Here is a 57,671-nt window from a genome sequence, read left to right on the forward strand (position 1 = left end):
CTTGTAGTACTTTTAACAGATTATTGATACATTTTTTGACATCGTTTAATATCTATATGTTAATAATTTAGCATAACAAGTACTGAAGAACCAAATATTGATAATCCAAATATTGACCGTTATCAATTTCATTCCGTTTTAATAAAGCTTTCCTCCCTTCTTCTTCACCCACCCAATATCTAGGTTCAGCATATAAGTGAGTGAACTGATGAATCATTTTACCTTCATATAATGGTAATCTTCCTTTAGCTGGCTGTTGCTTAAATAAATTGCTGTCGCTAGTCATGTGAAATTCAGCAGTTAAACGCAAATTCCACTTACCCTCAATCTTTTCACCCAGCAAAGGGAACTTAAGCATTTTCTCAGCTATGCGAATATCTACCTGATTCTTAAACTCCATCACAGATAAAGAATCAGGTGATAGTTGACGCACCATGTCAATATTAATCTGCAAGCTATCATCACTAGGAAACCTTTTCAGTTCCTGCACATCATGACGCATAAATGCAGATGGAAATTCTGTTGTTATACTACCTTTTGCAAAAGTAAGAACAACTATTTTAAAACTGCGATGAACACCTTCAAAGATTTCTTTACGATTCTCAAGACAGAATAAACCAGTAACTTTAGTTTGACTAAACAACATCTCCCGCAATTGCTTAGTCCCCAAATCAGTGTAAATACCACTAGGAATTACAATCCCACACTCACCGCCTGAACGCAGAAGATTAAAACATTGTTCTGTAAACAGCTTATAAAGATTAATATCCGTACCTGCTTTTTTACCATTCACAACAGAAATCTGATTTTTATACTGTTCAGATGAACGATAATAAGCGCTGACATAAGGATATTGACTTTGATATTCTAACCAAGTACTTGCAATTATTGGATTTTGTAAAAGTTTACTCTGTTCTTTTTCAAAATCCTTAATATCCATCTTATTCTTTGTCACCAGTTCATTATGCTGTGCAAAGAACTCCTTAGCTTGTGGCTTAAATATTTCCCACGGTGGATTAGTAATAATCGCATCAAAACCTCCACGTTCTAAAACCTTGTCAAAATGATAACCCCAGTGAAACGGCTTCAAAGCTGCAATATCCTCAACCTTTAAAACACGCTTCTGTGACTTTCCAGTTAACTGAACTTCTTCATATTTGATACCCAAACGCTTACTAAACTCATCCAACAGCAAAAGATTTAACTTTTCTTGCGATTTATTATTGAGTTGTTCAATACTTCTGCGTAGATGTCTGTAGCAAGTATCTTTAGGTGTATCTGTGTGAGGTAAATTTTGAGGTAAAAAAGTATATTCTTTATAAATTTTAATTGATTCATTTTTCTCTTCTAATATTTTTTTGTAATTATCGGCTGCTAAAGACTGTAAAAGATTACCTTGTAACGAATTTCCGACTGTATCAAAGGCTGTTTCATCAACTTTAACTAACCCAATCAGCGAATTACCTGCCATAATATTAAAATCAATATTCGGCAATGGTTCTAATTCATCGACATTCTTAGCAGAAGAAACTAGCGCTAAGAAAAGACGTAGTTTAGCAATTTCCGTTGCTTCCTCCATGATATCTATACCATAGAGGTTATCCCTAATAATGAGCTTTCTGATAAAATACTCTATAGAAAGATGCTCAGTTTTTTCAGTTTTTAGCCAGTCTTTTAATTTTTGATCTCCCTGTAATTCAATTGTCCCAATAATAGCAGTATATATAGAAATTAAAGTCTTCATAGCCGCTACGAGAAAAGCACCAGAACCACAAGCCGGGTCAAGAATTGATAAATTAGGAAGAATATCTTCCATTAGTAGACGACAAACATTTGCATCCAGCTTAATCAGAAGTTCGTTAATATCCTCAAATGGCTTATACTGATCGGATAACGCATCATTTATGCGGTCTACAATTAACTTATGGATAGTTCTATCACAGAGATATTCTGTAATTTGCGGTCTAGTATAATAGGCTCCAAAAGCCTTTTGATTAATATATTTTTCAAAAATATATCCTAAAACATCAGGGTTTATCTCGTCGTCTTTACCTTCCGGCGTATCATCTAAATTCCAAGAATAACGCCCAAATAAATCTAGAACTTGCTCAAACGCCTCATCAACTATAGATATATCATATTTATCTTCAATATGATGCTTGAGAAATAGTCCACCATTCAGGTATTTAACCTTACCTACCAATTCTTTTACAGATAAATCGCGTTCAAACTCAGGTTTAGCAAAGCTTTCAAAAAACAAAGCCTTGAGAAATTCGTCATAAAAATGATTTTCAGCTTTTTGCTTACTTTGTTCAAGCTTATTTTGCAGATAATTTAAATCTTTATTATCAATAAAACCCTTACGCTGGAGAAAATAAACAAACATCAGACGGTTAAGAATTACCGATGTATACCAACGTCTATCTGTCTCATTATCAATTCCTTTCACAAACAGCAAAAACTTCTGGTGTTGTTCTTGAAATTCCTTGTAAAACTTCTTAGTTACAGGCTCAACATCAAAACCTCGTTGTAGTTTATAGGCAATTTCGACAACCGTCGGTTCACCATGTTCTAATTCAGTAATATCAATAACTAAAGAACCAAGTTTACTTAAAAATAAGTCTCCTGGTTGACCCTTCACATATAAATGGTCACGAAAGAAGCTTTTACTTCCTTCTCGTTTTACCCAATACCAAAGACTACGTGTGCGTTCTTGACCAATAAAAATTAGGAGATTTTCATTGATGAGTTTAGTAATTTCTTGATGAATATGCTTTCTAACCTTCGCCTCTGGGATGTTCCCATCAGTTGCGATGACTTCAAAGATTGCAACGCCTGAAAGTTCAGCAATCTTTTGGTATTGATACGTGTTGTTCTCAATTTTTAAACTTACAGGTTTTTGTCTGGAAGGTTTAGACCAACCTAACTCTTCTATAAATAAATTACTAAATTTAAAGTTAGAGAGTAAATCGCGGGTTCGTTGAAAATTCAGAGACATAATTTACCATGCTTCAATAATAAAAAAAGAGCATGGTAAACTTGCCATTCAGAAAATAAATCTGTGGCTAGAAAAATTAAGTCTGTGCTGACAGACTTGAAAAAACTCTTTCTATATAAGAATCATATTTGATTTTTGAAAAAATATAAGTATCTGTAGGGCGTGTTAGACGGAACGTCGTAACGCACCATAAGCTTAAGATAGTGCGTTACGCTATGCTAACGCACCCTACTATATTTCAAAAATCAAATACTAATCCTATAGAAGTTAAATTTTTACCATGCTTTTTATACTTTATAAATCCTTTATATCAAAGTAGGTTCAGGGATATTACCTGAGTTATGTAAATGCCGACATTATTTTCTACGGGAGTGATTTTTTAATTGTCAGGTATATTTACTGATTATTTTATAAAAATGCCTAATTGCTTTATAAAAATGCCCGTTTACTTTCTCAAAACACTGAAATGCTTAATCAAAATGACCTTTGACTTACTCAAAAGATCATTTTACTTATTCATTTTGGTGTTTTCCGCAAGCAAAAGGAGCTTTGACTTATTCAAAACATCATTTTACTTATTCATTTTAGTGTTTTCCGTAAGCAAAAGGAGCTTTGACTTATTCAAACCCCAGTTTACTTTATAATTTCGGTGTCTTCTACAAACAAAAAGAGCTTTGACTTATTCAAACCCCAGTTTGCTTTATAATTTCGGTGTTTTCCGAAAGTTCTTAAAGACGGCGATTTATCGCGTCTCTTGCCTTAACCGAACAGTATTGTTTAAGATTAATAAATGTTATAGCAATAAACTAATGGCTGAAAAACTGGAAAGAGCAGATAATGATAGCCCGTGGAAAGAAATTTTAGAAGCTTACTTTCCCCAGGCAATGCAATTTTTCTTTCCCGAAACAGCAAAAATAATTAATTGGGAACGTCCTCACGAATTTCTTGATAAGGAATTTCAACAAATAGCCCGCGAAGCAGAACTTGGTAGGAGATATGCAGATAAATTAGTTAAAGTCTGGCAAATTCAAGGACAAGAAATTTGGCTATTAATCCATGTGGAAATCCAGGCAAAATCAGAAGACATCTTTCCAGAAAGAATGTTTTCCTACAATCTGCGAATTTTTGACAGATTTGCAAAACCTGCCATAAGTTTAGCAATTTTGTGCGATACAGACCCGACATGGCGACCCAATCAATATAGTTATAATTATCCCAATACCAGGCTTAACTTTGAATTTGGAACTGTCAAATTACTGGATTATCAAAATCGTTGGACAGAATTAGAAGCCAGCGACAATCCATTTGCAACTGTTGTAATGGCGCATTTGAAAACACAACAAACAAATAAAAAGCCAGGAGAACGTAAAGCTTGGAAGTTTAGTTTGATTCGCAGATTGTATGAATTAGGATTGCAAGAAAAAGATATTCGTAACCTTTACCGATTTATTGATTGGGTTATGATTTTACCAAAAGCCTTAGAAGCAGAATTTTGGCAAGAGTTTAAGCAATTTGAGCAGGAGCAGACTATGAGCTACATTACCACAGGAGAGCGCATTGGCTATGAGCGGGGAAAACAAGAACAAGGACAAACACTCGTGTTACGGCAGCTACAAAAACGAGTAGGAGAGTTACCACAAGAGGTTCGCGGGCGCATTCAAACTCTTTCTTTAGAGCAATTAGAAGCACTTGGCGAGGCTTTGTTAGATTTTACAGCCATTGAGGATTTACTTAATTGGTTGGAAGAAAATAAAACAGCGTAGAATATTTTTCAATAGACGCGATTCATCGCGTCTATTGCTTTAATTACTAATTAGAAAATAATCCTAATGAACAAATAATTTGAGGTTCTCGCTTTTCTAGTTCTTCTGTGACAATACATAAACGGTCATCCATCCGTAGCGCTACTACCAACTCAGCTAACTGCTGATTATTAATACCGCTTCTGAGTTGGCGGTTGAGAGTATCAATGGCTGACTGTCGCAAAGGATAACGGTAAATCTCATCAATTGCTTTTAAAAGTTCTTCACTGACAAATAATGTTCCTTTCATTTCTTGAACATAACTCTTCAGTCGTTCATAAGTGCGGAACCTTGCACCTGATGGTCGCCCCAATTGACCGCCGGCATTTTTCTCTTCTTCAGCAATCAATTCAGCACCCTTCTGCACTAACTCGTGATGCTGTTTGTCTCTAGGTATTGCTGGGGTAGATTCTTCACACGCCGCTACGCGAAGAACTGCTAATTGTGATTGAGTAACACTATTTCCATCGCGGTCAACATAAATTAAAGAATCATTTCCCTCAGTAGTTTTCATATAAAGCAATACCCCCTCCGGTTGCACAGGCTGCGGAGTATGGGCGCGGGTAGAATAAGCTACATTTTGCATTTCTTCAATGGTTTTTTTCAAGCCGGGATTATTATCAGTGGCTTTTTTCCAAATTTGAAACGCTTCTGATGTCAAATCAACTTCTGTATCTTCTTCACCATCTAAAATTCCAGATTTCTCGTTATAGAGGTCAAGAATTACTCGTGCATCATCATCTTCAAAAAAAGCTTCATCAGTTCCTACGACTTCAGCATTTTCTTGCAGTCGTTTACGGAGTCGTCCGCGCAAATTAATAATCCTTTCTACTCCCTCGGCTGGTAAAAAAGAATAACAGAGAATTTGGTCTGCATTTTGTCCAATGCGGTCTACTCTTCCGGCGCGTTGAATTAAGCGAATAATTGCCCAAGGTAAATCCCAATTGACGATAATTGCACAGTCTTGCAAATTATGACCTTCACTTAAAACATCGGTGGCGATTAAAATCCGCAACTCTGATGATGATGAAATTTGCTCGCGTTTTCCATTACTTACAGGGCTAAATCTTCCCGTCATTAGTGTAGGGTCTTTAGATTGTCCTGTCACCCCTGCGACGTTAGTAATCTGACTCAACTGCAAATTGTCTGTAAGATAACGAACTGTATCAGCAAACTGGGTGAAAATTAGGACTTTATCTTTGGGGTGAGTTTTTGTGAGCAGTTTAATTAAAGCTGCAAGTTTTTCATCTTTTTGAGGATTCCACTCGCCACACTGTTGCAGTACATTAATCAATGCTTTGGCATCTTCTAGCAAATCACGTTTGAGCTTTTTTATATCAAAAAGTGGAGAACGCAGCCATTTAAATCGCCGTTGATATCGAGTTGCATATTCTTGGTAAATTGATTCTGCCCTTTGACGAAATACTTTTTCCTGACTTTTTACAGAATCTGGAAAACCTCTCTCCAAACCTCTCTCCTGCAAGGAGAGAGGCTTTGAATTCTCCCCATTACCTAGTAGGGAAGGGGGTTGGGGGGTTAGGTCAGAATCATCTTCTTCGATTTCTGTATCGAATAAAGCTGCTACTACAGAATCGGCATCTTCATCATTATTACTTGTATCTAATAACTCAGCTTCCTGAGTTCCAATCGGAATATCAAGACCATTGTCTAAAGCATATAAATAAATGAAATTTCGTAATATATGACGTTCAATTGATTGAATAAAAGCAACACCACTACTTTCTAAACGCTTAAATAAATTAGTGCGCGAAAAACCCATTAACCTCCTACCACCACGAAATAAGCTATTAATAAAACGTTGCTCGGTATCTGTAGGCGGCTGTTTGGGTTTAGCAATAATGTAATTTCCTAGCCCATAACGTGGTAAATTTAGTTGATTAATGACTTCTACTACTAATTCAGAGTAAAGACGAGCATAAAAGTCTGTGTTAGAACCTTCTAAAGGAAACTTGAGACTGCGAGGCACACGCTGAGGAAAATAAGAACGTCTCCCATCAGAAAATTCTAAATATTTCCGCCCTGTTTCATCTGTGTGGGCATAATTTTCTTTAATAAATGAACGAGTGCGTCGCACCATGTAACGCTTCATCAATTCTCGCCAGTCATCAGGATGTTCGCTTTTCTCAAAGGCTGCTAAAGAACGGACGGAACATTGATGCTTTCTAATAAACTCTAATTCTCCTACGGAACTGCCGCCTAGTTCATTAATTAAAGCTTCTGGTCTTAACCCCAAATCTTGGTCTTCTGGCACAAATAGCCGCAGTTGTGCGAAAAGGTCAAGATAACTTTTATTGTAAGGAGTTGCAGATAATAAAATACATTTACTTTCGTTAGCTGCAATATATTCTGTAATTGTTCGATAACGTTTACCTTCGCGGTTACGTAGATTGTGGCTTTCATCAATTAACACAACTCGGTAGCGCCGGAGTTTTGGTAATTTATTTTGTACTTGACTAATTGGCATAACCTCGGCAAGTAACCGATAGTTATTTACGTATTCTTGCCACATTGACACTAGGTTTTTTGGGCAAATTATCAGTGTTTCTAAAAAACAATCTTCTTGTAATATCTTCGCTAAGGCGGTTCCAACTAAAGTTTTGCCCAAACCGACCACATCACCTACTAACACGCCACCACGCCTAGTTACATGACGTGCTGCTAACTGTACGGCAGCTTTCTGGAAATCAAATAAGTTATTAAATTCACGAGGGATACGAAATTCTGAAAGTCCTGCGATCGCCTCATGGGATAAGTGGTAAGCTATCTTCAGGTAGATGTAGTAAGGTGAGACTAAATCTTGCCTAGCCCAACTCTGATCGATAATTTCAGCTAATTCTTGAGAAATATCTACACAACCGTAATCTTGCCAGCGATCGCTAAACCACTTTTGCAGTTTATTACAAGCATCATGGTCTAAAATATCAACATTCAACTCCCCTTGTTTTGCAAGTCCGGGAAGGGTTAAATTACTGCTACCCAAAAATCCCACAATTGGGGTGTTGGGGTCATTGCGATGCACAAGATACAACTTGGCGTGGAGAGAATGACGTAGAAACAGTCTAATAATTACCTTCTGACTTTTTAGCTGATAACTTAACCGCCGCAATCCCGCTTCATCCTGATTAGTCGGCGCACCGATGGTTAACTGCTGACGGAATTCTGCCGCCATGCGTTTTTTAAACCGCACAATGTCACTATTATCAATCCTTCTATCACCACTAACAAGGCTAAATGCTGCATAAATTTCATCACTGGGTAAGCTTTGCATCCCAATTAGCAAACGACAACAAGCATTTTCGCCACCAACATACTGTTCGATTAAGTCGTCAATTCTTCGCCAACCTCTGAGATTAAAGTAGCCAACGCAAAAGTCTCCCCGATAAGAGACTTTGAGAGTTTCTCGTAAAATTGGCAGCAGTTGTAAATCAATGTTGTCAAATATCCGGGGCATTATTTAAAACTCTATATTTCGTACCTATGTTATATGAGTAAAAAATTTTTCCAGCCAGATTAGTAAAGAGTGCATTCTTCTTGGCGTTCTTGGCGACTTGGCGGTTCGATAAATTTTTGAACGAACCGCCAAGCCGCCAAGGAAGAAATTTTTAACTGAACTAGTTTTACCCAATGCCATAAAAAAAGAGCAGTTGCATAATACAACTGCTCTAAAAAATACTTAGATAGATATTTTCTACCTATCCACAGAACCCATAATTACGTCAACACTACCAAGGATGACCACAATATCTGCAACCTTCATACCACGCAGTAAATGTGGAACAATCTGGAGGTTGTTGAAATCTGCGGCGCGAATCTTCCACCGTGCAGGGAAAACATTATCATCGCCAACCAAATAAATTCCCAACTCACCTTTGCCACTTTCGACACGGGCGTAGATTTCACCCTTGGGAATCTTGAAGGTAGGGGAAACCTTTTTACCAATAAATTGGTAATCAAAAGCATCCCACTCAGATTTTTTCCCTGCGGCTAAACGCTTCGCTTCCAGATTTTCGTAAGGGCCGCCAGGAAGTCCTTTAAGTGCTTGGCGAAGAATCTTCACCGATTCGCGCATTTCCCGCATCCGCACTACATAACGGGCAAAGCAATCACCGGCAGTTTCCCACTGTACATCCCAATCGAAATCGTCGTAACATTCGTAATGGTCAACTTTCCGCAAATCCCATTGCACGCCAGAAGCGCGTAACATTGGGCCAGAAAGTCCCCAGTTAATTGCTTCTTCTCGCGTGATAGTACCAATACCCTCAACACGTCGCCGAAAGATGGGGTTATCGGTTACTAAACGTTCGTACTCATCAACTTTGGGTATTAAGTAGTCGCAGAATTCAAAACACTTATCTACCCAACCGTAAGGTAAATCGGCTGCTACTCCACCAACGCGGAAGTAATTGTTATTTACCATCCGATAACCTGTGGCTGCTTCCCACAAATCATAAATCATCTCCCGTTCGCGGAACTGGTAGAAGAAGGGAGTTTGTGCGCCTACGTCAGCGAGGAAAGGGCCAAACCATAGCAAGTGGTTAGCAATGCGGTTCAACTCCAACATAATGACGCGGATGTAGCTAGCGCGTTTGGGAACAGCGACACCTGCAAGTTTTTCTGGGGCGTTAACAGTGACGGCTTCGTTGAACATTCCCGCAGCGTAGTCCCAACGACTAACGTAAGGAACGTACATTACATTAGTACGGTTCTCAGCGATTTTTTCCATTCCCCGGTGCAAATAGCCGATAACTGGTTCACAGTCAACGACATCCTCGCCATCCAGAGTCATGATTAGCCGCAGAACCCCGTGCATTGAGGGGTGGTGTGGCCCCATGTTTAGCACCATTGGTTCAGTGCGGGTTTCTAGTCTGGTCATAGATTTTGTGTTCTCCGTTCGTGAAAATTTTGAATTGAACCGCCTAGATGCCAACCACAGCCGATTTATCTAGTCTGCCAAAATGAGGTTTGTAGGGGCAATCTATATAATTTTGACTCTACAGGGTTATGTTGGAGAGAGGATAGCAGCGCAGGAGTTGTAATTGTTTCATTTCGTTGCACCTCTTCAATTATTATAGGGAAGCTTGATATGTAAGGGATTGAGGCACAGGTTTTTTTTCATGTAATCTCTTTTTGCATTGAGAATCCTGATGTTGGGTATTGGGATTGGGTGTTAGATAAGACTTAAATCGAACCACAGAGGACGCAGAGGACACGGAGGAATAAGAGTTTAAGAGGTTTTTGATGTAAGTCTTACCAAATAAAAACAAAAATAAAATTAAAGATGAAATCAGATTTACAAACACCGTTAGATATAGAAGAACTGGCTTTTTCTCATATTTCCGTTTTGGGACGAGAGGTAATTAAGGGTTTAGCGATATCTCCAGAAGGTCACTATCTAGATACGACGGTAGGCGGTGGAGGTCACAGCCGTTTGATTTTAGCAGCTGCGCCAGATGTACAATTAACGGCAATTGACCAAGATGAGGATGCTTTAGCAGCAGCGAAGAAAGAATTAGCAGAGTTTGGCGATCGCGTACAATTTATCTATAGCAATTTTGCTGACTACGAATTTCCCTCTAATACTTTCAACGGTATTCTCGCCGATTTGGGGGTAAGTTCTTACCATTTAGACCAAGCAGAAAGGGGTTTCAGCTTTCGCCAAGCTGCAAATTTGGATATGCGAATGGATCGAGGGCGATCGCTAACTGCTGCTGATATCATTAATAATTGGGATGAAGCAGAATTAGCTGATATTTTCTTTAAGTACGGTGAAGAGAGATTATCACGGCGCATTGCTCGTCGGATTGTAGAACGCCGACCGTTGCATACTACTACAGAATTAGCTGATGCGATCGCTTCTTCAGTCCCCCCAAAATACCGTTATGGGAGAATTCACCCCGCTACTCGTGTTTTTCAAGCTCTGCGAATTGTCGTCAACGACGAGTTAAAATCCTTAGAAACCTTTTTGGATAAAGCCCCAAATGCCCTTGTCCCTGGTGGCAGAATTGCAATTATCAGTTTTCATAGTTTAGAAGACCGTCCGGTGAAGCATGGTTTAAGAAATTCACCTTTATTAAAAGTCTTGACAAAAAAACCAATTATTGCTCAAGAAGAGGAAATTAGTCAGAATCCGCGATCGCGATCGGCCAAACTGAGGATAGCTGAAAAGTTGCTGTAACTTGCAATGCAGCGTTAAACTGTTTCATCTCGTGGCTCAGAATTGCCGCGAATAGGAGATGTGGGAGGTACTAAAACAACAGGTATAACATCTGGAATTAGTGAAGCTTTAGTATCCACAGCATCAGGGTTAGTAGTAGCAATCTTTACATTATTATTTGCTAATACCTTCTGCGGACTCTACCAGCGCCAGATAGCTTGCATTCAAGAATATGGTGGACAGTTAGAATTACTCTACCGCCGTCGCTATGAAAGAGGTGATAAATCTTATGTGCCTAACAGATAAAGCGGAATTGGGTAATTGGAAATTAGCAATCGGTGATTGGGATTAGTTTACTACTTGTTACCGATTTGGCTCTGCAATTTTTGACTCTAATAGTGTTCTAAAATAACTAAATAGCTTTTTTCGCTACAGTTATTGAGGAAATATTCCATGACTATTTGGGTAAACGAGCAAATTGATCCGTCTGGGATGATTCATGCCTGTATTGCTACTTGTAATGAATCTCAAGCTAAAGAGTGTCATGATTCTTTCCAGAATAATTTGACTGAGAAGCAAAAGGCCGCAGGTTGGGTAGCGCAATTGCGGACAGTCGATTCTTGGGATGAAGTACCGGTGAATTCTTTAAAACTCAATTAATTGGGTGAAATGGAGTTCATTTTTTGAGGTTTTGAACGAACAAATTTTAGAAGCGTAGGCGTAGCCCGCCGTAGGCTTCGCTTTATCTTGGACACTCTGCATCTATATTAATGGCTACAGCGATCGCAGCAAATCCCATAAACACAGGTTAATAAAGGATAAAATTCGGATTAAAATTCTCTAATTATTAGCAAATGCTTCTAAAAAAAGTAACATAAGATAAGAAACTGATGATTTTTCTGTACTTTTAAGAGCTATCATCTATACCGTAGATTAAATTAAAAAACTTGTATTAGCCGAATCAATTTAGTGAACTATCCCAAAGTTTACACTTCGGAGCAAGCCTGTCCCATTAATTTAGTTGGCGAAACGGGACAAGCGGTTCAAATTTCAATTCATGCTCCCACTCCCTATATCTGTGCTAACTGCGAACGGATATTACCAGATTGGAAACGGCAGCCATTTTTAAGAGTAGTGATTGTCTTGCAGCGATCGCGTTATCAATTAGTCAAAAAGACGGCAGAAGTAGAGTCAGAGAAAGAACGCTTACGAGAAAAGTTTATGCGATTTGGCTGTGATTTAGCATTTAATCTGCGCGATCGCGGCTATTTAACAGACCTAATCGACCCTCGTACAGGCTATCCTTTGCTGTCTCACCCCGGCGCAATTCCCCACGATGACACAGCAGTTGTCAAAGCTTTACTCAACTATCCAGTGATTAAAAATCAATGCCGCGTACTAGTGCATCCCGAATGGGGTGCAGCAGTTTATCCTAGCATTTTGATATCAGAAGCTCCCCCAATTTTGATCGAATGGGTTACAAAAGGTATAGCATCCATGCATGGGTGGAAAGAAATAGATAATTAATTGACGTATCGCTGACATCCCTTGCATGAATCATCAAATCTTGATGCGATTTTTGTAACTTATTGTAATAATTGAGTAATTCTCTGCACTTTTGCCGATGACTAAATAACTGTACAGGGAAACTTGAGTGGTTATCGTATATATAAATTAGAAGACCAACCTACAGGAAGCTAAAATCTGTGATGCTATTTTAAATAGATAAAAAGCAGTAAAAACAATGAAAGAAAGTTTAATTAACTTTAAAAGCCCCGATATTCGCCATTTTTACGCTTATCAACACGGTGGCGAATTTATCTCTGGATTAAATGTAGATTCTGTAAATATTGAAAATACGATTATAGTTCCTACAGACGATATTGATGAAGACTTAAAAGTAATTGATGAAGGATTAGTAAAACCTAAAGAATTAATTTATTTTTTTGTTAGATCAATTCCTATGTTAAATACACAAATTACCATCAATGTGTCTTTAATGTGTGTTTTGATAGACGTGATATATTATAAGAAATACCTAACTTTCCTTATAGCTTTCTTCTTCGATTTCATTGCTTTTAGTCTTTTGGTCTTTGCTGCAAGCTGGATAGTTAAAAAATTCTATTATTTTATAGGCGAGACTAGAGCTAGGTTATCATCTACAGTTTTTACAATTACTTTATTGGTGACATTACTGCCTATTTGTTCATACGGTCTAAAGTTCGTTCAGAAGTGGGGTTTATTTAGTGGATTGATATATTCCATTTTTTCGGTGCTTGCTGTTCTTAGTTTAATCACATTTTTGACCAACATTAATATCAAGAGTCACCCTGAAATTAAAAAAGAAATCAAATATGAGTGGAAAATCAATAGCAGAGTTTATGGCACACACTTCAGCGAAAACGAAAATGATAAGCCAGTACTTTATCCTAAAAGTGGGCGTAGTTTTTATACCCTGAATCCAATAGAGTATAGAACTCTAGTTGCTTACCAACAAACTAGAGGCGATCGCCAAAAAGCAAAAGAATTAATGACAAGTTGGCATACCAAACCATTAGTTACAGAAAAAATTCGTAGACTTTGGTCACTGGAACAGTTTAATTTACCACGAAGGGGAGGTATTTTCTTATTTAGAATCGGCGCATCATTGCTCTGTATATTTTTAAAACCAATTGCTGAACAAACAAAAGTTAAATATTGGGATATATCAGTTAATTGGTTGAAAATGCAAGGGATTAATCGAGTTTTTTGGATTTATCAAGAATGTGAAGCAGGGCTAAAACGCTTAAGTTCCATGCAAGAAATTTAGTACAAAAATTGTTGTAATAACATGCTAGCTTTTTAAAGCGAGTGAAAAAATATATAGTAAACGGCAAGTTAGAAGCTTTGATTCACTACATTTCTAGCTTTAATATTGGAGAATTGTGATAGCATCAATTATTTTTAGGTTTACGCAGTTGCTTGGAACCAATCGGGCCGAGAATTTGGTTAAGGCTACGCAACTGTTCTTCTGTACCCATACCAATTAGCCGATCTCCCGACATTAATACCGTATCGCCAGTGGGGCCACCGATTAAAGTCCCATCAACGCGGCGAATTGCCAGAACTAATGCCCCAGATTGCGATCGCAATCTCGCTTTTTGCAAACTCTGACCCACAAAGGGACAAAAAGCCGGATCGAGTAAAAATTCTTCCATATATAACTGACGGTCTGCACCTGTCAAAATTCCGTCTACAAAGTCCAACACTTGGGGTCTAAGTGCCGCAGCAGCCATGCGCTTCCCACCAGTAATATAGGGTGATATCACCTGATCTGCGCCACCGCGTCGTAACTTCTGCAAAGCTTCTTCTGTACTGGCGCGGGCAATCACCCGAATTCCTGCATTTAGTGTTTTTGCTGATAAAACAATGTATAAATTTTCAGCATCGGAAGGCAGGGCTGCAACAATACACATCGCCCTTTCAATACCAACTTTCAAAAGCGTATCATCTAGGGTAGCGTCACCTTGAAATGCTGTGTAACCTTCTCTCTGCGCCCTTTGCACAGATTCCATCTCCGAATCAATCACTACAAAAGGTGCGCCTTCTGCCCGAAATTCCTTGGCAATTTGTCGACCAGTGCGACTAAATCCACAGATGATGTAATGTTCTGATAGGGATTCCATTAACCGCCTCTGTTGTTGTAGCCGAATTCCTTCTTGAAAGTAGCCTTGAATAATCGCTTCTGTAAATCTGTTGACAATGTAACCGATATTGACTACACCCAACAAAATCAGGGCAATTGTAAACAATCGTCCTCGGCTACCCAGTGGGTGCGTCTCTCCATATCCCACAGTTGCAAGAGTGATGACTGTCATGTACGCTGCATCTTCCCATGACCAGCCCTCAATTAACGAGTACCACAAAGTGCCAATGACAAAAACACCACCAAGAGCGATCGCCCCAGCCATTAACTCCTTTTGGATACGTTGATATTTTTGCTCAAGTGTTGAGAATGAAGTAACAATAGTACTTTTAACCTACTTTTTCTAGTTTTCTGCTAACTTTTTAGTATATTTAAACTCAGTTTGACTTTGAGGATTAACTGATGACTCAAGCCCTACAAAGAAAACTAGTTACGTTTGAAGAATTTATCACTAAATACCCTGACAACTCAAATAAACGCTACGAATTACACGATGGAGTAGTAATTGAGATGCCACCACCGACAGGCGACCATGAGGAGATTATTTTATTTTTAATCGAGAGATTTATTTTAGAATATACCCGACTGAAGCTATCTTATGGCTGTCCCAAAACAGCATTCGTAAAACCATCTGAAAGTGAATCTGCTTATTTACCAGATGTGTTGTTGTTAAACCGCCCCAACCTAGTAAATGAACCTCTGTGGAAAAAAGAATCCACTCTCACTCAAGCAGAGTCAATTCCTTTGGTCGTTGAGGTCGTAAGTACAAACTGGAGAGATGATTATTTCACAAAATTGGGTCGTTATGAGGAAATCGGCATCCCTGAATATTGGATTATAGACTACGCAGCACTAGGAGGCAAGCGATTTATTGGCAACCCCAAACAGCCGACAATATCGATTTATTCACTTGTTGAGGGTGAATATCAACTCGACCTGTTTCGTGGAAGCCAACGCATCCAATCACCCACTTTCCCAGAGTTGGATTTAACCGCAGAGCAGATTTTTAATGCTGGTAATATCTGAACGGTATTTTTTGAACCGATCAAAATTCCTGAAATCCTTATTCAGAGTTGGTTACGTTGATTTAATTAAATACGTTGTTCATTCCCCTCTTGATTGTGTAACACAAAATCAAGTGGGGAATGTGGGATATAAACGTTAACTTAAAAAGAAGTACGAATTGTGCTAAATAAAAAGTATTTTTTAGGGATTTCTAGCAAACTAGTAAATAACTATATAATGAAAAACTTTCAGGAGGAGCGGTAGTGAGCCTAAAAACTCTCGTTGACCAAGCCACCATCTTTGCAGATTCAGGGTCTGTAACATCTAGTCCCTTTGATACAGATAGCTTTAATGAAGCTGTCATGTCTACCTACGCCCGGTTTCCCTTAGCCCTAGAACGGGGTGCTGGATGCCGGGTGTGGGATACACAGGGGCGCGAATATCTGGATTTTGTAGCGGGAATTGCAACTTGTACTTTGGGACACGCCCACCCAGTTATGGTAGAAGCGGTAACACGCCAAATCCAGAAGCTGCATCATGTCTCTAATTTGTACTATATTCCTGAACAAGGAGAATTGGCAAAATGGCTCGTTGAACATTCTTGTGCCGATCGCGTATTTTTCTGCAATTCTGGAGCTGAAGCCAACGAAGCCGCAATTAAACTGGCGCGGAAATATGCCCACACAGTATTAGACATTGAAAAACCAATTATTTTAACCGCCCATGCCAGTTTCCACGGGCGGACTTTGGCAACAGTTACCGCCACAGCCCAACCGAAGTATCAAAAATATTTTGATCCTTTGGTTCCTGGGTTCCACTATGTAAATTACAACGACATTAACGCTCTGGAAGTGGCGATTAGTGAGTTGGATGAAGGCGATTATCGGGTAGCAGCAATTCTGATCGAGCCATTGCAGGGAGAAGGCGGTGTGCGTCCGGGAGATGTTGCCTATTTTAAAAAGCTGCGGCAAATTTGCGATGAAACTGGCATTTTATTGATTTTTGACGAAGTGCAAGTTGGTATGGGGCGCAGTGGCAAATTATGGGCTTACGAACATCTTGGCGTTGAACCGGATATTTTCACCAGTGCCAAAGGCTTAGGTGGCGGTATTCCCATCGGTGCGATGATGAGCAAGAAATTCTGCGATGTGTTTCAACCAGGGGAACACGCCAGCACCTTTGGCGGCAATCCTTTTGTGTGTGGTATAGCACTCAGTGTTTGCCAGACATTGGAACGGGAAAACATTTTGCAGAATGTTCAAGACAGAGGTGAACAATTGCGAACTGGATTAAGAGCGATCGCGGCTAAATATCCTCAGCACATTAGCGAAGTTCGGGGTTGGGGTTTAATCAACGGTTTGGAATTGCAAGCCGATATTCAACTCACCGCAGCAGATATCGTCAATGCTGCCATCAAAGAGGGTGTATTGCTGGTACCAGCCGGGCCAAAAGTAGTCCGATTTGTGCCACCGTTAATTGTCACAGAAGCAGAAGTAAAGACTGCCTTAGAAGCTGTGGAAAAGGCGATCGCAACTCTTACAACTTAGGTAATCAAAAAGCGAGGATAAGTCTTTGTATCTATTTCTCGCTTTTTCTTAGTTTCAGGACTTACGCAAGAACTCTTTGAAACTCTTATTACTTTGTGTCCTTTGCGTCCTTTGCAGTTCGTTTTATCATGATTTTGCGTAAGTCCTAAGTTTTATCAAAACAGAATTTAGGAATCAGAATTCATTCTGGATTCTGTAATCAAATCAGACCCAAATATTAAGTGCATTCCTGTTGTCAAGGCGGATAAACTGAATTTTGCTGATTTAGACACTATCAAAAAATAAATCAATAACCGTGTCACTATAGAAAATATAGCTGCAATATTGAGCAATAGGAAGACTAAAGAACACTGTGCAGATAACATTCTTAGGGACGAGTTCCGGTGTACCCACGCGATCGCGCAATGTTTCTAGTGTCGCTCTGAGATTACCCCAAAGGGCGGAACTGTGGTTATTCGACTGTGGCGAAGGCACCCAACATCAAATTATGCGGAGTGAACTGAAAATCAGTCAACTCTCCCGAATTTTTATCACCCACATGCACGGCGATCACATCTTTGGCTTGATGGGACTTCTTGCTACTTGCGGTTTGGCTGGGAATGTGGAACGAATTGATATCTATGGGCCACCTGGATTAAATGATTACATTCAATCCGCTTCTCGTTACTCCTACACACACTTTTCTTACCCAATTAAAGTTCACGCTATCCGTCCAGGAGTAATTTATGAAGACAATGACTTCACCGTTAGCTGCGGTAATTTGCATCACCGGATTACAGCTTTCGGCTACCGCGTAGCCGAAAAAGACCGGACAGGACGCTTTGATGTGGAAAAAGCCAAAGCGTTAGAAATTCCTTCTGGTCGCATTTATGGTCAACTCAAGCGCGGTGAAACTGTTACCCTTGACGACGGACGAGTGATTGATGGCACTCAATTATGCGGCCCTACAGAAATTGGTCGGAAAATTGCCTATTGTACAGATACCATTTATTGTGATGGTGCAGTGGAATTAGCTCATGATGCAGATGTATTAATTCACGAAGCAACCTTCGCCCATCAAGATGCAGATATGGCTTTTCAACGCTTGCATTCCACAACCACAATGGCAGCACAAACAGCTTTAACTGCTGGGGCGCATCGACTGATTATGAGTCATTTCAGCCCCCGCTATGCTCCCGGAAATACCTTGGAGTTGAAGGATCTTCTTAAAGAAGCCCGTGCTATTTTTCCCCGTACTGACATGGCTTATGATTTCATGATTCATGAAGTACCCAGACGGCGAGAAGTAGAGTTAACTAAGGTAGGTGTTTAAATTGAACGCCTAATTCCCCTGGTATCTAGTTATAGTTTTGACATTTATATTTCCAGGTGCAAGATGTGAGTAGTCCTTTGCCTGTTTCAACAATTGTCTTTTACTGGGAGCGTAATCACAAACTCAGTACCCTTATTTAAAGTAGAATTGACAGCGATCGCTCCATGATGTTTTTCTCCAACAATCTGATTAGCGATCGCTAATCCTAATCCTGTTCCCTTACCAACGGCTTTTGTGGTATACAAATGCTCAAAAATCTTCTGTTTGACATCATCTCTCATGCCGATGCCGTTGTCTTGAATGCGGATGTTGACGAATTGACTATCGTTTGACAGTTCAGTTTTCACTGTAATCTGGTTTGGCTTCATTTTAATATCTGTGAAACTCCGTCCTATATTCGAGTCTTCCAAAGCATCGATCGCATTTGCCAGAATGTTCATGAACACCTGATTGAGTTGTCCTGGAAAGCATTCGATTTCAGGTAAATTAGCATAGTCCTTGACAATTTCGATCTCTGGATGGTCATCACTGGCTTTCAAGCGGTGTTTGAGAATTAGAATTGTGCTGTCGATACCCTCATGAATGTTAAAGGGTACTTTGTAATCTCGATCGGCTCTGGAAAAGGTACGTAAGCTCGTGCTGATGTAGTGGATGCGTTCAACTCCGAGTTTCATTGAATGAATTAACTTAGGCAAATCTTCTCGCAGATATTCCAAGTCAATATCAGCAATTTCGTTTGCAATGTCTGGTTCAAGATCGGGGATCTTAGTTTGATAAAAGTCAATTAACCGAAACAAGTCGTTAATATAATCAATTGCAGGTTGCAAATTCCCAGCAATAAAGCCAACAGGGTTGTTGATTTCGTGAGCAATGCCAGCTACAAGATTGCCCAACGCAGACATCTTCTCGTGCTGCACCAACTGGAGTTGGGTTTCTTTGAGATGATGCAAGGTTTGGGAAAGTTCAGTAGTTCGTTGTTCAACTTGTTGTTCTAGAGTTTGAGTGAAGCACTTTACCATCAGTTGGGTTTGAATGCGAATCAACATTTCCTCAACTTGGAACGGTTTGGTAATGTAGTCTACGCCGCCTACCTTAAATGCTTTTACTTTATCGAGTGCATCATCAAGCGCACTGAGAAAAATCACAGGAATGGCACGAGTGTTATCAAAGGTTTTGAGTTGGCGACATACTTCATAGCCATCAAGATCGGGCATATTGATATCTAATAGAATCATGTCTGGAGGTTCTGCCTGAGCCGATCGCAACGCCATCGTACCATTTGTAGCTTTGCGTACCACGTAACCCTGCTCTACTAACAGATTAGACACTAAGCGGAGGTTGTCTAGCAGATCATCAACTACAAGGATTTCGGTTTTGGATAGAGTTTTCATATATAAAGATGATTAAGAAATAGGTTGGGTAAGTTCGATCAGCGCGTCAAACTCAAAGTTATCGACCAAATGCTTAAGGGTTTGTACTGTCGCCGATTTTTGGTCGGGAATTTTTTGGATCAGTTCCATCAGCCGTTGATCCCGTCCGACGGTAGCAGCAGCGTGAAATTCACTCAGCCATTCCCTAGACATGGTATTGAGATCAGCCGGTTGCAATTTAGCCGCAAGCGAATGCGCTTGTGGCTGATTTGGAGTTTGCTCATATACGTATAGCACTCCAATGTGCTTTGCCATCATGTCGAAAATTTCGTAGTCTCGAAACGGCTTTCGCATAAAGTCATCGCAACCGACTGCCAAATTTGCGGCGCGTTCTTCTTCTAAACTGCTAGCAGTCAAAGCGATAATTTTCAGGCTGTTGCCGTTGGCTTGAGCTTTAATGTATTGTGTGGCTTCAAAGCCATCTAGCACTGGCATTCGCATATCCATCCAAATCAAGTCAGGCTGCCATTGTTGCCAAATATCGATCGCTTCTTGACCATTTTGGGCTTCCTTGACTTCAAAGCCCAAGGGACTGAGCAACTTCACTAGAATCTGGCGATTGATATCTTTATCATCCACAACTAAGATGCGGTAACGGGGTTGATTGGATTCCAGAGCAATAATCTGTTGCTTGAACCGCAAGGTTTCTTCATCAGCAGCATCAACAGCCGTCACCGGAATCTTGAATTTAACAAGCGTGCCATACCCTATTTGAGAACTGACATTCATCTCGCCACCCATAAGCTGCACAAAATTGCGGCTGATGGGTAATCCTAATCCTGTTCCTTCCTGGGCGTTTTTGCCGGTTTGGGTTTGAGCAAAGGCTTCAAACAACTTATCGAGTTCATCAGCAGCAATACCCGCGCCAGAGTCTTCTACCTCAAAATATAGGGTGTGGCTGGGTGATGCCTCAGAGGAAGCAATCGCCTTGACTCTCAGCGATATACCACCCCGATCGGTAAATTTAATTGCATTACTAATTAAGTTAATTAAGACTTGGCGCAGTTTCACTTCATCAGTTTCCACATAGCGCGGTACATTTGGTAGATGTTCAAATAACAGTTGTAATCTTTTATCTTCGGCTTTGAGGCGGAACATATCTTCTAAATCACTTAACAAGCGATAAGAATCAAAACGCTTGAGATTGAGTGTAGTTTTGCCTGCTTCAATTTTGGACAAATCTAGGATATTGTTGATTAGCGTCAACAGATGTTCGCCACTGCGAGTAATGATGCTGACATTTTCTTGGTGTTCAGTGGACAAAGTTTTGCTGCGAGTCATTAGTTGAGCGAACCCCAATATGGCGTTGAGGGGGGTACGGAGTTCGTGACTCATATTGGCAATGAAAGAACTTTTTGCCTGATTTGCCACTTCTGCTTTCTCTTTAGCGTGTTCTAGGTGCTGATTGGATTCAGCTAGTGCGGCTGTGCGATCGCTAACGCGCTGTTCTAGTGTCTCGAATGATTCTTTGAGTTGTCCTGCCATTTGGTTAAAGGAGATGGCTAATTCTCCTAGTTCATCGGTGCGATTGAGTTCAACTGTTTGATTCCAATTTCCTTTGGCGATGTCTTTGGCGGCTTGATTGAGCCGCAGGATAGGTTGAGTCACCCAACGAGCCGTAAAAATTCCAAACACTGTAGCAATGAACAAAGCAGCTAAACTCAGTACTATTGTGCTGCGAGTGTTGGCATTGATTTGTTTCATAAAGTCTGATTCGGGAATCGTCACGACTACCAACCAATCCAGACCAAATTGATCGCGCCACGGAGTCACTTGTACAAATTGACGTTCACTTTGTGTCAGCAAAGAAGAATCGCCACCGACATTAAAATCAAGTTCTTGTGCATTCTTGATTTGCTCAAAGCTGCCAAATTTACGCTGCAAATGTTGGGCAGTTGCTTGAATCAACGGATCGGGATCTTCTAAAATATTCAGGCGTTGCTTTTCTTTAGCGGTTGCTTTAAGAATTGGCTGTTTTACTGAGTGAGCAATTAACGTTCCATCCCGCTCAATAATGAAAATTTTTCCAGAGGGACTGACTTGCAAATCTTGAAGGAAGTTACCGATCTGAGACAGTGTGAGATCGGCTGCCATCATGCCGATGAAATTTTGGTTGCGATCGTAAACTGGATAACCAAATACAAGAGCAACGTATCCATCAATTTCTTGCAAAACTTTTACAGGCGACCAATTCGGTTTACGCAATTGTGAGGTTCGGACGAATGGAGGATAAGTTAGCGGATTAAAGTCATAAGCACCAATTTTTTGAGTTCGGTTTCCTTGACTATCCATTTTATAGACAATGTTTTTTCCCTTTGTTCGAGGGGAAACTTCATCGATTGTGATCCCTTCACCCGGCAACCATCGTCCAACTCCTAAATAATTGCTATTGGTTTGGGTAAAGTGCATGTAGCTGATTCCTGGATACAATTCCACTTTCTGCCAAAACTGATAGCCAACTAAATCTAAATCTTGTCGGTTAAGTAATCCTGACTTGACTAGTTCAGCATTGCTCCGGGCAATTTGATAAGAAGTTGCTAAGTAGGTATCTAAGTGTTGATCGACTCGTAAGCTGGCTTCTCGAATCAACTGATGGGCTAAGTGATTCACCGCCTGCTGACTGTTGCAAAATGAGAGATAACCGACTAATCCTACAGCAGCAAAGATTTGCAACACAAATGGAATCACTAAGATTGTGCGGAGCGTTGGCGCAGCCCGCCGTAGGCATCGCCCCTTCCTGTGAGGTATATGATTAGCAAGGGACATAAAACAAGCTCCAATCAACACTTTTTAGTTGCAGTTGCAGGGCGATAATCAGAAAATCCCCAACTCTTGATTCCCTACTCTCAGATGAAATTTTGGCAAATTCTTCTTTCAGAGTACCCAGACTAGGGTGGAAACTCACAGAAATCGTATAAGCTAAGAATCTCATTGGTAAAGAGAACTGAATCTGGCTTGACTCAGGTTATAAGCTAAATCGAGAGTAGTTATTAGTACCAATCCAATCGCTGTGGCTTTGCTGCGATCGCTATTATTAAGCAGCAGAAAGTAAGGGATAGGTTAAGCGTCAGTCTTACAGTGCAGATGTTACAGATGGCGATCGCACTGCCAAGAAAATATCATAACGTCCAGCAAATAGACAGTAGTTTGGTTTGACAATGAAGTCAAATAATTAACCAACAATTTACGGTTAGCTAAGTGGATCAAAAATATACAAATAGTATGGGTTAAATATTTATCTGAATGTGTTTTCTAGATTAGAAGTTATCAAAAGAACTTTCATATAATATATGGTAGTGTTGTAAAATTAGATAATTTTCTACTTCAATACTTAGAAAAAATAATTAATTTTTCGTCAAGATTTTTATTCCTGAAATGAAATATTTATTAAAAATTCATTCTTCCAACACTGATTAAGAAACTATATGCATGAATTGATGAACATGAAAGCACCAGTTGGCATAAAACTTTGCCAAGTGAGCTTGTCATCGTTGGAAGAATAGTTAAGTATGCTATTGCGGCTATAAATGTAAAAAACATTTCACATTTCTCATAAATCTTCCAAATAAATATAGTGTTTCGATATTAGAGGAGTTTGATAGTGGCTAAGATTAGTCTGCATCAAGAGCAACAGGTTACTAATTCAGCACAAGGCACAGTTGACATCAGACAACTATCTACTATTTTGCTTCGCCGACGCTTTCTGATCTTCGGGTTTTCCTGCGTAGTTATGTCAGCTGCTAGCTTCTTGGCTGTCATCACCAAACCCACTTACCAGAGCAATATGCAGATATTGGTAAATTCCAATTTAGCTCAAGTGGCAGAATCAAATAATATCCCAGTCGGGGCAGATACTCAGGTTACTGATTCTAGTTCTCAGGTTGTTGATTCCACGACTCAGATGAAACTTCTGCTGAGTTCTAAGCTTCTCCAGAAAGCTGTAAATTTAGTTCATTCTGATTATCCTGATATTACCTTAGAGGATATTAGCGGTCAAACAAGACAGCACAAACAAGCACCTCTAGAAGTAACTCCAGAAGAGGGAGGTATAGGAGCTAATAAAGTTTTTAGTCAAGTATTTAAAGTTTCTTTCGATGATCAAGATCCAATCAAAGCCCAAAAATTCCTTCAAGCTCTACAAAAAGTCTATCAAAGCTACAATAAAGAACAACAAAAAGAACGCCTGAATCATGGACTAGCTTTTGTAAATGCTCGTCTACCTGAGATAAAAAAAGAGGTGAGTAAAGCTGATAAGAATTTGGAACAATTTCGCAAGCAACATAAATTACTCGATCCCGAAGTCCAAAGTAAAATCTTGCTAGAATCTCTAGCCGATATTCAAAACCAACTACAAACCGCTCGTGCCAACCTTCAAGATGCAAACGCTCGCTACGATAACCTAGAGCAACAAATAGCGTCTTCTTCTCAACAGAATGAATTAATTTCTTCTCGTTTAAATAAGTCAAGCCACTATCAAGCATTATTGAGTGAAGTTCAAAAGACTGAACTAGCATTGGCTAAGGAGCGACTGCGCTATACAGACGATTATCCATCGGTACAAAAACTAAAGCAGCAACGCCAAAATCAATTGTTGCTATTACGACAAGAAGTTAAATCTATTACTACTAGCAGTAAGGGAGAACCGCTTTTAAAACGACAAATGGTAGGGGTTGATCCAACGCTAATAGACGAGTTTATTCTAGTGCAGACAACTGTTTTAGGACTAACTGCCAATGAGAAGAATTTAGCCGAGTCAGAACAGCGACTCCGTTCTGAGCTAAACAAATACCCAAGCTTAATAGCAGAGTATAATCGTCTACTGCCAAAGGCAGAAAGTAGTCGCAAAACCCTTGATCAATTGCTACAGACACAACAGTCTTTAGGGCTGAAAATTGCTCAAGAAGGATATAACTGGCAAGTTTTGGCAGAACCTACTGTGGGTACTTATAAGGGCAAAAACAGATTATTACTTTTGGTTGGGGGAGCGGTAATTGGGCCGATTTTAGGTATCTTAGCAGCCCTGATTTGGGAAAAATTTAATGACGGTATTTATTGTGTGGGAGATATAAAGAAACTGACAAACTTACGTGTACTGGGATCGGTACCAAAACTTCCATCGGGTGGTGTCAAAAAGCAACGGCTGGGGCTGCCTTGGAATAGACGACGAAGATCGGATTCCCCTGTCATCGAAGCGAGTACTAAATTGCCAGTCCATGAAACGCTGGATATGATCTACCAAAATATTCAAATATTAAAATATCCCTTACCTTTCAAGTCATTGATGTTTACTTCAGCCCTACCAGGGGAAGGCAAAACAACTTTAGTATTAGGGCTTGTGGCTAGTGCTAACCGAATGCATCGACGAGTATTAGTTATTGATGCTAATTTGCACAATCCTAGCCTGCACAAAATTCTGGAATTATCCAACGACTGGGGACTATCTTTGTTATTGGTTGATGAGACGACTACTCATTTTAAAGATTACATTCAGCCGATTCATCCTTCAATTGATATTTTGACTGCTGGGCCGGAACCAGAAGACACGGTAAAGTTGCTCAGTTCCCAACGAATGAAAGAACTAATAGAGTTGTTTGAACAAAGTTATGATTTGGTACTGATAGATGCTCCGTCTATTTTAGGTACGGTTGATGCCAGAATTGTGGCATCTTTTTGCAATGGAATTGTGATGGTAGAGCGTATGGGTAAAGTGACTCGAAGTGAACTGACTCAAGCTACAGAAATTTTGAGTAAGTTGAATTTAATTGGAATTATCGCTAATGATGTGAATAATTCTCAAAAGGTGCTGGCATCGTAAGATTAGGGATTGGTATGAGAGAATATTCTCTTCCTGCCCCCTGCTTCATGATTTCTAGCTGATAGCTAAAGCAAAATGCATAATTAGTAGGAGGTGGCAACCTCCTGCGTTGGAGTGGTGTCTCATCTTAAAGTAGTAGACGCAATAATTCAGAGCGTCAATTAGATACTAGAGTGATTAGATGACCAGTATGAAATTCCAACTTTACTTAGGCTTTTTATTTTCCCAGATTAAAGTACGTCATTGGTGGGTAAGTGTCCTCTTATGGATTGCTTTGGTTGCCCCCGCCCAAGCGTCTGTAATTCTGCGCGTGGCAATTGAGAGGGGCGTTAATCAGGTAAAAGTGGGCAGTTCCACCACTGGAATTGTCAAGGATAGTACCGGGCGGACTCTGGGACAATTACCAGCAATGAGTGCATATTATGCCCAAGCTATTCCTGGGGGAGTTGCTTTAGATAAGTGGCAGTCTGGTTTATTTTGGATTGAGCCAACAGGTAAAGGATTCGTTTATATTGGCGATCGCTGGTATCGAGGCAGAACTCTGGTTGTTCCCACAGAAAAAGGCTTAACGGCTGTTAATTGGGTTGATGACCAAGAATATCTCTACAGCGTTCTCGGTGGCGAAATGGATGCTAGCTGGCCCCAAGAAGCTCTAAAAGCCCAAGCGATCGCAGCCCGCACTTATGCTCTTTACGAACGAGAAAAACAACGGAATAATCCCGTTTTCGATTTAGGTAATACCCCCGATCGTTGGCAAATTTACAAAGGTGTCATCAGTGAAGCCCCTGCTACTTATGCCGCAGTCGATTCCACACTAGGGCAAGTACTAACTTACAAAAACCGGATTATTCTCTCAGTTTTTCACGCTTGTTCTGGAGGACACACCGAAAACGTAGAAGATGTTTGGGGAAGCAGTGAGCCTTATCTGCGGGCTGTTCAAGACTACGATCAAAATATCAAGGAGTGTAACTGGGTGAAAACCTTCTCGCCCAGTGAAATTAGTGCTAAATTCCCTGAAGTGGGCAGTGTGACGGCGATGACTCCAGAGACATACTCACCTTTCCGTAGTGTTAAAGTCTTAAAAATTGTCGGTAACAAGGGTACGAAGGTACTACAGGGTGAGCAAGTGCGAACAGCCCTGAAGCTAAAAAGTACCCGCTTTACCGTTACCAAGGGAGCCGATGGTAGTTTTGTACTTCAAGGGCTTGGCTACGGTCATGCTTTAGGTATGAGTCAGTGGGGAGCGTACAATCTGGCTCGGCAAGGAGTAAATCACCTGCAAATTTTGGGACATTATTATCAAGGTGTAGCCCTAACACCAATTCAGGCGAAGTAGTCCACTTCTGTACTTGTAGCAACCGTCAAGGCGGTTTGAGCATAAATTGAAAGTAGTCTCTTTTCTTATAGAGCGATCGCTGTATATATGTCCTAACCGCCAAGGCGGTTGCTATATCTTATTATAGGAAACGCTAAAAAAAGACATAACCGCATCTATAAATATGGATGTAAAAAACATTGGGGGCGAACATCTGATAGCCCCCAAAAGTGGATTTCTGCAAGCTTTTATTTAAGTCCAACTAAATAAGTTGGTAAAAATAAACCAAATTATTATGCTACAAAACGCAAACAGGCTTAAAGCCCTTACTAATGACCAATGACAAAGGACAGCCTTTGCCATTTAGCTTTAATTGCACCGACCTACTTAAACTTTTGCTTCCAAAGACTTGAGTAACTCGGTATTCACACCCGATTCACGAGTCAGGGCAATTTTGCCAGTGCGCGCGATTTCTTTCAAACCAAATTTTTGCAACACCTGCACGATCGCTACCATTTTACCGGGATCTCCCACAACTTCTAAGGTGAGAGAATCTTCCGCCACATCCACGACTCGCGCCCGGAAAATCTGAGACAGTTCGATCACTTCTGAGCGATTGCTGGTATTAGCATTCACCTTCAACAGCATCAATTCCCTCTCTACGCAAGGGGTTTCGGTAATATCCTGTACCTTTAAGACATTGACTAACTTGTATAGTTGCTTGGTGAGTTGCTCGATCACGCGATCGTCACCAGGTACAACCATTGTAATTCGGGAGACACCTCCCTGTTCAGCAGGGCCAACAGCAAGGCTTTCAATATTAAAACCACGACGGGCGAATAAACCAGAAATGCGGGAAAGAACACCCGCCTCATCTTCTACAAGAACTGAAAGGGTATGTTTCATCTTCGCCAACAGAGGCTAGAGCAGGAATTGAGTAACGCAAACATTAGTACTGTTTTGCAGAATTCACTCATTCAAAATTCAAAATTACTTGAGTTTTAAGCTCTTGACATTTTGTAAAATGTATGTTGATTTCTGGGCTAACGTACTATTACACTAATTATCAGTGCGACCTTTCATTGTAAACTCAATGGTTGCACTCATTGCATTCTCTAAAGATAAATTAGGCAGAAATTATTCTGTAAGGAGTAATTTTAGATAATGGATCTCTTTTCATTGGTAGATGCGGCATTTTTGTAAAGCTTTTATATTCAGATTGAACAAGCGCGTAATAGGAAAAAAGTTTTTATGGGTTGGTTAAAAAGATTATTTGGAATGGAAAAACCCGAAAATGCAGAAGTAAATCCTACTCCGCAGTCAATAGCGCCAGATACTAGTAGTAACGTTGATACGCAAGCCATACCCCCAGAACGTTTGGGATTAAGCGGCGAATACGACCAAAGTGGTTTGGCGAAGCGGGTAGCGTTGGCCTTCGATCAAGATGACCAATTGGATGATGTTAATACCCTTTGGGTTGCTCAAACTGGTAGCACTGTAGTGTTGAAAGGTAAAGTTCCCAGTCAGGATATTCTCGATAAAATGGTTTCTGTAGCTCGTTCTGTGGATGGTGCTACAGATGTTGATACTGAGCAAGCCGAGATTGAGTAGATATTAAGTAATTCAAAATTCAATGGTGGTAAAGGTATTGGCTGGTGCGATCGCTGCCATTGCATAATATTTAGGTTTAGGAAGTAAGTGATAGCTAGCGATGCCTGCGGCGGGCTACGCCTATGCTAACCATCTCTCAATCCGATCTAAAATAGCTTGGTTGACTAGTTCGGGGCATTCATCATGGGGACAATGACCCACATCTTCTAAATTCAGCACTTCCAACTTCTGGTTGTACTGGGCGAATCGATTAGCCAAGGCTGGGGGAACAAATCGATCCTTTTGTCCCCAAATTAACAGCATCGGAATTGTTAAGGTTGGTAATACTTTCTTGACACTGGGACTAAAGTTAACTCCGATCGTAGCTTTGAACAAAGCACTAAAAGCCCTCGCCGAACCTTTATCTTGGGGAGGGCCTGCTAAAATTTCTATGAGTTCATCGGTAATCGCCTCTGGGTTAGCGTAAGCAAGACTTGCCCAGCGACGCAGCACCCCTGGACGGCGCACGAAGTTAAACAAAGGTTTTAGAATCAACGGCGAAGCAACAATATTTTTAATTGCTCTGACAACTGGTTGCAGCACAGGCGGGATTGCTTCTTGCTCTAGTGAAGGGTCGGGTAAACTCATCATCACCATACCCAGCACCATATCGGGGTGAGTGGCCGCGGCGGCCATAGAAATCAGCGAACCGTTAGAATTGCCGATTAATATTGCTGGTTGACGGATAAATGTTTTCCAAAAGTCATAAACCTGTTCAACCCAGAGTTCGATGCTGTAATTAGCTGCGGCTTTTTCTGAAGCACCGAAACCCAGCATATCGATGGCGTAAACAGTGTGATTTTCAGCTAACACTTCTAAATTATGTCGCCAATGACCAATAGAAGCACCAAAGCCATGTAACAAAATCAGGGGTGTTGTCTTATGGTTATTTTGGGCGGCGCGAATGTAAGTATAGCGAGTTTGCCAGCCCCGCCAAACCCAATCCCTTTGATTCCCAACCCGCTCTTGCCAGTGTAGTGTAGTTGTCACAGTCTCCTTTAATTCTTCAGCGTGAAAATACTATTATGGGACTTACCCACTTTACAAAATAATCATGTTGTGCATCAACGTAAATACGTTATTTCAGGTTTTTATTAATCATTCATTGGTGGTAAATAGACTCCACTTTGTAGGGGCAATTCATGAATTGCCCCTACAACTGATCTTTGTCAACTAGACGTTATCTCATATCATAGCCAAATAAATTTGGGTCTACTTCTCCTAACTGCAACTCTGCTAAACCATACTCCGCCCATCGTCTCTCTACCATCGCCGCCACATCTGGGTCAGATTCTAAAGGCGAACCCCATTCATGCTCTGTTTCTGGCGGAATTTTTGTAGTCGCATCAATTCCCATGCGTCCACCTAAGCCAATTTTTTCACTAGCAAAATCTAATGTATCAAAAGGTGTATTCGGCAAAATAAACACATCCCGCACGGGGTCAACTTTAGAACTAATCGCCCACACTACTTGACGCGGATCGCGAATATTTATGTCTTTATCTACAACAATTACAAATTTGGTATACGTAAATTGCGGTAAAGCGCTCCAAAATGCTAAAGCCGCCCGTCGCGCTTGTCCGGGATATGCTTTATCAATGGAAATAATCGCTGCTTTGTAACTCAAGGCTTCCATTGGCAGGAAGAAATCGACAATTTCTGATACTTGTTGGCGCAGTATAGGCGTATAGATGCGATTTAGTGCGATCGCCATCATCGCTTCTTCTTTCGGTGGACGACCGCTAAATGTTGTTAAGTAAATCGGATTTTTTCGGTGCGTTATACACTCAAAGCGTACCAATGGCGAATCTTCCACGCCGCCGTAATAACCCATGTGGTCGCCAAAAGGCCCATCTGGTAAAACTTCCCCTGGTGTAATTGTTCCTTCCAAGACAAATTCCGAATCTGCGGGAACTTCCAAATCAACAGTTTTACACTTTGCCAACTGGACACCAGAACCGCCGTATAGTCCAGCAAACAGCCATTCTGATAAATCTACAGGGATGGGTGTAGCAGCTGCCATAATAATTAGAGGATCTACACCAAGTGCGATCGCAACTTCTAATTTCTTCCCACGTTCGGCTGCTTTTCGCAAATGCCTTGCACCACCGCGCACCGATAACCAGTGAACTGTCATCGTGTTTTTAGATTGTAGTTGCAAACGATACACGCCTACATTTGGTGTACCCGTCTCACAATCTTTGGTAATTACCAATCCCAGCGTAATAATCTTGCCAGCATCACCAACATAAGGACGTATCAAAGGCAACTTATTTAAATCTAAATCATCACCTTGCAGCACAACTTGCTGACAAGCAGGGAAAAAGTCCCGTCCTGGTTTTGCCTTCAGCACATCAAACAGTACTTTCCCAAAATCTATCGCCTGCGAAATCTTCTTCGGTGGTTTTGGCTGTTGCAACATACCTAGTTTTTTTCCCAGAGTTTCCAACTCTTCTGGATGCTGCATATTCATCGCCCAGCAAATCCTTTCCACAGTTCCCATCAAATTCACCGCCACAGGGAAGGAAGCGCCTTTGACATTTTCAAACAACAAGCCTGGGCCACCTTTTTGCAGCATCCGGTTAGAAATCTCAGCAATTTCTAATTCTGGGTCAACTAAAGCGGAAATCCGCCGTAATTGTCCCTTGTCTTCCAGAATTTTAATGAATCCCCGTAAGTCTCTCGCCATTGTTTTAATAAAGCTGATTATTTAAGAAGTGTGAAGCGCTTTCTTATATTATGGGGCATTGGGCATTGGGCATTGAGCATTGGGCATTGGGCATTGGGCGTAAATAAAATTCTTTCCCATTCCCAATTTACGAAATTATTGGTTTTAATTGGAAATTAACCTATTTGATAACTTTTCTTAACTGTGTTTTCCAAAGTATTTAGTTATTCTATGTAGGGATACGCAATTATTTTTGAGAAATAAGCGCTAATCTAATCAAACATGGCCAGAATATACTATACCTTCCTGGCAGGCGGCTTTGTTATATAGCCCCTGCTGGGTTTATTTTTTACAAGCTTTACACTGCCTTGCTTTTAGAGGTTGAATGAACAAGTGTTTCGTTGTGATTTTAAGTTTTGCTACCAACAAGAGGACTTGTTCATTCATCCTCTTAGATGTTTCTGAATTTTTGTGAGTACGTTATTAAGGGCGCACAGTTGTGCATTGGTGTCAGAGGATGTTTGAAAAGTATTTTGCTGTGACTTTAGACACTTTTAGATCCCCCCTAACCCCCCTTAAAAAGGGGGGAACCGGAATTAAAGTCCCCCTTTTTAAGGGGGATTTAGGGGGATCGAGAAGTTTTGTTACCGAGAAGAGGACTTGTTCAAACATCCTGTCAGATGAAGCCCAAGCGAATGGAATGAGACTGTTGACGAATTCATCAGGAATCTAACCCACTCTTGCCCAATAGCTCTCAAACTTTCAGGCTCCAATTAAAAACAACCGTGTTGTCAGCTACAGTTATATTCCAGCAAAGTAAGCAACAATATTGATGAATAACTAGAAATGCAGCCCTAACTATAAAAGATGCTGCCGTTTCATGAAACCCAGAATTATTGTTTGTGGCTTAGGACGTACCGGATATAAAACCTTTCGTCTGCTGAGACATCAGGGAGCCTTCGTTGTTGGCATTCATCACCAATCTATCCCTGGCGAAACGGCAGGAGATGTGATTGTTGGCGATTTACAAGCAGCTTCTACCCTAACAGCAGCAGGAATTCAACAGGCACACACTTTAGTCATCGCTGGATCTAAAGATGCCCTGAATTTGTCTATTATGATGCAAGCGCGAGTGCTGAATCCCCAGATTCGGATTATCAACCGTTTTTATAATACAAATTTAGGGGAGCGCCTAGATCAAAGTTTGCCAGACCATTTGAGTATGAGTGTTGTCGGATTAGCAGCACCCGTATTTACCTTTGCAGCACTGGGAAACCGAGCGATCGGACAAATCAAATTATTTCAGCAAACTTGGCCAATTCACGAAGAATATATTGATGAAAACCACTTCTGGAAAGGTCTAAAGCTGAGTGAATTGTGGGAAGATCGATCGCGGATGCTGATTTATTACTTGCCAGTAAAAGGTGAGATGGATTTGGTGTCAGCTGTTATATCTGGACAAGAAATTCAAGTAGGCGATCGCTTAATTATTGGTACACAACCCCGCATCCGTTCTCCCCGAAGATCGTTGATTAAAAAACTGCTGAAAGTCCTCACCAATTTTAGGCAGTTTCAGGAACACGGGCGATCTGTAGTACTGGGTGCTATTGCACTATTGGCAGTTATTGCGATCGCTACACTCACCTATATGTCGACTGAGTTGAGCTTGTCTCCTGTCGATGCCCTATATTTTTCTGTCGGCATGATTACAGGAGCGGGTGGTAATGACAAAGTAGTAGAAAATGCTCCTAACAGTATTAAATTATTTACTGTTGTAATGATGCTGGTTGGAGCAGTGGTAATTGGTATTTGGTATGCAATGCTCACCGATTTTGTCTTAGGAAGCCGCTTTAAGCAATTTTGGGATGCAGCCAGAATTCCCCAGAGATATCACTACATTGTCTGTGGCTTGAGCGGTATTGGGGTGAGAATTATCCAGCAACTCCATGCCAGTGGACATGAAGTTGTAGTAGTCGAACCTGACTGCAATAACAAATATGTTAACACCGCCCGCGAACTCGGTATTCCCGTCATTCAGGGCGATGCCAGCTTTCGGACAATACTAAAAGCCAGCAATATAGAGTCTGCCGCCGCAGTGCTTGCTGTTACTAACAATGATGCTACCAATCTGGAAATTGCCCTTAAAGCCAAAGGCTTGACACCCAGTATTCCGGTGATTGTTCACTATGCCGATCCCGATTTTGCCGGCATAGCGCAACAGCTATTTGGCTTCGAGGCCGTACTGAGTTCGGCGGAACTAGCAGCCCCAGCTTTTGCTGCTGCTGCCCTAGGGGGACGCATCCTTGGTAATGGCATCACAGCCGATAGTCTTTGGGTAGCTTTTGCAACTGTGATTACACCTTCACACGCCTTTTGTGGTCAGTGGGTGAAAGATGTAGCCATGTCTACTGATTGTGTGCCTTTGTACGTAGAAAAAAACCACCAAACCTTTCACGGCTGGGATTTATTAGAAACTAACCTCAGCACTGGGGATGTTTTGTATATGACTATGCCAGCGACACAACTATATCAATTGTGGCGTGATGATCAAGTTTGCGAAACACACGCTTAAATAATTCCTAATTTGTCATTTGTCATTTGTCATTTGTCATTGGGCATTGAGTATTGGGCATTGAGTATTGGGCATTGGGCATTGGGCATTGGTTATTAATTTTTGTTTGTGACTCCCTCACTCCATGTTCTCCCCCTGCTCCCATTTATTTGTTAACTACTCGTTGTTGATATTCCTGCTCAGTAATCATATCGAGAGTGTTTTCTAAGCGATCAACAAATACGATGCCGTCGAGATGATCGGACTCGTGTTGAAAAATCCGAGCGATAAAATCGGTTAATTCTTGCTTTTGTAAATTGCCTTGACAGTCGGTATATTCAACTTCAATAGATTTATATCGAGGAACTAACCCCCTAATTCCTGGAACACTTAAACAACCTTCCCAATCTTTGACAACTTCAGTTGAATGAGCAATGATTTGGGGATTAATCATAGCAGTAGGTTCCATTTCCGGCGCGTTGGGATATCTGGCATTGGGACGAGAAGCCACAATAAATAAACGATAAGATTGTGCTAGTTGAGGTGCAGCAATTCCCACACCGTTAGCTTTAGCAACAGTGGCAATTAAGTCCTCAATGAGTTTTTGGATATCCTCGTCTTGAATGTTCTCAACCCAAACAGCTTTTTGGCGCAATGTTGGATTGCCTAATTGAATGATTGGCGCTAATTCAGTCATGATAAAACTCCTTTTGGGAATTGGGAGTAGAGTAAGTATGCCAGTTGTTTTTCAAATGACAAATGACAAATGACAAAATTATCCTTCACGTCTGACGGGCAGAGTAGCAGGCTGGACTCCTAGTTGGACAGTTTGCCCATTGCGTTCTACTTCTATTGGTAAGGTAGTACCGATTTTGCTGTTTTCGACTAGCTTTTGTACTTGATCGATTTTAGTAACAGGCTGGTTATTAATGCTTTTAATCACATCACCGACTCGTAATCCAGCCACAGAAGCAGGCGATCGCGGCACAATCTCAACTAGTAAAACGCCGTCATCTGCTGTAATATTTAAGCGATCGCCTGCTTTATTTTTTATTCTTTCTTTAATTTCTGGTGTCAGTGTCACCATCTGCACACCCAAATAAGGATGATCCACCTTGCCTGTAGCAATTAATTGCTGGGCAATTTTTTGCACCGTGTTGATGGGGATAGCAAATCCCAAACCTTGAGCGCCGCGGATAATAGCTGTGTTCATTGCAATTACCTGTCCACGAGTATTAAGCAATGGCCCACCAGAATTACCAGGGTTAATTGCAGCATCCGTTTGAATGTAATCAACCCGCTTGTCACTAGCACCAATATCAGTACTAGAACGCCCTGTGGCACTAATAATTCCAGAAGTGACGGTATTATTCAAGCCTAAAGGGTTGCCAATCGCTATTACTGCCTCTCCTGGTTGCAAAGCATCAGAGTTACCTACAGCTAGGGTTGGCAGATTATTAGCGTTAATTTTAATCGTAGCTACATCAGTTACCGGATCTTCACCCAAAACTTTGCCATCAAAAGTTCGGCCATCTTTGAGTGTGACAGTCACGGTATCAGCACCATCTACCACATGAGAATTGGTCACAATTTGACCAGAAGAATTAATGATAAATCCAGAGCCGCTACCCCGCTCTACTCGTTGTCTAGGTTGTGACGCACCATCTCCAAAAAACCGCCGGAAAAATGGATCGTTAAATTCGTCTGGTACGCGAGAAGTTATTGTTCGGGAAGAATCAATGCGAACTACCGCAGGCCCCACTTGTTGTACTACTTTTACCACAAAATTAGGATCTCCAGACGATGAAATAATTGGCGGGGGGACAAGTACTGGGTTGGTTTCTGTTGTCTGTTGAGCTTGAGTCTCACTTTGGCGAGTCTCAAAAGTCCTAGCAGGTAGAAGAGAGCAGCTTCCCAGCAACACCACTGTTACCCCATACAAGAGTATCCACAACCTCTTGGGCAAGCGCCTGCTATCAAGATTGTTGGGTGCTAAATCATGGTTTGTTGTCTTCATGTGTCGTTGCTTCTCCGTGTCAGTCAGTGGATGTTAGGATCTTGCCTACCGGGTATGTCCCAAAATGATTACAACTTAAAAGCTTATTCTAGGTCTAGTGTGTGTCAATGCTAAATTGATGTTTTCTCTTCTATTGTGACAATTAGCAGCAAAGGTGGTGGATAATGGAAATTCCCATAGAAAGTCTGTGGAGTCAGGTACTAGAGCGCCTACAGCTTGAGTTATCCCGGCCTACCTTTGAAACTTGGATAAAAACTGCTAGCGCGGAGCGATTAGAAAATAATTGCTTGGTTATTCGCACTCCTAACCCATTTGCTCGTAATTGGTTACAAAAGTATTACATCAATACCATTGCTCATGTAGTACAAGATATTCTTGGTCATCCTGTAGGAATTTACATTACTGTTGCTCAAGGTGATGAAGTTTCTCATTTTAGTGAACGAGAGGTTTCTTGGGAATCACCAAATCCTAGCAGTATTCCTAAAGCTGTTTCTCATCATAATCATAAAACTACCGAATTAAACTCTAAATATCTGTTTTCACGATTTGTAGTTGGTGCTAACAATCGGATGGCTCACGCGGCTTCTTTGGCAGTTGCAGAATCTCCCGGTAAAGAGTTTAATCCTTTATTTTTATGCGGTGGAGTTGGTTTAGGTAAAACTCATCTGATGCAAGCTATTGGTCATTATCGCTGGGAAATTTCGCCTAATTGTAAAATATTTTATGTTTCTACTGAGCAGTTTACTAATGATTTAATTACAGCAATCCGTAAGGATAGTATGCAAACTTTTCGAGATCATTATCGAGCAGCTGATGTTTTATTAGTTGATGATATTCAGTTTCTGGAAGGTAAGGAATACACCCAAGAAGAATTTTTTTATACTTTTAATACTTTACACGAAGCTGGTAAACAAGTTGTGATTGCTTCCGATCGTCCTCCTAACCAGATTCCGAGTTTGCAAGAACGTCTTTGTTCTCGCTTTTCTATGGGGTTAATTGCAGATATCCAAAAGCCGGATTTAGAAACGAGGATGGCAATTTTGCAGAAAAAAGCTGAGGATGAAAATATTACTCTTCCCCGCGATGTGATTGAATATATTGCTTCTAACTATACTTCTAATATTCGAGAATTAGAAGGAGCTTTAATTCGGGCGGTGGCTTATATTTCTATTTGGGGCTTACCGATGACGGTGGAAAATATCACCCCAGTTTTAGAACCACCCAACGAAAAAATGGCAGCTACCCCAGAAGCTATTTTAAAGGTTGTAGCAGATAATTTTGATGTTTCTATAGATGACCTCAAAAGTAATTCACGACGGAGAGAGATTAGCTGGGCGCGTCAAATAGGGATGTATCTTATGCGGCAACACACATCTCTGAGTTTGCCGAGAATTGGGGAGGAGTTTGGTGGTAAAGACCATACAACGGTAATCTATAGTTGCGATAAAATTACTCAACTCCACCAGAGCGATCGCACTTTAGCACAAACTATCCGCCAACTGAGCGATCGCATCAATCTAACTAGCCGTTCTCAAAAACCATCCTGAAGATGTCTTTTAAGTTTTCCACAACCTGCGCTGCGATCGCTAGCTTTAATGGCTAAATAATTAGTCGAAAATATTAAGTAAGGTATAAAATTTGATTAAATCTAACTTAGATTGTGCAAAAATCTAACTTTTTGTAGATAAATCCGTGGATAACTTAATATTTTGCTGATAAAACTTAATTAAGTATAATTACTTTGTAGAAGAACTTATGTACTTTTCCACAAGTTTTCCACAAGGGAAACTTGCTTAATATGATATCCCATCGAACACAAATTCCTCCCCTACGTATCTTTTCTCCAAATCAAACCGGATTCCCATATAGCAGTACTATCTGATTTGTGAAAATTCGCGGTGTCCAGATCCCCGACTTCTCCAAGAAGTCGGGGATCTAACTTTTCACGAATGATTTAAGATTCCTATAGTTACATTTAGAGCTTATGATTCTGTAATTATTCGATTTCCCAGTAAAAATTTATAATCTCTAGGTAGGATTCAAAAAATCGCTAAAAAACTTTATCGCGCAGAGCGCCAGAGAAATAAAGAAGGGTAAAGAAGAAAGAGCAGAGTGCTAAAGGGTAAGAGTGTAAAGAGCTACTAAGTCCTGCCACGAACCAACACAACCCGAAAACCCACGTCGTAGCTCCTGCGCCCACGCCCGCGACAGTCGCGAAACGCCGAGCGGCAATCACAGGGATCGGCATCCCATGAACCACCACGCAGTAGCCGCTTATCATCATCAGTCACCCAAGCGCTACCATCGTTTGGCGCTTTATTATAATTTTCGTGCCATGTATCTTGACACCATTGCCATATATTACCATGCATATCAAATAAACCAAAGGGATTTGGTGGAAATTTTCCCACATCTGTTGTTTGCTTACGATATTCACCCTTTGTCCCAGAATTATAGGTGTAGTTACCGTTATAATTTGCTAAATCAGTTGTAATCATCTCACCAAAATAAAATGGGGTAGTCGTTCCTGCACGACAGGCATATTCCCACTCTGCCTCACTAGGCAAGCGATAAATTTTCCCAGTCTTGTTAGACAATCTGGCACAAAACTCAATTGCATCATCCCAAGAAACACGCTCAACAGGTTGATTAGCACCTTTGAAACGCGAAGGATCGGGAGCTAAATCAATATTTACCTTTTTCAGCGCAGCTACAATAGCCCATTGCCTTTGTGTAACTGGAAATTTCCCCATGAGAAAGGGTTGAAGGGTGACAGTATGCTGTGGACTTTCCGAATCTAGTCTTTTTGGCTCATTCTCTGGCGAACCCATCAAGAATTGACTACCAGGAATTGCAATCATTTCCAGAACTACGTCATTACCCAAATTTTCTGAGAAAAACTCGGCTCGTTTGCGACTCCGATTACTCCGATTGATTTCCCAGATTTTTCTCAAGCCAAGCAATCCTGATTTTAAAACTATGGTGGCGGTGTCGAACTCAAACGGCTGAGTTTGAATACCTGGGGGAGATAGGGGTTGAGAAACAGTTGTATCTAGTTGTTTCTGTAATTCTGCTTGCCGTTTTTGATATTCGGTTCTTTCTTGCTCTTGGCGTATTTTTTCTAGTTCATCCTGCTGGCGCTCATATTCTGCTCTTTCTCCCTCCTGACGTAATTTTTCTACTTGCCGTTTTTGATACTCTAATTCTTGTTCTTTTTCTAAACGAACTACATCATCATCCTTAAGCCCATAGTGTTGTTGTAATTTCTTTAATTCATTTTTAGCTTTTTCATCCAATGGATATCCATGTTGCTCTACAAAACCTAGTAAGAATTGCCTGTATTTATCTATATTTTTCTTATATATGCCGTAAGGCTCTAATGCTTTCTCTCGCATTACCCTAGCTTCTGAGTCTGTTAATTTTAACTTTTCCTGTAAATCTTTCAATATTTCCGATTCCACCAGAGAAATCTCGCCATCAGACGCAAATTCTTCAGCTTTCAGACGATATTCAACTATAGCGGCTTCCCTATTTGCATTTGCCCATTTCTGTTGACGCTCTTTGATTAATTGTTCAGCAGCAAACTTAATTCCCTCAGCTATATTTGTGAAGGCATCATCTTGATTATTCCAAGACTTAACAGGTTGGGCATTTTTGGGTAGAGCTTGTAGTTTAGCAAATGGTGCTGATTGCCAAGAAACGTTTCGCAGAATAATTGGAATAACGCAAGCCTCTCCAACTTCGTGGCGTTCTATTGCTTTGGTAACTTCAACATCCCAGCAGTATTTAGAATATATAAAGTCTGAACTGACGAGTAATAAGATGATATCGGCTGTGTTCAAATTTTCATTAATCTGTTGATCCCATTCTCTTCCAGGTGGTATTTTGCGATCGTGCCAGGTTGAAATTACACCTTGCCGTTCCAACATAGTCAGGTGTTTAGCTAGTTCATCCTTTAGAGGTTCGTCGTTGTGAGAGTAGGAACAGAATACTTTGAGCGACACCAACGATACCTCTTGCGTCTTTAGGAGTAGGATAAATTTGGCTTTTCACAAATTATAGTATGTTTGCCTACTACACCGGGCGACTGGAAGCATGGGTGTCAAGTTAACGTGAAACCTTTGTAAAAACTGAATATTGAGTTCACTCACTACTCCTTACGATCCGCGTTACCCCACCCTAACCCTCCCCTTATAAAGCTACGGTGTACACACAAGTCTGTACAAACCAAAAATCGTTGGAGATCCCCCTAAATCCCCCTTAATAAGGGGGACTTTAAGAGACTTTTGCCCCCCTTTTTAAGGGGGACTTTAAGAGACTTTTGCCCCCCTTAATAAGGGGGGTTGGGGGGATCAAAAGCCTATGAAGCAACTCTAGAAGATTTGTGTATACACGGTAGCCTTATAAAGGGGAGGGAACCAGATTTCTTGTTTCCCCCCTTTATAAGGGGGGATTAAGGGGGGTAAAACGGCTGTGGGACAAAGCTTTAAGCTTAAGTTGACACCAGTGGCGGATGCCGTGTCCCTACAATTTGGATATTTTTTTAATTGGAAGTCTCTAACTTTCGATCGCAGCCGATGCCCCATTTGTAGATCCATTTACAGAAGAAACCTTAACAGAATTGGTTGCTAAAGAATTGGTAAGTTTGGAATTACTTGATGTGCCTTGCTTCTTCTTAGTATTACCTCGTCGCGCACCACCCGCCATCTCGTATTCCTGGCTGGTTTTACCGTAACGGCTGGCAACTCCTAGTAACATTTTTTCTGACATTGTTATTACAATCTGTTCTGCACTCTTCACATCATCTGTGAGTTTGTCAATGGAAGATAAAGCAGTGTTGTAGGCAGCAAGCTTAGATCGTAGATCGTTAATTGTTGCATTGTAAGCTTGTATAGTCAGTCCCTCACCAAAGTCTAGTTGTACACTGATAGATTGTAAACTTTCAATGCGGCGATCGGCTTTTTCTAAAACGTTAGAATTTCTTTTACGACGTGCCATCATTCATCTCTCTCTGTAAAGTAATAGTACTGTTTTATACAAAAAATCCTTTACTTGTCATCAGAAAATATAACAAAATCAGTTGCGTAGGCGTAGCCTATCGTAGAGATCGCATCTCTAAACCTATAGTTAATTTCACTTAAATTATTTTGAAATTTAAGTAATAAATAAACCTATAAAATTATTGCGATAATTGCTGCACTGATTTAAGTGTTTCTTATACATAGAGGCTTAATTGTTGCAAAGTATGAATGATTAGCAGCAATTGCTTATATATTTGCAAGAAATACTTAAGCGTTTCTTATACATAGAAGCTTGATTGTTGGCAAGTATGAATGATTAGCAGCAATTGCTTATATGTTTGCAAAAAATACTTAAGCGTTTCTTATAGATAAAGCAACATTAGGTGCAATCGTTTAAGTTTTTACAAGTCTGAAGCGTAAGAGCGATCGCCTATTAACAATAAGGATGTTACCATATCCTTCACTAGCTGAATCTGACTTATGAAATTAGTTTGCTCGCAAAGCGATCTCAGTACAAACCTCTCACTCGTCAGTCGTGCAGTACCTTCACGACCAACTCATCCAGTACTAGCCAATGTGCTGTTACAAGCGGATGCCGAAACTAACCAAGTCAGCTTAACAGCCTTCGATCTCAGCTTGGGAATCCGTACCAGCTTTAACGCAGATGTATGGCAAAGTGGTGCGATCGCACTTCCTGCTAAGTTACTTGTAGATATCACCTCTCGTCTTGCAGAAGGCGAAATCACTCTCGACGATGAATCAGCCCTCATCGGTGCAACATCCAGTGGAGAAGGTATAATAGTCACACTTACACCCAAGAGTGGACATTACCAAGTCCGAGCAATGGGGCCGGAAGAATTTCCCGAACTACCTGTAATTGAAAATACCGAAGTAATCCATCTCACCACCGCCGCATTAATTGAGGGATTACGGGGTTCATTATTTGCTACGAGTGGTGATGAAACCAAGCAAGTACTGACGGGAGTCCATTTAACAGTTAAACAAGATACCCTAGAATTTGCAGCTACCGATGGACATCGCCTCGCAGTGGTAGAAACTAGTAACGAACGTCCTTTAGGTGGAACTAGTCAACTAGAGGTGACAGTACCAGCGAGAGCATTACGCGAACTCCAACGAATGCTAGCTCATAGCGCCTCATCAGATGAATCTGTAGCTTTATATTTCGATCAAGGTCAAGTTGTGTTTGCATGGCAAAATCAACGCCTGACTAGTCGCACATTAGAAGGGCAATATCCTGCTTATCGACAATTAATCCCGCGCCAATTTGAACGACAAGTGACAATTGAACGGCGACAATTTGTCAGCACTTTAGAACGAATTGCGGTGCTAGCCGATCAAAAAAATAATATTGTCAAGGTCAGTATTGATAGCGAAGCTCAAGAAATTACCTTATCTTGCGAAGCTCAAGATGTGGGCAGTGGTAGAGAGTCAATGCCAGCACAAATTTCTGGAGAAAATATTGAAATTGCTTTTAACATTAAATATTTGATGGAAGGTTTGAAAGAGTTACCATCTTCCGAAATTCAAATGCATTTGAATCAAAGCCTAACTCCAGTGATTTTTACACCATTGGGTGGTTTAAAAATGACCTATTTAGCTATGCCTGTGCAACTTAGAAGTTAAAAAAATGGTTTGAAGGAAGCAGAGGAAAGGGCAGAAGTCAGTTTCCTCCTGCCTCCTGCTCTCTGCATTTTTCGATAAACTTAAAAAATCCTTTACCTTTGGGTTAAGATTTGAGCCTACCTAAACCTCTTTAAAAAGGAGGAAATTAGCTATAAGAGGCGAAGTCTTACTCACCCATTGAGTCTCTATCTATGATGTTCAATATCGTAAATGGCACGCTTAGTTGCTTTGAGTGCAGCATCAATATGCTGAAGAGAGCGATGTTGTAAGCCACGTGTAGATCGATTATCTTCCTCACGCTTCACATCAGAATGCACTTTGTTCAATATTTCCTCTGCCTTGTGTAACCGTCCAGGATGATTATTGGGGACATCGATATTTGGATGATTGTTGATATCTTTGCCATCATCAAGAGATGCCTTCTTAATGTCGTTAATAGTGTAATCTATCTGGCGAATAGCAACATCTTCCTGGCCACTAACAGCAGCATCGCCTGGGCGATGTTCCAGCAGCCAGCGTGCAGTACGTAAATCAGTGAGCGCGTGTAGATAATAAGGATGCTTTCCTGGCAAGTCAGCATACGCAGATCCTGAAGTCGTCAATAGACTGTTACCTAGAACTACTGCTACTAGCCCCGTGAAGATACTAATCGAACGAATTTGATGCTTAATCATATTTGTGAATGAGTCAATCAAAGAAGTCTACATTATTTAGACTTCCTGGTTCCACAAAAGGTTTAATTATATTTACGTCAATGCTGTGTAGTTAATATGTCAATCTTCTGCCTCCTGCCCTCTGCCTTTTTTTGTAAGTAAGTGGGTCAAATTAAATATAAAACCTCACCTTGCCTCCGGCTTCCCTCTGCTTAGTAAGGCTACGGTGTATACACAAGTTATCGAATCACTACCAGTCCTTGAATTACCCCACCCTAACCCTCCCCTTAGAAAGGGGAGGGAAAGAAATTCTCTTGTTTCCCACCTTTCCAAGGGGGGTAATTAGACTTGTGTGTACACCGTAGCCTTACTAAGGAGAGGGATTGAGGGTGAGGTTCTTATATTTAATTACGCCTACCTACTTAACAGATTGGAAAGCAACAGCCGCAGCAAGGTTTTATTTCTACGATTTAGTGATTTGTTTAATGGGGATTTCAATCCAAAATTCTGTACCTAACCCTGGCTGAGAATCACATTTAAACACACCACCATGTTTATCTACGACAATCTGGTAACTAATTGATAACCCCAAGCCAGTGCCTTTTCCCACTGGTTTAGTAGTGAAAAAGGGGTCGCAGATTCTTGCCTTTAGGGTTTCGGGTATTCCTGTGCCATTGTCCGCAATGCGAATAACTATGCTTTTAACATTCCCTTCCATCTCTGCGATCGCAGTGCGGATGGTAATCTGACTGCTATGAGGTTTTGATGTAGACACTTTATAATCTTCTAGAGCATCGATCGCATTGCTTAAAACATTCATAAATACCTGATTCAGTGGCCCGGCATAGCACTCTACTAAGGGAAGCTGACTGTATTCTTTGACTAATTTAATAGCCGGACTTTCCGGTTTTGCTTTCAAGCGATGCTGCAAAATTAGTAAGGTGCTATCAATGCCCTCATGAATATCAACCGGCTTCATTTCTGCCTCATCAAGGCGGGAGAAATTTCGTAAACCCAAGACTATCTGCCGGATGCGATCGATGCCAATTTTCATGGAAGATAGAGTTTTGGGCAAATCCTCGATCAGGAATTCTAAGTCTATCTCGAAAGCGCGATCGCTAATCTCAGGGCTAGGGTTAGGACAATTTTGCAAATAGAGGTCTAGTATACTAAGTAAATCTTGGGCGTAATCATTGACATGATTGATGTTGCCATAAATGAAGTTGACGGGATTATTAATTTCGTGAGCAACACCAGCTACGAGTTGGCCTAATGAGGACATTTTCTCAGTTTGGATCAGTTGGGTTTGAGTTTGCTGTAAATCATGCAAAGCTTGAGCCAGTTTTTGTGTCTGTTCTTTGGTCTGATTATGCAATTGGGCTTGTTGAAGTGCAACTCCAAGCTGATTAGCAATTTGAGTAATAAACTTAATTTCCGAGGCTTCCCAATGACGGGGTGCAGAGTTCTGATAAGCTGCTAGTAAGCCCCATAGCTGCTGACCAATAAATATAGGTGCGATCGCATAAGCCCTTGCTTGAATTTGCTCTAGAGCTGCAACGTGACATTGAGAATGTCCAACTTGATAAATATCATTAACTGCAAAGGTTTCGTTATGACGATATCGCCCACCTTGGGTTTCTTGCAAATAGCTATCTTGCCAAACTGTCTTAGTGTCAGAACCTACTAGCTTTAACCAGCCATCACCCACAAACTCGGCAATATATTCACCACTCCAATCAGCCTGGAAACGGTAAACTGCAACTCGATCGGCTTGGAGTGATTTACAGATTTCTTGGGTGGTTGTCTGAAAAATTGCATCTAGATCGAGAGATTCCCTAACTTTTGCCACAACTTCAAACAATACCCGTTGTTGTTCTGCTGCTTGTTGCAAATCTAACGTCTGTTCTCGTGTCTGAGTGAGTAATTCAGCTTGCTGGAGTGCTACTCCCATTTGGGCAGCAATCTGACTGAGAAAGTTGACTTCAGAGGCTTTCCATTGTCGGGGGCCAGTATGTTGATAAGTTGCCAGTAAACCCCAAAGTTTTTGCCCAACAAAGATTGGCGCAAGCACAAAAGCATGAATTTGAAACTGCTCTAGATTGTCGATATGACACTGAGCAAATCCCATTTTGTAGATGTCATCGACTGCAAATGTTTCATTGTTGCGGTAGCGTCCTCCCTGTGTATCTTGTAAGTAGGTGTCATTCCAAATTGTATTAATACCTAATTCGGACTCATTCGACCAGTATGGACTAGCAGCCTCGAAATCACCGACAAATTGACCACCCCAATTAGAATCGAAACGATAAACGGAAACGCGATCAGCTTTGATTAATTGACAAACTTCTTTAGTTGTGGTTTGAAAAATAGTATCTGTGTCCAGCGATTCTCGAATCTCGGCAATAACTTTAAACACAGCCTGTTGTTGTTCAGATGTGCGTTGTAACTCAACTGTGCGTCTTTTAACTTGTTTTTCTAAGTTTTCATTGAAGACTTGTACTTGTTGCTGTAGTTCATATTGCTGAACTGCGGAAGCAAAGTGTTTACCGAGGTTTCTAGCCAGTTCAATCTCTTCAACCGTCCATTTTTGAGCTTGTGCTTTTTTAGATTCGCGCCAAACCTCAAAGGATCGCCGGGGGTACAGTTGTCTGCGATCGCTCTCATACTGTCCCGCCCATAAAGTCTCTGTATCTACTTCGTTGCGGAAAATACTTAAGTAGCCCAGCAAGTGCTGACGATACAAGAGTGGAATTATCAATATGCTACGAATTTTAGTTGGTTGAAAAGCAACTTGTAAACTTCGCAAGTCAGGGGTATTGTATATATCTGAAATCGCCCAAACATCGTAGTTACTAGACTTATAGTGTTCTTGCCAGATACTATACTGCTCTATGAGCGGATATATAGTTTGTTCTGGCATCACAGGTTGCTGTCCACAGATATAAAGCTTGATACAAGTATTTCCTGGTATTAAGCATTCTGTTAAGGTAGTGACGTTGCCATTATGGAAATCAAAAGCTTCATTTCTAATGCAAAGCCTGCCACCAACACCATTGAAGGCTGCAACAGCCGCTTCTAGGGCTGGTTGTAATACAATTGTGGGTAGTGAATGCAGCAGAGTAGCAATGTGATTTATAATAGTTTCCCGTTCGGCTGTTTTGCGGACTTGAGTCAGGAGAGAACTTTGAGCGATCGCTACTGAGAGTTGATCTACCACCATTTGTAATGCTTCTAGTTCATATTCTGAAATCAAACGCGCTTGGGAATTATGAGACACCAGTAGTCCCCAGAGTTGATCTTGATAGAGAATCGGCGCTATTACAGAAGACTTTACCCCCATTGCCTTCAAATATTCAATATGGCAGGAATCTACAGAGCGGTAACGGATTTCCTCTGATATAGTTTCTCCATTGTCCAAGTCACGCAGGTGAATTTGACCAATTTCTTCAGTATCAACATTTACAACAGAACGCACCCGTGATTTAATAAATAGCTCACGGGCGCTGAGTGGAATATCGTCCGCCGGGAAATTCAGCCCCAATAATGACGGCAAACCATTGTTGTAAATCGACTCAGCAATTACCTGGCCACTGCCATCGGCATGAAATTTGTAAATCATCACTCGGTCAGTTTGTAATAGCGATCGCACTTCTGCCGTTGTTGCTGTGATAATTTCTTCTAACTCTAAGCTTCGTCGGATACGGTTTGTAATCCGGCGTAGTAAACTTTCTTCATGGCGATATAAAGATAATTCTTGTTCAGGGTTGGAGGTCATTGCTTATAGCAAAATCAATTAATAATTTGCAAAATGGCATAATTAAATCTAAAGCCATTTTGAAATTTATTTAATCAATTTGTCTTCAGTAAAACTACGGGCAAATCATTAATAAAAATATTTATTTACCTTTGATAAATTTTCATCAAAACATCACAAAAACAGACGCTAAAAAGTTGCGTCTGTAGTAGCTACAAGAAAATATTCTTGCTTTTAAGTTTTGAGTTATTCTCGAAAATTGCCGTAGCAACAAACTTAAACTCTTATATTGTCAGTAAAGCGGATTTTCAGATAATCATCTTCCATCTTTGCGCCTCCTGGTTGTAGTGCTGCTAAGGCTTGTGGTAAAACTAAGTTACGACGATGGTTGCCGATCGTAATGCTTAATTCGTCTCCATTCTTACTTAGTTGAACTTGGCTTTTCGGAATACCAGGTAAATAAAGTTCTAAGCTGTATTGGTTTTGCTCTTGTACGACTCTCATGGTCGTTTCTTTATAATAAACCTGAGTTGGATCTTCATCTTTGTAGAGGGTTTCCTTCAGGCGTTCTAATGCAGCTAATCCACACATTTCTTCAGAAAAAAGTGGAACTTCCTTAACAGGTAGAGGGTGGAAATTATCATGAATTTCCTGGCGATATTGCTCCTGACTTTCTTTCCAACGTTGGAAAAATGGGTCTTCGACTTCGCGGGGAATAATTCGATTAGCTACAACTAAATCTGTTGCAACATTATACAAACTCAGATAAGCATGGGCCCGCAGAGACTCTTTAATCACCATCTTTTCGGGATTAGTAACTAGACGCACAGAGGTTTGAGTATTGTCTGTTAATACTTTTTCCAGAGCCTCAATTTGTTCATAAAATTCATAAGGGGCATCCATCACCTCTTTATCTGGTAACGAAAAACCAGCAATTGGTCTAAAAAAAGGTTCAACTAGAGGGCGAAGTGCCACCGATATGTTTTGAAATGGTTTGTAAAAACGGCGCATATACCAGCCACCGACTTCAGGTAGACTCAGTAAGCGCAATGCAGTGCCGGTGGGGGCTGAGTCGATAATTAAAACATCAAACTCGCCTTCATCGTAATGGCGTTTCATCCTTACCAAGCCAAAAATCTCATCCATGCCTGGTAAAATTGCCAATTCTTCCGCCTGTACGCCGTCTAAACCCCTCGCCTGTAAAACTTGGGTAATGTAACGTTTTACAGCACCCCAATTTCCCTCTAGTTCTTGTAACGCATCCAATTCTGCACCCCACAGATTTGGGCGAATTTTTTGGGGTGCGTGTCCCAGCTCGAGATCAAAACTGTCTGCTAGGGAATGAGCCGGATCTGTACTTAAAACCAATGTCTGATAGCCTAGTTCCGCACAACGGAGTCCAGTTGCAGCAGCAACGGAAGTTTTCCCCACGCCGCCTTTACCGGTCATTAAAATTACACGCATAGATGCTTTTATCCTGCCTGAGAATTTTTTACATTTATTTACATTATCGACTGTTTCAGGAAAATAAATGTTGTGTTTAGGTATGAACAGTGTCTAATTCTAGGGCGCGATCGCGACAAAGCTATTGCCCTGTGGGATAAATTATTTTATAAGGGATTTCCAAGGAATAAATTATTCCAAAAAACGAACCACAGAGACAAGGCAGCGCAGTCTTGGGGGTTTCCCCCATGAGCGACTGCCGCGCAGAGAACACAGAGGGAGGAGAGATTAAGAGGATTTTTGCGTCAGTTTTGGAATATTTTTTTATTTGGAAGTTTCTAAGAGACTTGCAAATAAAAAATACTCAACTACTTTTTGTGGGGTGGGCAATATGCCACTGGTGTCAACTTAAGCTCAAAGCTTTGTCCCACAGCCGTTTTACCCCCCTTAATCCCCCCTTATAAAGGGGGGAAACAGGAAATCCGGCTCCCTCCCCAATATATCGGGGAGGGTTAGGGTGGGGTAACGCGGATCGTAATGAGTAGTGAGTGAACTCAATATTCAGTTTTTACAAGTGTTTCACGTCAACTTGACACCTATGGCAAGATGCCCAACCCACAAGATTGGGTAATTTATTTGTTGGAAGTCCCTAACTTTGCGTTTAAACTTCAATCGCCGTCTCTTTTTCCTCACCTTTTGGCTGTGAACTCAGCCGATCCAAAATCTCTAAAACCTCTTGTTCAAAAGCAACTTGGGCGCGATTAGTTTTGCCACCAACATATAAGCGATCGCCTTTTTGCAATGCCCAGATTTGCGAATGAGAAAAGTAACTCATCACCACACCCAGCATTAGTAAGCCAAATCCTGAGTAAACAATTGGTATGCCTGGATCGGCTTTAATTTGTAAGCCAGTGCTACCAACAACATCCAAAATTTTCAACTTCACACCATTGACTTGGGTAGACATCCCAGCACGCACAGTATCAACGAGTTTGCCTGTGACATCATAAATTAATACCATCCCTTGCAAGTCTTTGGCTAGCAAAGAGACACCCTCACTCAAATCTGGTTTAGTCGGAACCCACGTTCCCCAAATGCGCCCGTTACCCTTAGTGTCCAATTGCGCCATTGGTAGCTGAAAAATCGGGCTGTTGTTAAATTGGACGCGAACACCTGCGATTCCCCAATCAGTTTGGTAGAAGGTTATGCCACGATAGTGCAGAGGCTCGTTGACAAAAATCTTCTTGCGATCTATTTCCTCTCCCTGCTGATTTAAGACAGACATATCGGAATAAAATTGATCGATGCCACCAGATGGAGTGTAGTCAATCCAAAAACGATTGACGCGCACAGACCAATCTTTAGAGACTTGGGCGGCTATTGGGCCAGCATCTACAATATTTGTCACTTGAAATGTATCGCCACTAGCAACCATTTCCTGGGCCATAAACCCAGTCATCGTCCCCCAAATTCCCCCTAGCAGAATAGCGATGATGCCAATATGAACGATAATTGGGCCGATACGTCCGACTATTCCCTTACGAGCGTAAAGAATATTATCTTTTTCTGAATCAGGAAAAATTTTATAGCGGCGTTTCTGTAATATTTCGCTGAGGGAATTCAGGGAACCATTATCTAGTTCTGCACTTAAAGCTAATTTTTGAAATTGCCGTGGTTCTTCGTAATATTTCCAGCGCTGGGCAGCTTTTAAGGCTGGTAACTGACGGGTAAAAGAACAAGCAGTTAAGCTAGTGCCAAATAAGATGAGTAATGCTAGAAACCACCAAGTACGATATACATGGTCTAACCCAACTACTTGAATTACCTTCCAAGTTAGGAAGCCAAATAAAGCGGGATGTTCTGGGTAGTTGCTCTGATAAAATGCGGGTGACTGACCTTGCTCGATTACAGTACCGGTGGAGCTAAAGATTGCAATCAATAGCAGTAGTGCGATCGCTAATCGTAAATCGGTCAGTACGGGCAAAAGCTCTTGCCGTAAGAACTGCCCAGGTATTGCCCACCATTTTAATTCTTTGGATGCGGAATCTTCTAAAGTCATTAGGTGTAAAATTTAACAAAAGTATTGATATTAAAAACTGCTGAGGGGAATCCGAGAAATTAAGGAAAACACACCGAATCCTACCAACAGCGCCCCGCTAACTGGGTTAATCCAACCAGACCAGCGACGCAATTCTAGTAATCTTTTAATTGAAGCTGTAAAAGTACCTGCCAAAATTAATGGTGCTACATACCCGGCTGTGTAAGAAAGTAGTAAAACAGCGCCTAAAATTAAGTCTTGTGTATTGGCAATCCAACCGAGTAAGCTGGCTAAAACAGGCGTGCTACAAGGAGATGCCACTAAGCCAAAAGTCAGCCCCAGCAAATAAGAACGCAATCCTGCTGGTAAATCTTGCGAAATCCAATTCGTTTCGCCCAAGGATGGAAATTGCAGAGGTAGTGCTTCTAGTAAGTTCAGCCCCATAAGAATGGCGATAATGCTGACAATAATTGGTAAACCAATTCCCACTTGACCGTAGACTTTGCCCACAAAAGCTGCTACGATACCCATTCCTGCTAATGTAGTTGCTAATCCTAAAGCAAACCAAGTTGATTGGGCAGCTGCTTGCAAGCGGTTTTTGGCTTCATAACCACCGATGTAACCAATAGTAATAGGCAGCATCGAAAGCATACACGGTGTAAGACTGGTGAGCAAGCCAGCCGCAAAGATGATAGCAACGCTCACCACGCTCAGGTGTGTCAGTTGGTTAGAAACGAGGCTGTTGGCAAATTGTTCTAACTGGTAAATTTGGGTTTGCAGGTTATCAAACATGGGGAGTTAATGAGCGGGAAATGCTTACTCTGCTTGAATTGTAGCTTATTTTTGTCTGTAGAGTCAGCAGAAGTGATTATCCAAAGCTGATATTATCTAAATTTCATCTGTCCAAGGAAATGTATCTAAAATACAATTAAGCTCGAATTACCTCGGAAGAAGCACGGCTGGAGCATTTAGCATGATGATTGCATTACCCGGATTTAAAATTGTTACTTTGTTAAAAGCAGGGGTAAAAGCAGTCATATACCGTGGAATTAAGGTTGAAGACCAGCGTCCGGTAATTATTAAAGGGTTGCGTCCAGAACAGTGTACACCCAATAATATCGAACAATTCAAACATGAGTATGCGATCGCTCAAAGGTTAAATATCGCCGCCGCAGTCAAAATTTACGCCTTAGAGATGCATCAGGGAATCCCTTATTTAATCATGGAGGATTTTCAGGCGCGATCGCTCGACGAGTTGCTAGACCAATTTCAACAGCCTATTTCGTTTCTCAAGATTGCTATTGAAATCACCAGCAAACTCGCACAAATTCACACTTATCACATTGTCCACAAAGATATTAAGCCACAAAATATCTTAGTTAATCTCGAAACTAATCAGGTTAAAATTGCCGATTTTGGAATTGCTGCCTTTATTCCATATCAGCAGCAAATAGTTAGCAGTTCTAGCCGCATTGAGGGCAGTCTACCATATATATCACCGGAGCAAACCGGGCGAATGAATCGAGGAATTGACCATCGCAGCGATTTGTATTCACTAGGAATTACCTTTTATGAAATGCTCACAGGTGAGCTACCATTTCAAGGTCAAGACCCCTTAGAGTGGGTGCATTGTCATATTGCCCAATCTCCGCCGTCTCTGAAAAAGCTTAACTCTGATATTCCCCAAATTCTCTGTGACATCATTATAAAATTGCTGTCTAAGGTTGCAGAACAGAGATATCAGAGTACTTTAGGTTTGCAATTTGATCTGGAACAGTGTTTAAAACAATTGGAGACAACCGGAGAAATTCAATCCTTTGTTTTGGGTAAGCGAGATATCTCAGAACGCTTCCAAATTCCTCAAAAATTGTATGGACGAGAACAAGAGATTACCAAACTTCTCAAAGCATTCGAGCGAGTTGTTACCCAAGGAAAACCAGAAATCGTCCTCGTCTCTGGCTATGCTGGAGTTGGAAAATCTTTTCTTGTGAAGGAGATTCACAAACCTATTGTCAAAGCACGTGGCGTTTTTATATGTGGTAAATTCGATCAGTATAAGCGAGATATTCCTTACTCCACAATTGTTCAAGCTTTTAAAACACTTGTTAGACAAATTTTAACGCAGCCTGAAGAACAACTTGCCAATTGGAAAAAACGAATACAAGCAGCTTTAGGAAACAATGGTAAATTAATCGCAGATGTAATTCCAGAAGTTGAATTAATTGTTGGAGAACAGCCACATATACCAGAATTAGGGCCTGTAGAATCTCAAAACAGATTTAATTTAGTGTTTCAGAATTTTATCAGCGTCTTTGCTCAAAAAGAGCATCCACTCACTGTTTTTTTGGATGATATGCAGTGGGCAGATAGCGCTACTTTAAATTTAATTCAAACTGTAATCACTGGGTCTAGCATCCAGTACCTCTGCTTCATTTTAGCCTATCGAGATAATGAAGTAGATGTTGTGCATCCCTTTAGTTTGATGATAGAGAAGGTTCATCAGTATGGAGAAATAATAACTGAAATTATCCTGAATCCGTTAAATATTATTTATATAAGTCAGCTGATTGCTGATACCTTGCATAGTTCAGCAGAACGAGTAGAAGCTCTGGCTAAATTGATTATTCAAAAAACTGACGGAAATCCTTTTTTTGTCAATGAGTTTCTGAAAACACTGCATCAAGAAAACCTGTTAAACTTTAACTCGCAACATCAATTTTGGCAATGGGATCTAGCTCAGATTAAAGCCCAAGGTATTACAGATAATATTGTTAATTTGATGGTTGGACGGATGCAAAAACTACCATTCGCAACTCAACAGGTGCTTAAATTAGCTTCATGCATTGGTAATCGGTTTGATTTAGAAGTTTTAGCAGTAGTTAGCGAACAATCTATTGAAGAAACAGCTAATGCCCTTGTTGAAGCAATTTTAAGAGGATTAATTATCCCTATAGAGTCAGATGAAAGTACCCATAAAAATTATCGCTTTTATCACGACCGAGTTCAACAAGCTGCTTATGCCTTAATTGCCGAGGAATTAAAGTCAGCAGTCCACCTGACGATTGGAAGACTTTTGCTGAAAAATGCTAGTTCTGAACAAATAAACGAGCAAATTTTTGATTTAGTCAATCAACTCAATCTGGCAGTGAATCTAATTATTGAACAGGCAGAAAAAGACCAACTATTGCAATTGAATTTAATCGCTGGTAAGAAGGCAAAAGTATCTACAGCCTACACCCCTGCTAAAATATTTTTTAGGGTTGCTATGAATCTTTTAGCTGAGAATGCCTGGACTGAAAAATATGAACAAACATTTACTTTATTTAAAGAACTAGCTGAGTGTGAATTTTTAACAGGAAATTTAGAACAAGCAGAATATTTATTTGAATTACTATTGCTCAAAATAGAATCTCATGTAGATAAATCTAACATTTACATGCTGCAAATTCGACTCTACCAAGTTGCAGGTAGGTATGAAGAGGCGTTCAGGTTGGGGTTAGAAGCCTTAAAACTTTTTGGGGTGATATTCCCTGATACAAATGAAGAAGTGCAAGCTGCGATCGCAATTGAAAAAAATCAGATATTAATAAATTTGGGTAATAGACAAATATCCGATTTAATTGATGCTCAAGTTATTCAAGACTCCAATATTAAAACAGTAATTAGTCTGTTGACAACTTTGGGGCCACCTACTTATCTCGGTAGACCAGAAATCTTCCCTTTAGTCGTACTTAAAGCAGTTAACTACTCGCTTAAATTTGGTAATACAGAAGATTCTTGTTTTGCTTACAGCATGTTTGCCATGTTGTTAGTTTCCATATTCCATGATATTCCTACAGGTTACGCATTTTCTGAGATGACAATTCAATTAAATGAAAAGTTGCAGGACTTGAAACTTAGAGGAGTTGTTTTGCACATTCATGGAAGTCATATTAACGTTTGGCGTAACCATATTTCTACTGATATTCCTTTTTTAGAACGGGGATTTATCGGCTGTGTGGAAGCAGGTGATGTGACGATGGCAAACTACAATGCTTATCAAGGAGCGTGGCAAATTATTCAGTTAGGCTATCCACTTACAGAAACATACAAATCTTTAGAAAAATACATCGCATTCGCTCGCCAGTCTAAACATGAGGCTGTCTATCAGACAATCAGATTACAGCAAATGCTACTGATGAATCTGCGCGGATTAACTCATCACAATCTGACTTTAAGTGATGATAACTTTGATGAATCACACGCTTTATCTATTATTACAGATGCAGGTTTTGTCAGTGGAATTATTTTTTATCACATTATTAAATTAATTATCTTTTTTACCTATAGGCAGTATATAGAAGCGCTAAATTGTGCATTAAAGTTATCCACCTTTCCAGTTGAAACACTGGCATTACCCATTGAAACAGATTATGTTTTATATTACTCATTGACTCTAACGGCTCTTTATCCAACAGTATCTTGTCAAGAACAAGAAGATTTTTTGCAAATCCTAGCATCCCATCAGCAGAAATTACAATACTGGGCTGAACACTGCCCTGAAAACTTCTCACACAAGTCTTTATTAGTAGCTGCTGAAATAGCTCGAATTCAAGGTCGAGATTTGGAATCAATGCGTCTATATGAGCAATCAATCGCTTCAGCCCGTGAACAGGGATTTGTGCAATATGAAGCTTTAGCTAATGAGCTAGTTGCTAAATTTTACTTTGAGCGAGAGTTTGCGTTAATTGCCAAAACCTATTTACAAGAAGCTAAAAATGGATATCTGCGCTGGGAGGCATCTGCTAAAGTTAAGCACCTCGAAGAATCCTATCCTCAGTTATTGCCACAACAACAGCTTATTTCTAATGGAACATTTATTACCACAGGCGAGCATTTAGACTTTTTATCAGTAGTCAAAGCCTCTCAAAGCATATCGAGTGAAATTGTTTTTTCGCAGTTGTTGAAGACATTAATGCAAATTGTCATCGAGCAAGCAGGGGGAGAAATTGGTTACTTATTGCTTGAACACGAGCAAAATCTGGTTATTGAAGTAGAAGCTAAAGTTAATTCCCAGGCTGAAAAACTCAATGTTTCTCAACCCATATTTGAAAGCGAGATTTCACAACTTATTCCGCAATCAATACTGAATTATGTTCAAAGAACTCAAGAAACAGTGATTTTGCATAATGCAACTGAGCAAAATTTGTTTTCGGAAGATGAGTATGTAATCCAAAAACAACCTAAATCTGTACTTTGTTTAGCGATCGCACGCCAGTCGAAATTACTTGGTATTCTATACTTAGAAAATAATCTTATCCCCAGTGCTTTTACGCAGGAAAAACTTTCTGTACTGAAGATTTTGACAGTTCAAATTGCTATTTCTCTAGAAAATGCTCGTCTTTATCAAGGTTTAGAGAACAGCCAAGAACAACTAAACTTGGCGTTGAAGTCTGGCAAAATCGGTATTTGGAGTTGGGATATCGCAAATAATCTTTTTGACTGGGATGAGCAGATTTATCAACTATTTGGGTTAACACCTGAAACTTTTGGTGGCACTGCTGAAGCAATTTTAGCTCGTCTGCATCCAGATGATAGCCCATTACTCGCTCAATCGTTGAGCCGAGCCATTAACGAAGGCGTAGAGCATGATTTAGAATATCGAATTATTCGAGATGACAGCAGTATTCGCTACCTAGCCTGTCGAGGAAAAGCCTTTTTCAACGAAGCAGGTAAAGCGACACACATGAGTGGCGTTGTACTTGATATCACCGAGCGCAAACAAGCTGAAGCCGAACGTATCCAGCTAATTCAAGAGCAAACCGCCCGTCTAGAAGCAGAAGCCGATCGGCAACGAGCAGCGTTTTTGGCTCAAGTCAGTGCAACCCTCGCAGCTTCCCTCAATTATGAAAGCACGCTAGCAAGTGTGGCAAACCTGGCTGTGCCTTATTTCGCCGATTGGTGCAGCGTCGATTTGCTACAAGACAACCAATCAATTAATCGGGTAGCAGTTGCCCACCGAGATCCAGAGAAAGTTAAACTTGGTTGGCAACTTCATCATTATTATCCTAGAAAGTTGGATGAACCTCATGGTGTGCCGAAAGTACTGCGTACAGGAATTCCTGAAATGGTAACTGAAATTTCAGATGCACTTCTAGCAGCAGGCATTCCAGATGCAGAACATCTAAGAATCATACGTGAAATTGGTTTAAAGTCCTGTATAATTCTTCCCTTGATAGCACGGGAAAAAATTTTTGGGGCAATTTCCTTTTTTACATCGGAATCAGAACGTCGTTACAGCCCGGCTGACTTGTTACTAGCTGAAGATGTTGCCCATCGAGCAGCGATCGCCATCGATAATGCCCGCCTTTACCAAGAAGCGCAGCAAGCCCAAAAGACGGCAGAGCAAGCCTTAGAGCGCATTGCCCGTCTCCAATCGATCACAGCTGCCCTTTCCGAATCGCTGACACCAGCCCAAGTATCTGAGGTCATTGTAGAGCAGAGTATGGCTGCCTTGGGAGCTAGTTCTGCCCTCGTCGCCTTACTAAATGAAAATAAAACTGAACTAGAAATTGTGCGGACTGTTGGCTATAACCAAGATTTGGTAGACGCTTGGCGGCATTTTCCCATTGATTCACCTTCTCCTTTAGCCGAAGTTGTGCGGACTGGACAACCTGCTTGGGCTGAATCGAAACAAAATAGAATAGCTCGTTACCCTCACCTAGCTGAAGCTTACACCCAATATGACATTGATGCCTGGATTTCTATTCCCTTGATGGTGGAGGGTTCGGCAGTTGGAGGTATAACTTTAGGATTTACCCAACTTCAACTACTTAGTGGAGAAGATCAAGCGTTTATCTTGGCTGTTGCTCAACAATGCGCCCAAGCGATCGCTCGCGCCCACCTTTACGAAGCCGAACAAACGGCGCGAAATGCTGCTGAATCAGCAAACCGCATCAAAGATGAATTTTTAGCCGTCCTCTCCCATGAATTGAGAACACCACTCAACCCAATTCTGGGATGGGCAAAACTGATGCGGAGTCGCAAACTTGATCAAGCAACAAGCGATCGCGCCCTGGAAACCATTGAGCGCAATGCCAAGTTACAAACCCAATTAATTGAAGATTTACTTGATGTCTCCCGTATCCTTCAGGGTAAACTTAACCTCA

Annotated in this window: 34 protein-coding genes and 1 pseudogene (1 of these 35 running past the window's edge); 16 read left to right on the forward strand and 19 right to left on the reverse strand. The window is 40.8% G+C overall.

Going from position 1 to position 57,671, the window contains the following annotated elements; genetic code table 11:
- Positions 1-67 precede the first annotated feature (67 nt).
- A complete protein-coding gene (locus tag V7K38_RS14205; RefSeq protein ID WP_334858680.1) occupies positions 68-2,998 on the reverse strand; it encodes an Eco57I restriction-modification methylase domain-containing protein in 2,931 nt (976 codons plus the stop codon).
- Positions 2,999-3,807: 809 nt separating this feature from the next.
- Between V7K38_RS14205 and V7K38_RS14210 the strand changes: the two genes are divergently transcribed.
- A complete protein-coding gene (locus tag V7K38_RS14210) occupies positions 3,808-4,761 on the forward strand; it encodes a DUF4351 domain-containing protein (protein ID WP_334858681.1) in 954 nt (317 codons plus the stop codon).
- Between the two features lie 46 nt (positions 4,762-4,807).
- Here V7K38_RS14210 and V7K38_RS14215 read toward each other — a convergent pair whose 3' ends face one another.
- From V7K38_RS14215 to V7K38_RS14225, 3 genes are read right to left on the reverse strand one after another with little or no spacing between them, the layout of a single operon-like run.
- Entirely contained in the window at positions 4,808-8,272 is a 3,465-nt protein-coding gene (locus tag V7K38_RS14215; RefSeq protein WP_334858683.1) for a helicase-related protein, read from the reverse strand.
- A gap of 59 nt (positions 8,273-8,331) precedes the next feature.
- On the reverse strand, positions 8,332-8,478 hold the full coding sequence (locus V7K38_RS14220) for a hypothetical protein (protein WP_334858685.1): 147 nt from the start codon (positions 8,476-8,478) through the stop codon (positions 8,332-8,334).
- Positions 8,479-8,509: 31 nt separating this feature from the next.
- A complete protein-coding gene (locus V7K38_RS14225; RefSeq protein ID WP_094330473.1) occupies positions 8,510-9,694 on the reverse strand; it encodes an NAD(P)H-quinone oxidoreductase subunit H in 1,185 nt (394 codons plus the stop codon).
- Between the two features lie 405 nt (positions 9,695-10,099).
- On the opposite strand from V7K38_RS14225, the gene rsmH reads away from it, so the two are divergent.
- From rsmH to V7K38_RS14250, 5 genes and pseudogenes are all read left to right on the forward strand, one after another.
- Positions 10,100-10,996 (forward strand): 16S rRNA (cytosine(1402)-N(4))-methyltransferase RsmH, encoded by an 897-nt coding sequence (rsmH, locus tag V7K38_RS14230; protein ID WP_334858686.1) that lies wholly within the window; start codon positions 10,100-10,102, stop codon positions 10,994-10,996.
- 51 nt (positions 10,997-11,047) lie between these two features.
- Positions 11,048-11,281, forward strand: a pseudogene (locus tag V7K38_RS14235) (MotA/TolQ/ExbB proton channel family protein); the annotation flags it as partial.
- Positions 11,282-11,428: 147 nt separating this feature from the next.
- Positions 11,429-11,635 (forward strand): glycogen debranching protein, encoded by a 207-nt coding sequence (locus tag V7K38_RS14240; RefSeq protein ID WP_114081438.1) that lies wholly within the window; start codon positions 11,429-11,431, stop codon positions 11,633-11,635.
- A 309-nt stretch (positions 11,636-11,944) separates the two neighbouring features.
- Positions 11,945-12,502, forward strand: coding sequence for a methylmalonic aciduria and homocystinuria type D protein (locus V7K38_RS14245; RefSeq protein WP_334858687.1), 558 nt, complete (start codon positions 11,945-11,947; stop codon positions 12,500-12,502).
- Between the two features lie 217 nt (positions 12,503-12,719).
- Positions 12,720-13,784, forward strand: a complete 1,065-nt coding sequence (locus V7K38_RS14250) for a hypothetical protein (RefSeq protein WP_334858689.1) — start codon at positions 12,720-12,722, stop codon at positions 13,782-13,784.
- Between the two features lie 124 nt (positions 13,785-13,908).
- Here the strand turns inward: V7K38_RS14250 and V7K38_RS14255 are convergent, their stop codons facing one another.
- A complete protein-coding gene (locus tag V7K38_RS14255) occupies positions 13,909-14,925 on the reverse strand; it encodes a potassium channel family protein (RefSeq protein WP_334858690.1) in 1,017 nt (338 codons plus the stop codon).
- 137 nt (positions 14,926-15,062) lie between these two features.
- Between V7K38_RS14255 and V7K38_RS14260 the strand changes: the two genes are divergently transcribed.
- From V7K38_RS14260 to V7K38_RS14270, 3 genes are all read left to right on the forward strand, one after another.
- A complete protein-coding gene (locus tag V7K38_RS14260) occupies positions 15,063-15,686 on the forward strand; it encodes a Uma2 family endonuclease (protein WP_334858692.1) in 624 nt (207 codons plus the stop codon).
- Between the two features lie 242 nt (positions 15,687-15,928).
- Complete coding sequence (locus tag V7K38_RS14265) at positions 15,929-17,212, forward strand: aspartate aminotransferase family protein (RefSeq protein ID WP_334858693.1); 1,284 nt, start codon at positions 15,929-15,931, stop codon at positions 17,210-17,212.
- Between the two features lie 352 nt (positions 17,213-17,564).
- Positions 17,565-18,524, forward strand: a complete 960-nt coding sequence (locus tag V7K38_RS14270; RefSeq protein ID WP_334858694.1) for a ribonuclease Z — start codon at positions 17,565-17,567, stop codon at positions 18,522-18,524.
- Positions 18,525-18,610: 86 nt separating this feature from the next.
- On the opposite strand, the gene V7K38_RS14275 is transcribed toward V7K38_RS14270, so the two are convergent.
- Together V7K38_RS14275 and V7K38_RS14280 are read right to left on the reverse strand one after the other, a co-directional pair.
- Positions 18,611-19,915, reverse strand: coding sequence for a sensor histidine kinase (locus V7K38_RS14275; protein ID WP_334858695.1), 1,305 nt, complete (start codon positions 19,913-19,915; stop codon positions 18,611-18,613).
- Positions 19,916-19,927: 12 nt separating this feature from the next.
- The gene (locus V7K38_RS14280; RefSeq protein ID WP_334858697.1) at positions 19,928-22,720 is read right to left on the reverse strand and encodes a hybrid sensor histidine kinase/response regulator; all 2,793 of its coding nucleotides are present in this window, start codon (positions 22,718-22,720) and stop codon (positions 19,928-19,930) included.
- An 835-nt stretch (positions 22,721-23,555) separates the two neighbouring features.
- On the opposite strand from V7K38_RS14280, the gene V7K38_RS14285 reads away from it, so the two are divergent.
- Both V7K38_RS14285 and V7K38_RS14290 read left to right on the forward strand, forming a co-directional pair.
- The gene (locus V7K38_RS14285) at positions 23,556-25,769 is read left to right on the forward strand and encodes a GumC family protein (RefSeq protein WP_334858699.1); all 2,214 of its coding nucleotides are present in this window, start codon (positions 23,556-23,558) and stop codon (positions 25,767-25,769) included.
- Between the two features lie 190 nt (positions 25,770-25,959).
- A complete protein-coding gene (locus tag V7K38_RS14290; protein ID WP_334858842.1) occupies positions 25,960-27,105 on the forward strand; it encodes a SpoIID/LytB domain-containing protein in 1,146 nt (381 codons plus the stop codon).
- A gap of 366 nt (positions 27,106-27,471) precedes the next feature.
- On the opposite strand, the gene ilvN is transcribed toward V7K38_RS14290, so the two are convergent.
- Entirely contained in the window at positions 27,472-27,990 is a 519-nt protein-coding gene (gene ilvN / locus V7K38_RS14295) for an acetolactate synthase small subunit (RefSeq protein WP_334858701.1), read from the reverse strand.
- 345 nt (positions 27,991-28,335) lie between these two features.
- Here ilvN and V7K38_RS14300 point away from each other — a divergent pair, with 345 nt between their 5' ends.
- Entirely contained in the window at positions 28,336-28,695 is a 360-nt protein-coding gene (locus V7K38_RS14300; protein ID WP_334858702.1) for a phospholipid-binding protein, read from the forward strand.
- A 120-nt stretch (positions 28,696-28,815) separates the two neighbouring features.
- Here the strand turns inward: V7K38_RS14300 and V7K38_RS14305 are convergent, their stop codons facing one another.
- Positions 28,816-29,724, reverse strand: coding sequence for an alpha/beta fold hydrolase (locus V7K38_RS14305; protein WP_334858703.1), 909 nt, complete (start codon positions 29,722-29,724; stop codon positions 28,816-28,818).
- Positions 29,725-29,914: 190 nt separating this feature from the next.
- A complete protein-coding gene (locus V7K38_RS14310) occupies positions 29,915-31,423 on the reverse strand; it encodes a UbiD family decarboxylase (RefSeq protein WP_334858705.1) in 1,509 nt (502 codons plus the stop codon).
- Positions 31,424-32,282: 859 nt separating this feature from the next.
- Between V7K38_RS14310 and V7K38_RS14315 the strand changes: the two genes are divergently transcribed.
- The gene (locus V7K38_RS14315) at positions 32,283-33,974 is read left to right on the forward strand and encodes an NAD-binding protein (RefSeq protein WP_334858707.1); all 1,692 of its coding nucleotides are present in this window, start codon (positions 32,283-32,285) and stop codon (positions 33,972-33,974) included.
- 145 nt (positions 33,975-34,119) lie between these two features.
- On the opposite strand, the gene def is transcribed toward V7K38_RS14315, so the two are convergent.
- Together def and V7K38_RS14325 are read right to left on the reverse strand one after the other, a co-directional pair.
- Entirely contained in the window at positions 34,120-34,650 is a 531-nt protein-coding gene (gene def, locus V7K38_RS14320) for a peptide deformylase (RefSeq protein ID WP_334858708.1), read from the reverse strand.
- Between the two features lie 78 nt (positions 34,651-34,728).
- Positions 34,729-35,970 carry an HhoA/HhoB/HtrA family serine endopeptidase gene (locus V7K38_RS14325; protein WP_334858709.1) on the reverse strand — a complete coding sequence of 414 codons (1,242 nt, stop codon included), beginning with the start codon at positions 35,968-35,970 and terminating at the stop codon, positions 34,729-34,731.
- 164 nt (positions 35,971-36,134) lie between these two features.
- Between V7K38_RS14325 and dnaA the strand changes: the two genes are divergently transcribed.
- A complete protein-coding gene (gene dnaA, locus V7K38_RS14330; protein WP_334858711.1) occupies positions 36,135-37,517 on the forward strand; it encodes a chromosomal replication initiator protein DnaA in 1,383 nt (460 codons plus the stop codon).
- Positions 37,518-38,111: 594 nt separating this feature from the next.
- On the opposite strand, the gene V7K38_RS14335 is transcribed toward dnaA, so the two are convergent.
- Together V7K38_RS14335 and V7K38_RS14340 are read right to left on the reverse strand one after the other, a co-directional pair.
- Entirely contained in the window at positions 38,112-39,974 is a 1,863-nt protein-coding gene (locus V7K38_RS14335; RefSeq protein WP_334858713.1) for an SUMF1/EgtB/PvdO family nonheme iron enzyme, read from the reverse strand.
- Between the two features lie 553 nt (positions 39,975-40,527).
- Positions 40,528-40,971 (reverse strand): hypothetical protein, encoded by a 444-nt coding sequence (locus V7K38_RS14340; protein ID WP_334858714.1) that lies wholly within the window; start codon positions 40,969-40,971, stop codon positions 40,528-40,530.
- A 500-nt stretch (positions 40,972-41,471) separates the two neighbouring features.
- Here V7K38_RS14340 and dnaN point away from each other — a divergent pair, with 500 nt between their 5' ends.
- A complete protein-coding gene (dnaN, locus tag V7K38_RS14345; protein WP_334858716.1) occupies positions 41,472-42,635 on the forward strand; it encodes a DNA polymerase III subunit beta in 1,164 nt (387 codons plus the stop codon).
- Positions 42,636-42,820: 185 nt separating this feature from the next.
- Here dnaN and V7K38_RS14350 read toward each other — a convergent pair whose 3' ends face one another.
- From V7K38_RS14350 to V7K38_RS14370, 5 genes are all read right to left on the reverse strand, one after another.
- Entirely contained in the window at positions 42,821-43,309 is a 489-nt protein-coding gene (locus tag V7K38_RS14350) for a hypothetical protein (RefSeq protein ID WP_334858717.1), read from the reverse strand.
- A gap of 442 nt (positions 43,310-43,751) precedes the next feature.
- Positions 43,752-47,063, reverse strand: a complete 3,312-nt coding sequence (locus tag V7K38_RS14355) for a GAF domain-containing protein (protein WP_334858718.1) — start codon at positions 47,061-47,063, stop codon at positions 43,752-43,754.
- Between the two features lie 255 nt (positions 47,064-47,318).
- On the reverse strand, positions 47,319-48,506 hold the full coding sequence (locus V7K38_RS14360; RefSeq protein ID WP_334858720.1) for a TRC40/GET3/ArsA family transport-energizing ATPase: 1,188 nt from the start codon (positions 48,504-48,506) through the stop codon (positions 47,319-47,321).
- 640 nt (positions 48,507-49,146) lie between these two features.
- Entirely contained in the window at positions 49,147-50,544 is a 1,398-nt protein-coding gene (locus tag V7K38_RS14365; RefSeq protein WP_334858721.1) for a cytochrome c biogenesis protein, read from the reverse strand.
- 30 nt (positions 50,545-50,574) lie between these two features.
- Positions 50,575-51,315: a cytochrome c biogenesis protein CcdA gene (locus V7K38_RS14370; protein WP_334858722.1), complete on the reverse strand. Its 741-nt coding sequence runs from the start codon at positions 51,313-51,315 to the stop codon at positions 50,575-50,577.
- Between the two features lie 181 nt (positions 51,316-51,496).
- Between V7K38_RS14370 and V7K38_RS14375 the strand changes: the two genes are divergently transcribed.
- A protein-coding gene (locus tag V7K38_RS14375) for an AAA family ATPase (protein ID WP_334858723.1) crosses the window boundary here: on the forward strand, positions 51,497-57,671 show its 5' portion. It continues 911 nt past the right edge of the window; 6,175 of the gene's 7,086 nt are visible here — the first part of the coding sequence; its start codon is at positions 51,497-51,499; its stop codon lies beyond the right edge, outside the window.

The organism is Nostoc sp., from assembly GCF_036917465.1.
Classification (GTDB): domain Bacteria; phylum Cyanobacteriota; class Cyanobacteriia; order Cyanobacteriales; family Nostocaceae; genus Nostoc.

Excerpts from the sequence above, each read along its gene's own strand:
- V7K38_RS14350 (WP_334858717.1), bottom strand. The coding sequence starts at position 43,309 with ATGATTAAGCATCAAATTCGTTCGATTAGTATCTTCACGGGGCTAGTA.
- V7K38_RS14210 (WP_334858681.1), top strand. The coding sequence starts at position 3,808 with ATGGCTGAAAAACTGGAAAGAGCAGATAATGATAGCCCGTGGAAAGAA.
- V7K38_RS14240 (WP_114081438.1), top strand. The coding sequence starts at position 11,429 with ATGACTATTTGGGTAAACGAGCAAATTGATCCGTCTGGGATGATTCAT.
- dnaN (WP_334858716.1), top strand. The coding sequence starts at position 41,472 with ATGAAATTAGTTTGCTCGCAAAGCGATCTCAGTACAAACCTCTCACTC.
- V7K38_RS14370 (WP_334858722.1), bottom strand. The coding sequence starts at position 51,315 with ATGTTTGATAACCTGCAAACCCAAATTTACCAGTTAGAACAATTTGCC.
- V7K38_RS14225 (WP_094330473.1), bottom strand. The coding sequence starts at position 9,694 with ATGACCAGACTAGAAACCCGCACTGAACCAATGGTGCTAAACATGGGG.
- V7K38_RS14250 (WP_334858689.1), top strand. The coding sequence starts at position 12,720 with ATGAAAGAAAGTTTAATTAACTTTAAAAGCCCCGATATTCGCCATTTT.
- V7K38_RS14360 (WP_334858720.1), bottom strand. The coding sequence starts at position 48,506 with ATGCGTGTAATTTTAATGACCGGTAAAGGCGGCGTGGGGAAAACTTCC.
- V7K38_RS14325 (WP_334858709.1), bottom strand. The coding sequence starts at position 35,970 with ATGAAGACAACAAACCATGATTTAGCACCCAACAATCTTGATAGCAGG.
- def (WP_334858708.1), bottom strand. The coding sequence starts at position 34,650 with ATGACTGAATTAGCGCCAATCATTCAATTAGGCAATCCAACATTGCGC.
- V7K38_RS14205 (WP_334858680.1), bottom strand. The coding sequence starts at position 2,998 with ATGTCTCTGAATTTTCAACGAACCCGCGATTTACTCTCTAACTTTAAA.
- V7K38_RS14260 (WP_334858692.1), top strand. The coding sequence starts at position 15,063 with ATGACTCAAGCCCTACAAAGAAAACTAGTTACGTTTGAAGAATTTATC.
- V7K38_RS14255 (WP_334858690.1), bottom strand. The coding sequence starts at position 14,925 with ATGGCTGGGGCGATCGCTCTTGGTGGTGTTTTTGTCATTGGCACTTTG.
- ilvN (WP_334858701.1), bottom strand. The coding sequence starts at position 27,990 with ATGAAACATACCCTTTCAGTTCTTGTAGAAGATGAGGCGGGTGTTCTT.
- V7K38_RS14290 (WP_334858842.1), top strand. The coding sequence starts at position 25,960 with ATGAAATTCCAACTTTACTTAGGCTTTTTATTTTCCCAGATTAAAGTA.
- V7K38_RS14300 (WP_334858702.1), top strand. The coding sequence starts at position 28,336 with ATGGGTTGGTTAAAAAGATTATTTGGAATGGAAAAACCCGAAAATGCA.
- V7K38_RS14355 (WP_334858718.1), bottom strand. The coding sequence starts at position 47,063 with ATGACCTCCAACCCTGAACAAGAATTATCTTTATATCGCCATGAAGAA.
- V7K38_RS14280 (WP_334858697.1), bottom strand. The coding sequence starts at position 22,720 with ATGTCCCTTGCTAATCATATACCTCACAGGAAGGGGCGATGCCTACGG.
- rsmH (WP_334858686.1), top strand. The coding sequence starts at position 10,100 with ATGAAATCAGATTTACAAACACCGTTAGATATAGAAGAACTGGCTTTT.
- V7K38_RS14365 (WP_334858721.1), bottom strand. The coding sequence starts at position 50,544 with ATGACTTTAGAAGATTCCGCATCCAAAGAATTAAAATGGTGGGCAATA.
- dnaA (WP_334858711.1), top strand. The coding sequence starts at position 36,135 with ATGGAAATTCCCATAGAAAGTCTGTGGAGTCAGGTACTAGAGCGCCTA.
- V7K38_RS14310 (WP_334858705.1), bottom strand. The coding sequence starts at position 31,423 with ATGGCGAGAGACTTACGGGGATTCATTAAAATTCTGGAAGACAAGGGA.
- V7K38_RS14315 (WP_334858707.1), top strand. The coding sequence starts at position 32,283 with ATGAAACCCAGAATTATTGTTTGTGGCTTAGGACGTACCGGATATAAA.
- V7K38_RS14340 (WP_334858714.1), bottom strand. The coding sequence starts at position 40,971 with ATGATGGCACGTCGTAAAAGAAATTCTAACGTTTTAGAAAAAGCCGAT.
- V7K38_RS14275 (WP_334858695.1), bottom strand. The coding sequence starts at position 19,915 with ATGAAAACTCTATCCAAAACCGAAATCCTTGTAGTTGATGATCTGCTA.
- V7K38_RS14215 (WP_334858683.1), bottom strand. The coding sequence starts at position 8,272 with ATGCCCCGGATATTTGACAACATTGATTTACAACTGCTGCCAATTTTA.